The organism is Paenibacillus sp. FSL H3-0302, from assembly GCF_037982245.1.
Lineage (GTDB): Bacteria > Bacillota > Bacilli > Paenibacillales > Paenibacillaceae > Paenibacillus_AQ > Paenibacillus_AQ odorifer.
Map to the genome: position 1 here is coordinate 5,477,190 of NZ_CP150284.1, position 57,671 is coordinate 5,534,860.

50 protein-coding genes, 8 tRNA genes, 3 rRNA genes and 1 other annotated feature (2 of these 62 cut by a window edge) are annotated in these 57,671 nt (G+C 45.2%); of the genes, 6 read left to right on the forward strand and 55 right to left on the reverse strand.

All coding sequences use genetic code 11. The features are described from left to right. The 8 genes from MHH50_RS24425 to MHH50_RS24460 all read right to left on the reverse strand — a co-directional run. Positions 1-1,255, reverse strand: partial view of a SpoIID/LytB domain-containing protein gene (locus MHH50_RS24425; RefSeq protein WP_076147855.1) — the 5' portion only. 845 nt of this gene lie to the left of the window's left edge; only the first 1,255 of its 2,100 coding nucleotides appear in the window; it begins with the start codon at positions 1,253-1,255; the stop codon falls past the left edge of the window. Positions 1,256-1,287: 32 nt separating this feature from the next. Next, complete coding sequence (gene ruvB, locus MHH50_RS24430) at positions 1,288-2,295, reverse strand: Holliday junction branch migration DNA helicase RuvB (RefSeq protein ID WP_036677672.1); 1,008 nt, start codon at positions 2,293-2,295, stop codon at positions 1,288-1,290. Positions 2,296-2,331: 36 nt separating this feature from the next. Then, the gene (gene ruvA / locus MHH50_RS24435; protein WP_036677675.1) at positions 2,332-2,949 is read right to left on the reverse strand and encodes a Holliday junction branch migration protein RuvA; all 618 of its coding nucleotides are present in this window, start codon (positions 2,947-2,949) and stop codon (positions 2,332-2,334) included. Beyond that, entirely contained in the window at positions 2,946-3,449 is a 504-nt protein-coding gene (ruvC, locus tag MHH50_RS24440; protein WP_036677679.1) for a crossover junction endodeoxyribonuclease RuvC, read from the reverse strand. The genes ruvA and ruvC overlap by 4 nt, the downstream gene beginning before the upstream one ends. A gap of 245 nt (positions 3,450-3,694) precedes the next feature. Then, positions 3,695-4,420, reverse strand: a complete 726-nt coding sequence (locus MHH50_RS24445) for a BofC C-terminal domain-containing protein (protein ID WP_076130403.1) — start codon at positions 4,418-4,420, stop codon at positions 3,695-3,697. 666 nt (positions 4,421-5,086) lie between these two features. Beyond that, positions 5,087-7,213, reverse strand: a complete 2,127-nt coding sequence (locus MHH50_RS24450) for a CocE/NonD family hydrolase (RefSeq protein WP_248549478.1) — start codon at positions 7,211-7,213, stop codon at positions 5,087-5,089. An 11-nt stretch (positions 7,214-7,224) separates the two neighbouring features. Then, positions 7,225-8,385, reverse strand: coding sequence for a membrane dipeptidase (locus MHH50_RS24455; protein ID WP_076278864.1), 1,161 nt, complete (start codon positions 8,383-8,385; stop codon positions 7,225-7,227). 14 nt (positions 8,386-8,399) lie between these two features. Then, entirely contained in the window at positions 8,400-9,374 is a 975-nt protein-coding gene (locus MHH50_RS24460) for an ornithine cyclodeaminase family protein (RefSeq protein WP_340033539.1), read from the reverse strand. 182 nt (positions 9,375-9,556) lie between these two features. On the opposite strand from MHH50_RS24460, the gene MHH50_RS24465 reads away from it, so the two are divergent. The 3 genes from MHH50_RS24465 (at position 9,557) to MHH50_RS24475 (ending at position 13,286) form a co-directional block, all read left to right on the forward strand. Then, positions 9,557-10,492: an aldo/keto reductase gene (locus MHH50_RS24465; RefSeq protein ID WP_340033541.1), complete on the forward strand. Its 936-nt coding sequence runs from the start codon at positions 9,557-9,559 to the stop codon at positions 10,490-10,492. Between the two features lie 520 nt (positions 10,493-11,012). Continuing rightward, positions 11,013-12,203, forward strand: coding sequence for an enoyl-ACP reductase FabV (gene fabV, locus MHH50_RS24470; RefSeq protein ID WP_340011102.1), 1,191 nt, complete (start codon positions 11,013-11,015; stop codon positions 12,201-12,203). A 162-nt stretch (positions 12,204-12,365) separates the two neighbouring features. After that, the gene (locus MHH50_RS24475; RefSeq protein ID WP_256719037.1) at positions 12,366-13,286 is read left to right on the forward strand and encodes an aldo/keto reductase; all 921 of its coding nucleotides are present in this window, start codon (positions 12,366-12,368) and stop codon (positions 13,284-13,286) included. 210 nt (positions 13,287-13,496) lie between these two features. On the opposite strand, the gene MHH50_RS24480 is transcribed toward MHH50_RS24475, so the two are convergent. Further along, a complete protein-coding gene (locus MHH50_RS24480; RefSeq protein WP_076130409.1) occupies positions 13,497-14,279 on the reverse strand; it encodes a hypothetical protein in 783 nt (260 codons plus the stop codon). Then, positions 14,276-15,217, reverse strand: coding sequence for an ABC transporter ATP-binding protein (locus tag MHH50_RS24485; RefSeq protein WP_340033542.1), 942 nt, complete (start codon positions 15,215-15,217; stop codon positions 14,276-14,278). Before MHH50_RS24485 ends, MHH50_RS24480 begins: the two co-directional genes overlap by 4 nt. Before the next feature lie 156 nt (positions 15,218-15,373). Here MHH50_RS24485 and MHH50_RS24490 point away from each other — a divergent pair, with 156 nt between their 5' ends. Further along, positions 15,374-16,111, forward strand: coding sequence for a LytTR family DNA-binding domain-containing protein (locus tag MHH50_RS24490; RefSeq protein WP_340033543.1), 738 nt, complete (start codon positions 15,374-15,376; stop codon positions 16,109-16,111). Beyond that, entirely contained in the window at positions 16,104-17,384 is a 1,281-nt protein-coding gene (locus MHH50_RS24495) for a sensor histidine kinase (protein ID WP_038573017.1), read from the forward strand. The genes MHH50_RS24490 and MHH50_RS24495 overlap by 8 nt, the downstream gene beginning before the upstream one ends. Positions 17,385-17,660: 276 nt before the next feature. Here the strand turns inward: MHH50_RS24495 and MHH50_RS24500 are convergent, their stop codons facing one another. The 43 genes from MHH50_RS24500 to MHH50_RS24710 all read right to left on the reverse strand — a co-directional run bounded on the left by MHH50_RS24500 (position 17,661) and on the right by MHH50_RS24710 (position 54,102). Beyond that, positions 17,661-18,668, reverse strand: a complete 1,008-nt coding sequence (locus MHH50_RS24500; protein ID WP_076278873.1) for an iron ABC transporter permease — start codon at positions 18,666-18,668, stop codon at positions 17,661-17,663. Continuing rightward, positions 18,665-19,714: an iron ABC transporter permease gene (locus tag MHH50_RS24505; RefSeq protein ID WP_080742574.1), complete on the reverse strand. Its 1,050-nt coding sequence runs from the start codon at positions 19,712-19,714 to the stop codon at positions 18,665-18,667. The genes MHH50_RS24500 and MHH50_RS24505 overlap by 4 nt, the downstream gene beginning before the upstream one ends. Beyond that, positions 19,701-21,686 carry an AraC family transcriptional regulator gene (locus MHH50_RS24510; RefSeq protein WP_340033544.1) on the reverse strand — a complete coding sequence of 662 codons (1,986 nt, stop codon included), beginning with the start codon at positions 21,684-21,686 and terminating at the stop codon, positions 19,701-19,703. Before MHH50_RS24510 ends, MHH50_RS24505 begins: the two co-directional genes overlap by 14 nt. Positions 21,687-22,032: 346 nt before the next feature. After that, positions 22,033-22,114 (reverse strand) — tRNA-Leu (locus tag MHH50_RS24515). A 19-nt stretch (positions 22,115-22,133) separates the two neighbouring features. Further along, positions 22,134-22,210 (reverse strand) — tRNA-Arg (locus MHH50_RS24520). A gap of 10 nt (positions 22,211-22,220) precedes the next feature. Beyond that, positions 22,221-22,295: transfer RNA gene (locus MHH50_RS24525), tRNA-Gly, on the reverse strand. A gap of 36 nt (positions 22,296-22,331) precedes the next feature. Beyond that, positions 22,332-22,404: transfer RNA gene (locus MHH50_RS24530), tRNA-Lys, on the reverse strand. 14 nt (positions 22,405-22,418) lie between these two features. Beyond that, positions 22,419-22,496, reverse strand: a tRNA-Asp gene (locus MHH50_RS24535). Positions 22,497-22,521: 25 nt separating this feature from the next. Continuing rightward, positions 22,522-22,598: transfer RNA gene (locus tag MHH50_RS24540), tRNA-Met, on the reverse strand. An 89-nt stretch (positions 22,599-22,687) separates the two neighbouring features. Then, a tRNA-Val gene (locus MHH50_RS24545) sits at positions 22,688-22,763 on the reverse strand. Positions 22,764-22,852: 89 nt separating this feature from the next. Beyond that, a tRNA-Glu gene (locus tag MHH50_RS24550) sits at positions 22,853-22,927 on the reverse strand. A gap of 181 nt (positions 22,928-23,108) precedes the next feature. Beyond that, a complete protein-coding gene (locus tag MHH50_RS24555) occupies positions 23,109-23,312 on the reverse strand; it encodes a hypothetical protein (RefSeq protein ID WP_340033545.1) in 204 nt (67 codons plus the stop codon). A gap of 233 nt (positions 23,313-23,545) precedes the next feature. Next, positions 23,546-23,662 (reverse strand): 5S ribosomal RNA (rrf, locus tag MHH50_RS24560). Between the two features lie 146 nt (positions 23,663-23,808). Next, a 23S ribosomal RNA gene (locus MHH50_RS24565) occupies positions 23,809-26,734 on the reverse strand. Positions 26,735-26,996: 262 nt separating this feature from the next. Beyond that, positions 26,997-28,554, reverse strand: a 16S ribosomal RNA gene (locus tag MHH50_RS24570). Together the 16S, 23S and 5S rRNA genes form the textbook arrangement of a ribosomal RNA operon. A gap of 454 nt (positions 28,555-29,008) precedes the next feature. Beyond that, positions 29,009-30,775: a LysM peptidoglycan-binding domain-containing protein gene (locus MHH50_RS24575; protein ID WP_340033547.1), complete on the reverse strand. Its 1,767-nt coding sequence runs from the start codon at positions 30,773-30,775 to the stop codon at positions 29,009-29,011. A gap of 304 nt (positions 30,776-31,079) precedes the next feature. Beyond that, a complete protein-coding gene (gene ilvE, locus MHH50_RS24580; protein ID WP_036685189.1) occupies positions 31,080-31,961 on the reverse strand; it encodes a branched-chain-amino-acid transaminase in 882 nt (293 codons plus the stop codon). 4 nt (positions 31,962-31,965) lie between these two features. After that, on the reverse strand, positions 31,966-32,853 hold the full coding sequence (gene pheA, locus MHH50_RS24585; RefSeq protein WP_036685188.1) for a prephenate dehydratase: 888 nt from the start codon (positions 32,851-32,853) through the stop codon (positions 31,966-31,968). Beyond that, on the reverse strand, positions 32,850-33,827 hold the full coding sequence (thrB, locus tag MHH50_RS24590; protein WP_340033549.1) for a homoserine kinase: 978 nt from the start codon (positions 33,825-33,827) through the stop codon (positions 32,850-32,852). The genes pheA and thrB overlap by 4 nt, the downstream gene beginning before the upstream one ends. A gap of 59 nt (positions 33,828-33,886) precedes the next feature. Next, complete coding sequence (locus MHH50_RS24595) at positions 33,887-35,173, reverse strand: homoserine dehydrogenase (RefSeq protein ID WP_036685184.1); 1,287 nt, start codon at positions 35,171-35,173, stop codon at positions 33,887-33,889. Positions 35,174-35,206: 33 nt separating this feature from the next. After that, on the reverse strand, positions 35,207-35,644 hold the full coding sequence (locus MHH50_RS24600) for an ACT domain-containing protein (RefSeq protein ID WP_038573029.1): 438 nt from the start codon (positions 35,642-35,644) through the stop codon (positions 35,207-35,209). Positions 35,645-35,803: 159 nt separating this feature from the next. Next, a complete protein-coding gene (locus MHH50_RS24605; RefSeq protein WP_340033550.1) occupies positions 35,804-37,165 on the reverse strand; it encodes a hypothetical protein in 1,362 nt (453 codons plus the stop codon). A gap of 66 nt (positions 37,166-37,231) precedes the next feature. Further along, positions 37,232-38,008 carry a hypothetical protein gene (locus tag MHH50_RS24610; protein ID WP_340033551.1) on the reverse strand — a complete coding sequence of 259 codons (777 nt, stop codon included), beginning with the start codon at positions 38,006-38,008 and terminating at the stop codon, positions 37,232-37,234. Between the two features lie 14 nt (positions 38,009-38,022). Continuing rightward, entirely contained in the window at positions 38,023-38,769 is a 747-nt protein-coding gene (locus MHH50_RS24615; RefSeq protein WP_280753789.1) for a hypothetical protein, read from the reverse strand. A gap of 10 nt (positions 38,770-38,779) precedes the next feature. Continuing rightward, positions 38,780-40,102: an SPFH domain-containing protein gene (locus MHH50_RS24620; protein WP_076280019.1), complete on the reverse strand. Its 1,323-nt coding sequence runs from the start codon at positions 40,100-40,102 to the stop codon at positions 38,780-38,782. Positions 40,103-40,312: 210 nt separating this feature from the next. After that, positions 40,313-41,623 (reverse strand): GTPase ObgE, encoded by a 1,311-nt coding sequence (obgE, locus tag MHH50_RS24625; protein ID WP_036685174.1) that lies wholly within the window; start codon positions 41,621-41,623, stop codon positions 40,313-40,315. 15 nt (positions 41,624-41,638) lie between these two features. After that, complete coding sequence (locus MHH50_RS24630; RefSeq protein ID WP_076105522.1) at positions 41,639-42,379, reverse strand: Spo0B domain-containing protein; 741 nt, start codon at positions 42,377-42,379, stop codon at positions 41,639-41,641. 243 nt (positions 42,380-42,622) lie between these two features. Further along, positions 42,623-42,934 carry a 50S ribosomal protein L27 gene (gene rpmA / locus MHH50_RS24635; RefSeq protein WP_036685171.1) on the reverse strand — a complete coding sequence of 104 codons (312 nt, stop codon included), beginning with the start codon at positions 42,932-42,934 and terminating at the stop codon, positions 42,623-42,625. A gap of 17 nt (positions 42,935-42,951) precedes the next feature. Beyond that, on the reverse strand, positions 42,952-43,287 hold the full coding sequence (locus MHH50_RS24640) for a ribosomal-processing cysteine protease Prp (protein ID WP_076280018.1): 336 nt from the start codon (positions 43,285-43,287) through the stop codon (positions 42,952-42,954). A 12-nt stretch (positions 43,288-43,299) separates the two neighbouring features. Continuing rightward, positions 43,300-43,611 (reverse strand): 50S ribosomal protein L21, encoded by a 312-nt coding sequence (gene rplU / locus MHH50_RS24645; RefSeq protein ID WP_036685166.1) that lies wholly within the window; start codon positions 43,609-43,611, stop codon positions 43,300-43,302. A 14-nt stretch (positions 43,612-43,625) separates the two neighbouring features. After that, positions 43,626-43,712, reverse strand: a sequence feature (ribosomal protein L21 leader region). Further along, positions 43,627-43,794, reverse strand: coding sequence for a hypothetical protein (locus tag MHH50_RS24650; RefSeq protein ID WP_155288184.1), 168 nt, complete (start codon positions 43,792-43,794; stop codon positions 43,627-43,629). It overlaps the preceding feature by 86 nt. Continuing rightward, complete coding sequence (locus MHH50_RS24655) at positions 43,775-45,016, reverse strand: Rne/Rng family ribonuclease (protein ID WP_076129388.1); 1,242 nt, start codon at positions 45,014-45,016, stop codon at positions 43,775-43,777. Before MHH50_RS24655 ends, MHH50_RS24650 begins: the two co-directional genes overlap by 20 nt. Positions 45,017-45,070: 54 nt before the next feature. Further along, positions 45,071-45,913: a M50 family metallopeptidase gene (locus tag MHH50_RS24660; protein ID WP_076129389.1), complete on the reverse strand. Its 843-nt coding sequence runs from the start codon at positions 45,911-45,913 to the stop codon at positions 45,071-45,073. Next, positions 45,906-46,802, reverse strand: a complete 897-nt coding sequence (locus tag MHH50_RS24665) for a M23 family metallopeptidase (protein WP_076218574.1) — start codon at positions 46,800-46,802, stop codon at positions 45,906-45,908. The genes MHH50_RS24660 and MHH50_RS24665 overlap by 8 nt, the downstream gene beginning before the upstream one ends. 202 nt (positions 46,803-47,004) lie before the next feature. Continuing rightward, positions 47,005-47,799, reverse strand: coding sequence for a septum site-determining protein MinD (gene minD, locus MHH50_RS24670; protein WP_036685156.1), 795 nt, complete (start codon positions 47,797-47,799; stop codon positions 47,005-47,007). A gap of 5 nt (positions 47,800-47,804) precedes the next feature. Then, entirely contained in the window at positions 47,805-48,464 is a 660-nt protein-coding gene (minC, locus tag MHH50_RS24675) for a septum site-determining protein MinC (protein WP_036685154.1), read from the reverse strand. Between the two features lie 79 nt (positions 48,465-48,543). Then, positions 48,544-49,074, reverse strand: a complete 531-nt coding sequence (gene mreD / locus MHH50_RS24680; RefSeq protein ID WP_081386380.1) for a rod shape-determining protein MreD — start codon at positions 49,072-49,074, stop codon at positions 48,544-48,546. Then, positions 49,074-49,952 (reverse strand): rod shape-determining protein MreC, encoded by an 879-nt coding sequence (mreC, locus tag MHH50_RS24685; protein ID WP_076305453.1) that lies wholly within the window; start codon positions 49,950-49,952, stop codon positions 49,074-49,076. The genes mreD and mreC overlap by 1 nt, the downstream gene beginning before the upstream one ends. 62 nt (positions 49,953-50,014) lie before the next feature. Continuing rightward, entirely contained in the window at positions 50,015-51,049 is a 1,035-nt protein-coding gene (locus MHH50_RS24690) for a rod shape-determining protein (protein ID WP_036685150.1), read from the reverse strand. A gap of 38 nt (positions 51,050-51,087) precedes the next feature. Then, a complete protein-coding gene (gene radC / locus MHH50_RS24695) occupies positions 51,088-51,777 on the reverse strand; it encodes a DNA repair protein RadC (protein WP_036685147.1) in 690 nt (229 codons plus the stop codon). 25 nt (positions 51,778-51,802) lie between these two features. After that, positions 51,803-52,399, reverse strand: a complete 597-nt coding sequence (locus tag MHH50_RS24700) for a Maf family protein (protein ID WP_076186081.1) — start codon at positions 52,397-52,399, stop codon at positions 51,803-51,805. Between the two features lie 34 nt (positions 52,400-52,433). After that, complete coding sequence (locus tag MHH50_RS24705; RefSeq protein WP_036685144.1) at positions 52,434-52,679, reverse strand: DUF4321 domain-containing protein; 246 nt, start codon at positions 52,677-52,679, stop codon at positions 52,434-52,436. A 199-nt stretch (positions 52,680-52,878) separates the two neighbouring features. After that, positions 52,879-54,102, reverse strand: coding sequence for an SPOR domain-containing protein (locus MHH50_RS24710; protein WP_143759995.1), 1,224 nt, complete (start codon positions 54,100-54,102; stop codon positions 52,879-52,881). Positions 54,103-54,333: 231 nt separating this feature from the next. On the opposite strand from MHH50_RS24710, the gene MHH50_RS24715 reads away from it, so the two are divergent. Beyond that, positions 54,334-55,320, forward strand: coding sequence for a diaminopimelate dehydrogenase (locus MHH50_RS24715; RefSeq protein ID WP_038573038.1), 987 nt, complete (start codon positions 54,334-54,336; stop codon positions 55,318-55,320). A 92-nt stretch (positions 55,321-55,412) separates the two neighbouring features. Here MHH50_RS24715 and MHH50_RS24720 read toward each other — a convergent pair whose 3' ends face one another. Further along, entirely contained in the window at positions 55,413-56,600 is a 1,188-nt protein-coding gene (locus tag MHH50_RS24720; protein ID WP_340033556.1) for a glycosyltransferase, read from the reverse strand. A 337-nt stretch (positions 56,601-56,937) separates the two neighbouring features. Continuing rightward, on the reverse strand, positions 56,938-57,671 hold the 3' portion of the coding sequence (locus tag MHH50_RS24725) for a GGDEF domain-containing protein (protein ID WP_076309142.1). Its footprint extends 424 nt past the window's final position; the window shows 734 of its 1,158 coding nt (coding positions 425-1,158); its start codon lies beyond the right edge, outside the window — the gene reads right to left on this strand; it ends in the stop codon at positions 56,938-56,940.

Below are 57,671 nucleotides of genomic sequence, written 5' to 3' on the forward strand. Positions count from 1 at the left end.
CAGCTGTCATACCTCCACTATTGGAAGAAAATACAGCCTCAACAACTTTACCACCACTCATCAGCACTTCACCAGCAGTAGTATCTACAGCTTTGATAATGGAGGGAGCTTCAGACCCGATTCCGTTATATACCTGACTAAGAGTGGTATCTACTACATTCGCTACATCAAAACGGTTGCCTTGGGACAGCGCATAGCTGCGGGCGGCGACAGCCTGAGCTTTTAGCGCTTCTTCTGGCCAGCTGGAGGAAACCTCTCCTCCAACTACGGCATACAAATATTGCTCCAGCGGCACTACATTAATTACAGCCAGCGATCCGCTCAAATTGCTCAGTTCCAAATTTCCGCGATATGTACGCTTGGATCTTTCCACTAACTGAATCCCAGCCTCGCTGCCTGCAGCAAGAAATTTAGCATTGCTTCCAGAAACCAGATAATGATCGGCTTGAGTTTCACTGCTAAAATCCAGTCCGGCATCCTTACGCAGTATTAATCCGGGCGAGGTCGCCACCGAAACCGTAAATTGTGGTGCCGCCGTAGACACAGCGGCTTGAACAGCTGTTAAATCACTATCGTTGGCAGCTTCGCCTACCCATACCTCTACTTGTGCACTGCCATCGTTTCCTGCCAGAAACACCTTCCAAGCATCCAAACCAGCTGCAGTGAGGCTATTAAGCGCCACATCTGCTTCCTGCTCCGAAGAATAGCGGCCAGCTGATAAATGTTTATTACCTTTCACCGCTGGGGTTTGGTCAGCAGGAATACTCAACCCTGCTTTGACTACACGGGTAAGCCCATCCTTGGCAGCTGCTTCACTAGCATAGACGCCCGTGTACAACTGATACACAGTCGCTCCATTTCTGGAGATTGCAAAAATCTGCGGTTTATCGGAGGTGGATTGGAGCTTTTTAGCTGCATCCGCTGCTGTCTGCCAGCTTGAAACCTCCATCACCTTAACTCTATATCCGTCCAGACTTATACGAATTTGCTTCTGTGCTGGGACAGATACCAAAGGAGCACTTCCTGCTTGATCCGACAGCAAAGTAAAGCTTTGCGTTGATTGCAGTGTTACTACTGGCACAGTTGATTTATATTTACTTCCAATATCAGCATAAAGAGCAACTCGTATCGTGCTATTAGAATCGGCATGACTGGCACCCGCAGGGATCAGGAAACTTCCTACAGCAAGCGCAGCCGCAAGCAATCCTTTGCTTAGCGGGGCGACCCCTCTCCATTTCCTCTTCGTATGCTTCATCCAGCATCCTCCTTTATAATTGTAGTGACGAACTAGTGCTGCTCCGGAGGGAGCGGAAGCCCTAAATGATGATAAGCGGCCGGGGTTACAATTCTTCCACGCGGACTCCGCTGCAAGAACCCTATCTGTAGCAGGTACGGCTCATATACGTCCTCAATCGTCTGACTTTCCTCACCAATCGTAGCTGCAATCGTATCCAGTCCTACAGGACCGCCGCGAAAGCTTGAAATCATAGCACTTAACATCTTGTGGTCAATACTGTCCAGACCACGCGGGTCCACCTGAAGCATCTTCAATGCTTCCCCAGAAATTTCAGGAGTTATAATTCCATCTCCGCGCACTTGAGCAAAATCACGGACCCGCTTCAATAAGCGGTTAGCAATCCGCGGTGTGCCCCGCGAACGAAGCGCGATCTCTTCTGCTGCATCGCCAACAATCTCAATGCCTAAAAGATCCGCATTTCGAGAAACAATGTAACTCAGCTCATCTATGTTATAGAATTCCAGGCGACTGACCACTCCGAAACGATCACGCAGTGGCGCAGACAGTAGTCCTGCCCGGGTTGTGGCACCTATCAGTGTGAACGGCGGCAAATCCAATCGTACCGAACGGGCACTTGGCCCTTTGCCGATCATGATATCCAGCGCGAAATCCTCCATCGCAGGATACATAACCTCCTCGACCGTGCGGTGCAAACGGTGAATCTCATCAATGAAAAGCACGTCGCCTTCCTGCAGATTCGTCAGCAGAGCGGCAAGATCGCCTGGACGCTCTATCGCAGGGCCGGAAGTTGTTCGCAGGTTCACACCCAGCTCATTGGCGATAATATTAGCGAGCGTTGTTTTGCCCAGACCCGGAGGTCCGTACAGCAGCACATGATCCAGCGCTTCGCTTCTCATTTTGGCCGCTTCTATATATACTTTCAGGTTTTCTTTCACCTGAGTCTGGCCGATATATTCTCCCAGATAACGAGGACGCAAGCTTAGTTCTACCGCCTGCTCATCCATCATCAAATTCGCGGATATAATCCGGTCATCCATTTCCTATCGCTCCCTTTCTTTAGGATGTGTACGGCTTTACTTAGCTATATATAGCAGCCCTAGTGCTTTCTTCATCAGCACATCTACAGTTCCTGTCTCTGCTCCCTCTTTCTTCAACGCGAGCCACACGCGGTCCAATTCGCTTTCGGTATAACCCAGCCCCTTAAGCGCATCCCGCGCCTCTTGCCATGCCAATCCATCCGTTGCTTCCTCCGTTGGCACTGCAAACAATCCCGTTTGCATTGAAGCCATACTGAGTCCGTCCAGCTTGTCCTTCAAATCAAGGATCATACGCTGTGCCGTCTTTTTGCCAATGCCCGGTAATTTCGTTAAGAACGTTATATTCTCTTGATAAATCGCTGAAATCAACTGATCCGGTGTTCCACCTGTCAGGATTCCAAGCGCAACCCTAGGACCGATGCCAGATACCTCTATCAGCTTGCGGAACAATTTTTGTTCCTCACGAGTCGGGAACCCAAATAATAGCGTAGCGTCCTCACGTGTTTGGTAATGAATATAGATCGTTACAGGTCCTTCTACTTTAGCAAAAGCATAAGGATTCGGGCAGAATACCCGGTATCCTACTCCCTGCACATCCAACACCACATATTCCGACTCCAAATGAACGACGGGTCCTCTTAAGAAATCTATCATTTTCGCAATACCTCATTTAATTTAGAATTAAGACTGCTCGAATGGGCATGGCATACCGCTACCGCCAGCGCATCCGCCACATCATCGGGTTTCGGAATCGCCGATAGCTTCAGCAGCAGCTTCACCATTTCCTGGACCTGCCGTTTCTCAGCCTTACCATAACCCACAACAGCCTGCTTTACCATCATAGGTGTATATTCCGAGACGGGGAGACCCCGCTGTACTGCAGCTAATATAGTCACACCGCGGGCCTGCGCCACTGGCAATGCTGTAGTAACGTTGCGAGCGAAAAACAGCTTTTCTATCGCCACAGCATCGGGTTTATATTTATCAATGAGCTGACCCATGCCTTCATAGACATGCAGCAGTCGTTCTTCTTCAGGCGTATGAGCCTCAGTCTGAATACAACCATATTGGACGGGGGTCAGTTTATGTCCTTCCTTATCCACAAAGCCAAAGCCGACGATCGCCAGCCCCGGATCAATTCCCAAAATACGCAAACACGATCTCTCCTCTATAACAGGCAGATTATTCCACCGTTTTCATCCATTCCTCCGCCATGAAGCGAACATATGTATTCCTTCTAACCATTATAGCAAAAATCGCCCTTGCGGGAGAAAAAAAGTTTACTGTTTGCAGCGAAATGGCAACTTTAGGCCTACAGCTAAGACTCTTCCCCGTTTCATTTCACACAAAAAAGCTGCCCTCAGCCATTAATAATGACTTTAGGACAGCTTTATCAAAGCTATTGCTTGTTCTGCATGACATGCTCAGCAGCTTCGCGGGCATAATCACTGAAGGTAGACAGCACACTGTTGTACTCTTCAATATCCTGAACACGAATACCCTCATGAAGCTCTTTCCAAATATTTTCCGGCAATGAGGATTTCAGGGAACCCATATCCATTTGAAAAAAAGTCTTCAGTACCTTCTCCTGAACTGGCGGACCTTTAAACAAGGTCAAATTCCCAAACGCATCTACACCAATGTAAGCTTCATTTTTTATCATTGTCGATAAATCATTCACTTTTTGTTCCAGCCACAAATCCCCTTCTGAACTAATCCAACCGCTCCATTCAGGGTGTTCATTGATTATAGTCTTCAGCTGCAGCGGATTCTTTACGCCCGGCAACGTCTGAATCTCTTCTCCGGACACATAGGTTGTTTTTAAATGAACGGTTCTGCTGAGCCCACTTTGGGTGATGGTTTGCAGCAGTTGTTCATTATTTAAAGTGCCCTTCTCTTTTGCCTCATCACTGTCCTCGCCTACTTTAAAGACAGCTGCGGCCAGCTCACTATCGGCACTATCCGCCCAGCTAGAATTCGTCAGCAGTCCACTGATTTCCTCAGGTACCTGCATACTGCGCCAAGCCAGTACAGTAAAAGCTATACAAGCAGCTCCTACCCAAAGCGCCTTTTTCCAACGTCTCCATCGCCGCCAAAGTTGTTTTTTTAAGCGAAACGCGTTCACGTTAATCCCTTCATTCTGGTTTTTCCCTATTGTGACCTAAGAAGGGAGCATTTATGCGCTTTTCTGTGAATAATCGACATTTCTCCAAAAATACAAGGTTGACCTTGCAGTATAGTTCAAGATTTATGGTATAACCAATAGACTATTAGTTCTTAGTGCGCTATGCCATTGGATTGGGCGATGGCGTTTGGGATGGTGGCGATGTAGGCGTTCTGCGTTTGCGTGCTGGGAGTATGTGTTCTGCGTTTGCGCGTTGTGCGGAGTGGATCTAAAACTAATTAGGGAAAAACTCCCTGAAAGTAGGAGAAATTTGCTCTAAATGAACGAAACCAGGGAATTCCTCCCTAATAAATAGGCTGTTTTCCTTATTTCCGGGGAATCAGACATAAAATTAGGGAGTTTTTCCTCAATTATATGCCTGACGACCAGAATCCTAAGAATTTCAGGGAGAAATTCCCTAATCGCTCTATAAGAGTTTTACTTTTCGCTTCAATTGAAGCATAAGCTCATTCTTCACTTTTTGTTTCACCTAGGCCGCACTCGGTGTTCACTCAGTACTCTCTCGGTACGTCACTTGAAGCATCATTTGTCATCAAATGCAGCTTCAGCTTCAAGTGTTAATTCCCTTTACCTTTGTTCAGCCCCTTCTTCGTATTAAAGTCACATTTAAGCGTTAGGAACCACCGGCAGCTTCACATGGCTCGGATACTCACGATTATGGTAAACAGTCTGCAGCACAGTAATCGCTTCTGAATCTTCATACGGATTACTGCCTGTATTTGTATTAGGGAAAGCAACGAATTTACTGGACGAAGTAATCGAGAACCGAATTCGGTGTCCCACAGCAAATCTATGGGCAATATTCGGCATGAAAATATCATATTTCTCCACCTGCCCAGGAATCAGCAGCTCAGGCGCTTCCAATCCATGACGGTATTTAGCTCTGACAATATAATTGGATAACCGGATAGAGTCCCCTTGTTCATTCACGTCACTAAGCGTAACAACCCAATCCGTATCTTTGCCAGTGCTGGCAGCATAGATAACCGCAGACAATTCTCCGGCCACAGTCAGCTCATCCGTCAGAATATCACTAGTGTAGACAAGGATATCATTGCGCAGCTCGTATTTTCGCAAATTCTCAGGCTCTCGTTCACCGCTATCATTCATAGGATCATGAGGATTATAGATATAAGTATCTTCAGGAGAATGTTCCTCAGGCGCTGCAAGCAGTTGCCCATCCCCTTGTCCTGAATTCGCTCGCCCGCCGCTGGAAAGGTAGAAGGAAGAAGTTGTGGCTTCAGCAGGTGTCCAATCCGCAGACGTTCTCCACTGATTTTCACCAACAACATAATAAGAGGCTCTAGGCTCCTGATCTATTCCATTTGGAATGCCTTTGAGGAAGCGGTCGAACCAGCGCAGCACAGAAACATCGTAATCATAGACTACAGCATCATTGCCGAAGCTCACACCTTCATAGTCTCTGGCTCTGTTAGGCCCGTGCTCCCAAGCGCCCAGACGGATTTTTCGATTAGGCACATCATGTTCTGTCAACATTCTCCATGTTTCCGATACGCCGGCGCTGTCGCCGTCATACCAGCCTGAGATAACATACATAGGCACCTGCACCTGATCACCGCGCTCGGTAAAAGTACAGTTTTTCCAGAAATCATCATACTCCGGATGCTGGCTCCACAGATCCCATGGACCTGATGTTTTGCCAATCATTTGCTGAGGGATCTCTTTAATCGGTCTTGCATCAACGGCTGCTTCCGGATTCACTGTAATGCCTCCAAAGATATCAAAATCCGTCCGAGTACCCACAGATTGAGCAAGAGTCCAAGAGAGCAATGGCCAAGAACAAAGGGTTCCCCCTTTGCGAACGGTATCAACAAATGGAGAGCCCACGTTCACTTCATCCACAACCGCCTTCAGATTCGGGTGCCCACTGGTGGCCGCCGCCACAACAACAAAACCTAGATAGGATGCGCCCCACATGCCGACGTTGCCATCCGACCATTCCTGAGCAATAATCCAGTCAATCGTATCATAACCGTCATCCCGTTCATTATAAAAAGGAATCAGTTCGCCTTCCGAATCTGCCCGACCTCTAACATCCTGCGATACTACTGCATAACCTTTATTGGCCCATCTCATAAAAATCTCTTTTTTTCCGTTGCGGTCATAACATGTTCTTACGAGAATTGTCGGCAGCTTAGTTCCCGGCTTAATGCCCTCTGGTAAAAAAACATCTGTCGCCAACTTCACCCCATCGCGCATCGGAATCAGATCAGTACCCAAATCGTTCACACCATATTCTGCCTTGGATAGAAGAGGATCGTCGTAGACCACTAACGGAGTCAGCTTCTCATAACCTGCTTTAACCATAAGCTCAATACCATACCGATTCGGCGTTAAAAAAGCGATAATTTCCCCGTCCAAAGTCACAATGTCCAGAGCCGTCTCTTTGCGCAGCGCCCATACTTGTGAGGTCAGTTCGCGGCCTTCAATCTGCGCCTGATACTGGATATGCTTTTGATAGATATCGCCATTACTCAGCACTACCTCGTCTTCTGCCCATTCTGCATTAGCATAAGCATCCAAATGTTTATGGATTTTTTGAAGCGGGAGTACGGTCTTGAACTGTCCATCCAGCACATTGTCCTGCATTTGCGTTCTTCTACGCGGATCGACCTTAGCTAGCATGATCTGTTGCTCTGTAAAATGAATTTTGCCTGTATAAACACCAGAAAAGTAGACGTTAAATGTAGATGTGTGTAAGTAGGTTGTCATCTGTTTATCCCCTATCCGCAAATTTCTTCAAATACGCGCAGCCAGTTGCCGCCCATGATCTTAGCAATATCTGCATCCGCATAACCGCGGGCAACCAAACCTCTAGTAAAGTTAATAAAATAACTATATTTCTCAAGTCCAGCAACGGTTTCTGTAGAAGGTCCGTCTCCTTTGGCGAATCCAAGCTTGGGTGCGATATGTTCTTTAAAATAAACCAATGACCAGAGCACATCGCTCATCGGCCAATCCGTTCCAATTCCGACATGATCCACGCCTACAAGCCGGATTACATATTCGATATGATCCAGCACATGGTCAATAGTTGTATGTTTAGGATCTTCATGAACAAACCAAGGCATAGCAAAAATACCAATAACTCCACCCGTCTTGGCTATCGCGATAATCTCCTCATCACTTTTACAGCGCATATGCGGATAGATCGCCTCTACACCCGTATGTGAAGCAATCACCGGAGTTGTGGAATAAGCGCAGGCATCTAACGTAGTCTGTTTCCCGCAATGCCCCGTATCTACAATGATCCCCAGCTTGTTCAAGCGTGCAATGAATCTTTTTCCGAAATTAGTGACCCCGGCGTTTGATTGTTCTGCACAACCCGCCCCAATCTGGTTCTGATTGTTGTAGGTCAATTGTATAATTCTTAATCCGAAGTTATAAAGTACATCTAATTGATCGAGATTCGTGCCCAGACCATCCGTTTCTTGTGCTGTGATAATGCCCGCTTTATAACCATTACGCTTGGCAGCACGTATGTCTTCGGCAGTTAAGGCTTTGATTAACCAATCTGCAGAATCGAATTGCAGTTGCACCTCTGCCATGCTTGTAATGATGCTGTCTAAGGATTCCAAATGAAGTTCGCGGTTCCCTGCTGTAATTCCGGACTTGTACCACTCTTCCTTATACTCAGGGATCTCTCCGCTCGCAGATAGCTTTGTGATGATTTTTGCAGGCATACTGCTGTATACCATTGGCTCATCTTTATAAGGCTCACATAATTCTTTGATTCTGTCAGAGATAGAGTCTGGAATCGCGCTTGGAGATAAGGGACCTTGAAACAGCAAATCGATAATAATGTTCTGCTCATGCAAGCGTTTAGCCCGCTCCTCCTCTTGCTCCGTCAACTTGAAATCATACAGACCTTCATAAGTGCTCATCGTGTAGTCGCTCCTTAGAATGCAATTTCAGTGCCTTTATGTAATCTAACAGCTTCATTATATATAAAATTAGCTGCTGCTAAATCCTCAATGGCCAGCCCTAATCCTTTAAAAAGAGTAATGTCAGCTGCGGACCTTCTGCCCTCGATAGTGCCACTGATCAGCTCACCAATCTCCCCGACAATATGATCTGCTGTAATTTTGCCTTCGTTCAGCGGGATTAAATAATCACCAGATTCATTCTGAGCGGATTCCAGCCGATCTACATATAACTTAGCTAATTGGACGGTCTCCGAATCCAGCTCACGGTCATTTGGTCTGCATGCGCCGACAGCATTGATATGTACACCCGGTTTCAGCCATTCTCCCTTGAGCACAGGTTCGGTGGATGCTGTCACGGTACAAATGATATCCGCTGCGCTGACTGCCGCTTGAACTGTCTCGGCAACAATGATCTGCACATCATATTTTTGGCTCATCTCCATTTGAAAATCCTGTGCCTTTGCGAGTGTCCTGCTCCATACTTTTACCTCACGGATGGGTCGAACCCGCAACATCGCTTCCAGATGACTTTTTGCTTGTTCCCCAGTTCCAAGAAGAGCAAGGATTTCGGCATCCCCTCTGGCCAGATATCGGGTTGCTGCTGCACTGACTGCCGCCGTACGAATGGCTGTAATCTTTTTTCCATCCACTATAGCTTTCAGAACACCCGTAGATGAATCGAATAGGGTAACAAGACCTTGATGAGAAGGCAGGCCTGAACCATGATTGCTGGGAAATACACTGATGATTTTGGCACCAGCTACCTCTTCATGCTGCAAATAACCCGGCATTAAGCCGAGCAGATTGCTCTTTTGTAAAGGAAGCACTTGTCTTAAGCTTTGTACCGCTTGTCCAGCGGAAAGAGCCTTCAAAACAGATTCCATAACGGAGATGCAAGATTCCATAGCTAACAGTTCGGCCACTTCATTTTGATTAATGACTAGCATAAGACGGACCTCCTTCTCCTCATCATGATTGCACGAACGCGAATATAAATTTTTCTTACTATCATAACTTATCCGGTTTAAATATTCATGTATAAAGCTGGAAAGCAAAATTTGTCCTGACCCGAGTTATTCTCTATACTTAATATAGTACGTATTATATTTTAAGGAGCTGACTATTGATTATGGCTAATAAAATAACTTTAGGAAAAACCAATCTGCAGGTTCTCCCGCTGGGTCTGGGTGCCAATGCTGTTGGCGGGCATAATTTATTTCCGGGTTTAAATGATGAAACCGGCAGAAATATTGTGCGCAGCGCTCTGGATCATGGGATTAATTTTATTGATTCCGCCTTTATTTATGGACCAGGAAGATCCGAGGAACTGATTGGCGAAGTGCTGAAGGAAAGAGGCGGCCGAGACAATGTGGTCATTGCTACTAAAGGCGCTCACGTGATTACCGGTGACAAGATTACACTCGACAACTCTCCAGCTTTTCTAAGACAGTCTGTAGAAGACAGCTTGAAACGCCTCCAGACCGATTATATTGATCTTTACTATATTCATTTCCCTGATGAAAGCACACCTAAGGACGAAGCTGTAGGTGAACTTAAGAAGCTGAAGGATGAAGGGAAGATTAGAGCCATCGGGGTGTCTAACTTCTCCATTGATCAGCTGAAACAAGCCAACAAAGACGGTCATGTGGATGTTCTTCAATCCCACTACAATCTGCTGCATCGTGATGCGGAACAAGATTTGCTGCCTTATACGCAGGAGCATGGCATTTCTTTCGTGCCCTATTTCCCACTTGCGTCGGGCCTGCTGGGCGGCAAATATAAGCAAGGCGATACATTCAGCGACATTAGAAAAAATGACCCGCTATTTCAAGGGGAGACCTTTGCCAAGAATCTGGAGAAGGTGGACAAGGTTCGTCAGATTGCCAATGCTAAAGGTGTCGAAGTCGCACATGTCGTACTTGCCTGGTATTTGACCGTACCTTCCATCGATGCGCTTATTCCGGGCGCCAAACGTCCTGAGCAGATCGTTTCCAACTTAGAGACGCTGAAGGTGCGGCTGACACCAGAAGAGATCAAAACTATAGATTCCATATTTAAGGCGTAATCTAGCCTCATTAGATTAAGGGGTTGTCCCATGGCCACGAAATGGCTGCTGGGGCAGCCCCTTTTGTGCTTGGGTTCATCGGATGATTCGGGTTAGATAGTTCGATTGCCACGATTCGTAAGATTCGTCATTCGTTCGTTTTATTTCCTTCGTACGTTCGGTCGACCTATCACAGCTCCCCGCACAATGCCCCTATCGGACACAGTTGACCCTTAACGCAGCATTATTGCACATTTGGAATTCCAACGGACCTCATAGCCTCTATTGGCACAAAATACACCTAATATGAACCTTTTTCTAAGCAATAACGTCTCTGGGGTCCGAAACCCTGCTGAAAAGGCGATAAATTTGCATATAACGTCATCTGGGTCCGTAAGCGGCAGCGGATGGCAGTCGATCGTAGTGGAGAGCAGTCATTCTTCTCCAATATCCTAAATTCTTTGTATTAGTAAATATTGTTTGCTATACTTTCTCTGAAGTAACATTGGACTTTAATTTTTATAAAAAGGGGAATTCCTTGATGATTATTCAACCTAAAACTCGCGGATTTATATGTACAACAGCCCATCCAGAGGGATGCGCCAAACAAATACAACAACAAATTGAATATGTAAAAGCACAAAAGAAAATTGAGGGACCTGCTAATGTACTAGTCATTGGCGCTTCTACCGGATACGGACTAGCTTCCAGAATTTCAGCCGCTTTCGGTGCTGGCGCCAACACTATTGGTGTTTTCTTTGATAAAGCTGCTGAAGGTCAACGTACAGCTTCTGCTGGCTGGTACAACTCCGCAGCTTTTGAACAACAAGCAGCGCAGCTTGGACTTAAATCTCACAGCATAGTTGGCGATGCCTTCTCCGATGCTATCAAAGAGAAGACCATTGAATTGATTAAAGCTGAATATGGCACAGTTGATTTAGTTGTCTATAGTGTCGCTTCACCACGCCGCACTCATCCGGTAACAGGAGAAACCTTCTCCTCCGTCATTAAACCGGTGGGAACCGCTTATTCAAACAAAACCTTGAACTTCCACACAGGTGAAGTTTCCATGACCACTATTGAGCCTGCTTCAGAAGAGGAAGTACGTCAGACCATCGCAGTTATGGGCGGCGAAGATTGGAGAATGTGGATCGATCAGCTTCAAGCAGCTGGCGTGCTTGCCGAGGGAGCTACAACCGTTGCTTACTCCTACATCGGGCCTGAAATCACTCACCCTATCTATCGCGACGGAACGATTGGTCAAGCCAAACATGATCTGGAACAAACAGCGGTCCAACTGAATGATCGCCTGTCCACTCAAGGTGGACGTGCTTTTGTTTCCGTGAACAAAGCTCTGGTAACCCAATCCAGCTCCGCGATTCCTGTAGTCCCTCTTTATATTTCTGCATTGTATGAAGTAATGAAGGAAAAAGGGCTGCACGAGAACTGTATTGAACAAATGTACCGTTTATTCTCTGAGCATCTTTACAGTGGGGGCGAAGCTACTGCTGACGGAGGCTGCTTGATCCGAATTGATGACTGGGAAATGCGTGAGGATGTTCAGACTGAGGTTATGAAACGTTGGGACGAGCTGACAACCGACAATGCAGGTGAGCTTGCTGATCTTGAAGGCTACCGCCAAGATTTCTTTAACCTGTTTGGTTTTAGAACAGAGGGTGTAGACTACGAAGCTGACATTGATCCTAATGTCGACATTCCAAATATGTATTAATAACTGATTTATAGACAAATGAGGTTATCTCTGAAGTAGTGAATTCTACTGATGAGATAACCTCTTTCTCTTTTAGATAGACATTGGCTTACCTCCCCTCTTTATGATATGGTTTGATTGAATACTGCATGTTCTACTAACATTCGAAGGAGTGAGTCACTTTTGGTTAAAAAAATTAGTGTAGCAAACGGCGCACTTGAGGTGTCACAAATTTCGCTCGGCTGTATGCGGATTGCTGATTTATCTGCAAAAGAAGCAGATACACATGTACATAGTGCCCTCGAGCTCGGAATAGACTTTTTTGACCACGCCGACATCTACGCAGCTGGCAAAGCCGAGGAAGTATTCGCAGGTGTACTGGAGAACAATCCGGGTATGCGTGATAAAATGATGATCCAAACCAAATGCGGAATCCGCAACGGTTTTTTTGATTTCTCCAAGGAACATATCCTGCAATCCGTGGAAGGCAGCCTTAAGCGCTTGAAAACAGACTATATCGACGTCCTACTGCTTCACCGTCCTGATACGCTATTCGAGCCAGAAGAAGTCGCTGAGGCTTTTGATATTCTGGAAAGCAAAGGTATGGTCAAACACTTTGGTGTCAGCAATCAGAACCCGTTGCAAATCGAGCTGCTTAAGAAAAATGTAAAGCAACCGCTGCTGTTCAACCAGCTGCAATTGAGCATTATGGTCACTGGCATGATTGATACAGGTTTCAATGTGAATATGACTAACTCCGGTTCAGTTGTTCATGATGGCGGGATTTTGGAGTACAGTCGCCTGCATGACATGACCATTCAGCCTTGGTCGCCTTTCCAATATGGCTTCTTTGAAGGCGTATTCTTAGATAACGATAAGTTCCCTGAATTGAACGAGGTCATTAACCGCTTAGCAGCTGAAAAAGACGTAACCAATACAGCGATTGCCATCGCATGGATTCTCAGACATCCGGCAAATATGCAGCCTGTCGTTGGCACAACTAATACGCAGCGCTTGCGTGATATTGCCAAAGCTTCCAATATTACTCTCACTCGGCAAGAATGGTATGAAATCTACCGTGCTGCCGGCAATGTCCTTCCATAAACACCTAAAGCCACGAGGTACGTTATTAACGTACGCCGTGGCTTTTTTACCAGAGAGCGATTCAATCCTCACGTTCTAGTAAAACTAGATAGACAGCGTCAAGATATTCGTATACTCACAAAAAGAACACAAAAAATAATAACTACTACCGAAATACTTAAGATCATAGTTGTTCTTTTGTTATCCTTTTTCATAATACATCCTTCCTCTCTATAGATGCACATCTCTCTTTTCAAAAGAAATTAAAGCAACGCTCAAGCAAACTCCTATGATTACAACAGGGATTAGGATCATACGAACACCCTCGTTTAGGGTATATATTTCATGTGAATTTACAGCAGAGAATTTAAAAATTTGCGTCGTTAGCGTATTTTCAGAAATCACTCTCAGATATACATACGAAGAGTCTTTCAGATAACCGCTGAGCAGAAAATCGCCAAATACAAAAACAAACGTGGCAATAACAGCGGTAGCCGATTTTTTCATCAATACTCCTAACAACAGCACGACAGCGGAATAAGCTGCGAGATACAAAATATTGAATCCAATAGCCCCCATAGCAACGATAAACTTCCCCTCTAAGCTTTCATTTCCGATATGGGAACCCGTAACAAGCGCTGCCAGCATATACAATACATAAAAAAGACCAAAAAATTGAATTACCCACCATAATACCACTTTTAATTCGGTCAGATATTTTCCCAGTAAATATAATGACCTGCTCTGACCCGAAGCGATAATGGTTTGAACCGACCCATACTCAAATCCCTCGGTAGCAAAAAAACAAACGTAAATCGGGATGATAAAATACAGAAAAAAAGATAACTGAATGCTAGTGATTAAAGGCTCTAAAGGACCATCTATATCAAATCCTACTTGTACCCCCATCCAAACCAGTAATAAGGCACTTCCAAACAGCAAAAGAAGACTTATCCCCTTGAACATGGGATCCTTGGTTACATAATAAGCTTCAGCCTTAAGAAAATTCCTCATTCGTTACCTCCAGCAATTAGATCCATATAATAGTTCTCAAGATTTGGAGCCGACAGGTTAATCCCTTCAATATGGATGCCCCGCTGTAGAAAAAAAGACATCAGCTCTTCCAGATTTGTACTCTCTTTAGGAATTTGAATTTCTCCAGCTTCGCTGATCGTAATGGTTTCTAGTTGGAGTTCACTTTTCAAAATCTGAAGTGTCGCTGCGGGATCAGCCGTTCGAATACAGATCTTTGTTTCCGCCGTATGTAAGAGTTCCTCCGCAGAAGCTTCTTTGATTAACCTTCCTTTATGAATAAAACCGTATTGGGTCGCAAGTAGCTGCAACTCACTTAAAATATGACTGGATATTAGTATAGTCACTCCTTGCTCTTTGGATAGCTTCTCCAGGATTTTTCGCACTTCTACAATGCCTGACGGATCAAGACCATTAATAGGCTCGTCCAATACCAGAAATTTGGGATCGTTAAGTAGAGCAATAGCCAGACCTAAACGTTGTTTCATCCCAAGGGAGTATTCTGAGGTTAGCTTAGAACCGGCATCTGCCAGAGAAACTGCCTGCAATACTTCCGCAATTCTGCTCTTATCCTTAATTCCAAACGCACGGCAATAAAACGTAAGATTTTGCTTCGCATTTAGATTAGGATAAAGCGCTGGCCTTTCAATTAGAAATCCAACCTTTCGCCTCGCCTCGTGAACAGCTTTTTTTTCCTTTTTTTCAAAAAGAGAGATTTCGCCATGTGTCGGATGTACCAATCCGCCTATTATTTTCATTAATGTAGTTTTACCTGCCCCATTTTTGCCAACAAACCCATAAATATCTCCTACCCCAATCGTCATATAGACATCCTGAAGCGCAAAAGACTCTCCGTATTGTTTGCTTAAACCTCTGGCCTCAAAGATCGTTTGAGTCAAATCAAACACTCCTCTTTTCACTTTTCCACATCCTAACATGTTGTCATGAACACTACATTCAAACTGTAACAATCAAGTTAGTTAATGTAATTATTAAGAAGGATTTGTATAATGTGACTTATATGGTCGACAAATTCCCGGATATTTTGGACAATTCTTGTCGAAAGGAATGATAAAGTGATACGTATTGCTGTCTGTGATGATGACTTTCCCACTACTGAATTAATAGAGAGACTTATTCTGGAGACTCAAAGGAATTTCACAAGGAAAATAGAGGTGTCGATCTTTTATTCCGGAGAAAGCTTCACTAAGGCCATTCAAGAGGCCTGCGCGTTTGATATTATTTTTATGGACATTGAAATGGCGGATATGGATGGAATAAAAGCTGGGTATGTACTGCGGGAAAATGATGAAAATGATCTAGTGCAGCTTATCTATGTCTCTAGTCATGATGAATATCATCTGCAACTCTTCGATGTTCAGCCCTCGGGATTTATAAAGAAACCTATCGATTCAGAGATATTTAAGCAAAAACTGATTTCTACGATTGAAAAAGTAATTCGCAAGCTGCAGCAAGGCAAAAAAAACTTCTTATCACTACAGCAAAAAGGAAAAGAAATTCTAATCCCCTATCGAAATATCATCTATCTGGAAAGCAACCGGCGGAGAATTATTCTTTATTCCTGCAACGATCAACTCGACTACTACAGTACACTAAACGAGGAAGAGCAGAAGCTTCCTGTGAGCGATTTTGTCCGAATCCATCAATCCTACATCGTTAACTTTTACTTTATTAAAGAAATCAGCAACCAGGGAGTAATTCTCCTTAATGGCGAAGCCTTACCCATTAGTGCAAAATACAGTGCCGATTTTAAGAAAAAATATCTGAAATTCAGGGGGAGTCTTGTTGGATAATATCTTTCTGGAGGAGTTATTCTATCTAGTAACGCTTCCACTTTTACCTATCATCATTCATTACTTCTACAGCCATTGTTTCGTTAGCCGACTTACCACCAAAGCCAATCTTGTTATCGTGTACTCTCTATATTTCCTCTGTATTGTCTTTCTGCACTATAGCTCACTGCCAGGCTCAATCCTACTCACACTCAATATTGGCCTGATTGCTCTCTTATCTTTTTTTTACAATGGAAATATCAAATGGCGGATCGTTGCCGCTCTTTTTCTGGTTGCGCTTATTACGCTTAGTGAGTTATCACTACCCCTATTTTACTCGACAAAGGGATATATTCTGAACCAGTTTCTTTCCAAGCTGCTGATGTTTATATTAGCTTTTGTATCCGTGCGCGTAGCTAAAGCCTTTGGAAATGGCGGGTTATCTAAATGGTATTGGGTTCTATTATTTATTTGCCCTTCTATAAGCACACTAGGGATCTACAGCTTCGCATCCAGCCTTTATATGCAGTCCTTCCCTACCCTTGTTCCAATCCTGTCCACAGGACTACTCATTATAAATTTATTGATATTTATCTTATGTGACCGTATGTTAGTTATCCAATCTGCGCAGAACCAAAGTTATTTACTTGAGCAACAAAATGCTTACTATGTAAATCAATATCTTTTGACAAAAGAAGTACAGGAAGAATCTTTTAAGTTCCAGCATGATATTAAAAATATTCTCATAGGTTTACGCGCAAAGGTACAATCCGGTGAAGCTGCCAATCTAAATGAGTTGGACAACTTACTGGGGCAAATAGACAATCCAATAGGCGTCAGCAATAGCGGGAATACGATTATTGATTCCATTATCAACTACAAGCAGCAGGTCGCTGAGAAGCATCAGATCCCCTTCAAGTTAGACTTGAACATCCCTGCACAGCTGACGCTCGACACCACAGTTATCAGTGTGATTTTAGGAAATGCACTGGACAATGCCATTGAAGCTTGTTGCGATAAAAGAAATGAAGAGTGCTATATAACCATACATATGCATTATCTTAATGAAAGCTTGTTCATCCGGATTCAGAATCCTTATGTGAATGAAATTCATACGAATCGTTTTGGCGACATCTGCTCCACAAAAACTAATAAATCCGGTCATGGTATAGGCTTGAAAAGTATCCAGAAGGTCGTAGAGGATAGTAATGGTTTAGTAGATATTTCATATAACAATAATCTATTTCAAGTCGAAATTGTTCTTTTTATGGTCCCCTGTAAAAAAAGGATTTAGAAGCTTATCATAAGCTTCATCATAAACCCAAGTGATTCCTTCATCTTTACTGGTAAGATATATAGTTCCTGCCACACCGGTATCTTGATCAATTAACGAGATAGGGAACAGTCCTTCCTTTCTATTAAAGATAGGAGAAAGGGGATTTTTTTTATATTTATCAAACTTTTCTGGAATTTAATAAGCTCTGAAAATGAAAAAGGTCTATAAAATCGCTTATTGAGCAATCTTATAGACCTTTTTAGTATACGGTGAGAGGCTCGAACCTATCGATATTTATTTTGAACGCATTAATAGATATAGAAAATAAGGCACACTCAGCATTGTTACAATAATTCCTGCGGGAATATCTGACTTAAAGCTGACCGTTCGAGCAATCGTATCCGCTACAAGCAGCAATAGCGCACCAATAAGCGCTGAAGTAGGTAGAAGCACTTTGTAGTCGTGACCTACCAGCTTGCGAGCCACATGCGGACTAATCAATCCAATAAAGAAGATCGAGCCCCCGAGCGCTACACAGCCAGAAGCTATGCCTACAGCCGCAATCGCCAAGCGCAAAAATTTCTTCTTTACAGCGACTCCTAATCCTATCGAAATTTCGTTGCCTAGCACCAAGACGTTCAATGTCCTGAAATTAGAAAGAATATATGCGAATAGCAGCAATACCCAAGGTGCCAACAAGCTGATATAAGACCACTTGTCACCCCATAAATATCCTGCTTGCCAACGCTGCGCAAACTCATACTTCTGGTCATCAAGCTTTAAAGTCAGGAATAGCGATAGCGCACTAAACCCCATATTGATCGCAACACCAGTCAAGACAAGTCGTGTAGAAGAAATCATACGACGTTTTCTATAGGCTAGAACATAGATCAGAGCTGCTGCCAGCAGACCACCTAAGAATGCCATAGACGGCAGTAATAATGTTATAGCGGCGCCTTGAATGCTTACCGTTGAGATAATCAGCAACACCATAAGACCTGAACCTGAGCTAATACCAAGCATGCCGGGATCAGCCAGATCATTGCGCAGCAAAGCCTGCATAACTGCACCTGCCAGTGCCATCCCAAATCCAACAAGTATCGCTAATACGATCCGAGGAAGACGAAACTTATAAACAACGAGATTATGCTCCTCTGGACCTTGTCCAAGCAATACTTGAAATACTTCAAGTGGATTGAGGGACACCTTTCCCATATTAAGACTAAGAATAGCTCCTGCAATAAGCAGTATTAAAAGAGATAGAATCCATATTGTAGCCTTATGCGATTTAACAACTTTCATTTGAAGGCTCTCCTCTCTTTGCTCGCAATTAGCAAGAAGAAAGGAACACCAATCATTGCAAAAATAATGCCCAGTGCTGTCTCTGCCGGACGATTAATCAGCCTTCCTGCGATATCCGCTACAACCATAAGTGCGCCGCCGTAAATGGCTGATGCCGGAATAATATAACGATAATCTACACCTACAAAAAAACGCATAATATGCGGAATAATCAACCCTACAAAGCCGATTGGCCCTACAAGTGCAACAGCTACACCCGCTAGTAAAAGGACCGCAAGCGTAGCTATCATCTTAACGAGAACGATCCGTTGCCCGAAGCCTTTCGCAATCTCTTCCCCCAAGTTTAAAACAGTGATAGAGCGTGCAATGAATAGTGACAAAGCCAGTCCACCTAAGAACCAAGGTATAACTAGCCTAATTTCCACCCATGTTGCTCCAGCCACACTACCCGAAGTCCAATAAGCAAGGGCACGACCAATTCCATAGTTTAATGAGATAAATGACCCCACAGCTCCAAATAGCATTGTAATTGATATTCCAGCTAGCACCAGTCGTTGAGGTGTCATTCCTGAACGATTCAATGAAGCGGCAAGATACGTTAATCCTGCACCAAGTCCTGCGCCAATAAAGCTAACCAGCAAGGTTGTTGTTTGCAGTTGCCCTGGAAGAAAAACTAGTGTAACGGCCATTGCAAGTGCTGCTCCTGCATTTACTCCCATTAATCCGGAATCTGCTAAGGGATTTCGCGTATAGCCCTGCATAACCGCTCCTGCTACCGCGAGACACATACCCGCAATAATATCAGCTGCTGTACGCGGAATTCGAAGGGCATGAATAATCTGATGTTCGGTCAGTTCAGGATCAAAATTAAAAATCGCTGTCCATGCCATCTTCAGGCTCATAGAAGCAGAGCCAAATGAGATAGAAGCTGCTACTGAAAGCAGCAGCAGCAGTATCCCTAGGAGTAGAAACAGACCGAAATACGATTTCCCTCTTAAATCAGGGATAACGGTTGTTCTATCATCTAGCTTTCTATTTTTTTTCATACGCTGACACTAGCTTCTCAACTACAAAATCTAGCTGCTTATCAAGAGAGTAGATATCGGAATAATATGAAAAATCAAACCCGATTTCGATCAATCTACCTTCTTTAATTGCTGGAATGCTGTTCCAAATTGGATTGTCCGACAAATCATCAGCCCCATCCCATACAGAGCGGAACACGAAGTCTCCTATATACTCAGGTAACACCTCTAAGGAAACAAACCCTCCAGTAGCCTTCTCTCTGCCATCAATCTTTTTCTGAAGAATCTCTGGTGCTTTTAGCCCTAAATATTCATAAATGATCTGAGAGCCCCTTCCATAAAGCTTGCTATCGATCACCGCCATCTCTTTTTTGCCGCCTTCGATAATGGTTACTGTCTTATCCAAAATTCCAAGTTCATCAAGCTGCTGCTTGCTCTTCTCCAACTTCTCGTGGAAATTATCTAATAGAGCTTGTGCCTCCTGCTCCTTGCCAAATACCTCGCCAATCTTCATTACACGTTCATCCGTCGCCATTTTTTCATAAGGGATTGGAACGGTCGGTGCAATATCCTTAAGGATTTCGTAAGTTTCTTCAGAAGCAGCTATGATCAAGTCCGGCTTTACTGCCATAATAGCCTCTGGATTAGGCTCATACCATGAACCTAGATCTTCAATCCCCCCAAGCTCTTCTGCAAAGGCCGCTCCTTCAAAGACACTCGAAGTCCCTACTGGCTTAATGCCGAGGGCCACAAGATCCCCTTGAAGGTATAACACGACAACCCTCTTTGGATTAGCTGGAACAACAATATCTCCCTTTATTGTAGAGATAGTTCTTGTCTGAGCCTCCTTATTGGCATTGTCAGCTGCAGTTGAATTATTTGCTGGTGATGATGTAACTTCAGAAGCTTTGGATCCATTAAAATTTGTGGCATTAGAACCAACACTTGCAGATCCACATGCACTTAATAGCAAGGTAAAGCTAAGCAGCATCGCTACAATAAAACTTGACGTCTTTGTTAATCTCATAGGTGAAGACCCTCCGGTTATTTCATTATGGTAATAGTAATGATAATGATTATCATACTCAATAACATTATATCGGGAGGATATGTGCTCGCCAATGGAGAATTTGGCGGTGGTAAATGGACGATTGTCCGATGAGCTCACCTGCCTGCTTTCCTTGCGGAACCGGATGGGAGATTGACCATTGTATTTACTGAACATGCGACTGAAGTAATATACATCGTTATATCCAACTTCTTCTGCAATATCGCGAAGTGGAGCATCGGTACATCGTAATAGCTCTTCTGCATGTTTAAGCCGGAATCGTATCAAATATTCAATCAAGCTAAACCCTGTCTCCCCTTTAAAGCGGGTTGATAAATGACGAGGGCTATAATTAAATTGCTCCGCTATAGATTCTAGTGATAAATTATGACGATAATGCTCCTCAATATAACGGACAACCTGCCCAATGACATCCGGTTGCCTGAGGTTAATTCCATCCTTTGTAAACTGCTTTAATAATTCATGTATAAACTGATAGAACAAGCCTTTAACTTGAATTCTTTCCAATTGGCTTCCTTGTGCCCAAAGTTGTTCCATTGCCATTAGTTGATAGTGCAGTGGTAATGGCTCCAAAGACTCGAAGCTATACTGCATCCGAAATGGATTGCTGCGTTCTAAAAGTCTTGCTAAATCCTTTCTTCCTGGCAAGGAGGCTCTATAGAATAATAAATAGTACTCAAACAACTTCCCTGTCTCTATACTTAGTCTCATGCCCTTGCCACCATGCACAATAAAGTGACGGTCTGCCTCGTAATCTATGCCGTTGAGATTCAAGCTGGCCGTACCCCGCACACAGTAGATAAATCCACATGCTGGTAATACATAGCCTTGCAGCTTGTCCCCAGGCTTCATCACAGCATGTCGAATATCAAGTACTTTAACAGCGGCATAATTCCATGCGAAAATATGATCTTCCAGCCTCATCTTTGCAATACACTCCGATCTGCTCCACAATCTATTTGAATTAATTATATTTCACAATAAATGATAATGATTATCAATTAGTATTAGGTAGTTCCTCTATTTTGTCAATCGCTGTTTAGTATCATGATTGCTTATAGCTTTCGAAATGGAGCTTCCTCAGGAATGCCTCTATCTCATTCACATATCCGCTTACATTAATCTTCCTCAGTACAACTAAGTACAATTTCTTATTCACACTTGAAGGATGTATCAAAAGTTTTCCGGCACAGGCATGAACGGAATTGTAAAAAAACAAACAAAAAAGTTCATCAGATATAGTATCTAATGAACTTTGAGTTGATTTAGTTGGTACCGGTGAGAGGACTCGAACCTCCACGGTTTCCCTCTCGATTTTGAGTCGAGCGCGTCTGCCATTCCGCCACACCGGCAAAGTATTAAGTTAAAATATGGCGCGCCCTGAGAGATTCGAACTCCCGGCCTTTTGATTCGTAGTCAAACGCTCTATCCAGCTGAGCTAAGGGCGCAAAATTTATATGGAGCGGACGACGGGAATCGAACCCGCGACCCTCGCCTTGGCAAGGCGATGCTCTACCGCTGAGCCACGTCCGCACACGGTATGTATTGATGTCCGACTCACTAAAGAAGTGAGCCATGAAGGACTCGAACCTTCGACACCCTGATTAAAAGTCAGGTGCTCTACCAACTGAGCTAATGGCTCATAAAGCAAGAAAATGGCGGAACCGACGGGATTCGAACCCGCGGTCTCCTGCGTGACAGGCAGGCATGTTAGGCCAACTACACCACGGTTCCAGAAGAATAATTGCTTAATGAAAATTGGTTGCGGGGGCAGGATTTGAACCTGCGACCTTCGGGTTATGAGCCCGACGAGCTACCGGGCTGCTCCACCCCGCGTCAGTAAAAAAGTATTAATACCCTTGAATTCCTCGGAAAGTATCCGGAATCCTTAGTGAAGCATTAACTTCACTTTTGGGGATGTGTTATGGTGGAGGCTGAGGGGATCGAACCCCCGACCCTCTGCTTGTAAGGCAGATGCTCTCCCAGCTGAGCTAAGCCTCCATGTAAAGAAGCAACTTAATTATCATACCACAATCAAATCTGTAATGCAACCATTTTTTCTAGAAGTCTAATGCTGTTTCAAGAAGAAATGGTGACCCGTATGGGATTCGAACCCATGTTACCTCCGTGAAAGGGAGGTGTCTTAACCCCTTGACCAACGGGCCGTTTTAAAAACAAATTGTTTTGACAACAAAAAAGATTATATCATGTATTATTAAGTATAGCAATACCTAAACTAATTATTTTTCTTTTTACTCTTCCCTAGGTAATAGATTGATATGAAGCTTTTGAGATATTATCTCAACGATTTCACCTATAGTTCTATCATTCGTGTCTAAATGCTGCTTAAATACCTCGTGACAAGCCCTCTGATGCACCTGTCGATCTGCTGAGCAGCCCAAGGGTCTTTTCCTTCACTCTAACGCTTAATCTCTTAAGCAAGGTCTCTCGGCAGGCACACAAACTAAAAAGATAAAGCTCTATACCTCCATCAATGAACTTGCCGATGATTTCACTGCAATAATCTAGATTCATTATGGTCATAGGCACGATAATTATTCCATTATATTCGCTAGCTATGTTTTTCTTCTATACATTTCATATGCGGTTTGTGTCTTCCCTGAACCAAAAGCACCATTGATCCATATAATCATGATCATTTGCCTCCATGAACTAATTTTCATTCAAAATCCACTTCACAGTGATTGCCTATCCTTATAATAAGCTGCTAAATATCGTACAACAAAAAAACCACTGTCGATTACTCAACAGTGGTCTTGCGTGCTTGGCAACGTCCTACTCTCCCAGGACCCTTCGGTCCAAGTACCATCGGCGCTGGAGGGCTTAACGGTCGTGTTCGGGATGGGTACGCGTGGAACCCCTCCGCTATCGCCACCAAACGGGCATTTGCGGTACAAATGCATTATTCAGGTCTCAGCATCGCCAAATGCTGAAAACAAATTCATCATCATACAGTCACTTGGACTATATAAATCTGAGCTTGATTCCTGAAAACTGAATCCGAAACGAATTTGCATCCTACGTATAGGATAAGCCCTCGACCGATTAGTATTGGTCAGCTCCATGCATTGCTGCACTTCCACCTCCAACCTATCTACCTCGTCGTCTTCAAGGGGTCTTACTAATTGGGAAATCTCATCTTGAGGGGGGCTTCACGCTTAGATGCTTTCAGCGCTTATCCCGTCCGTACGTAGCTACCCAGCCATGCTCCTGGCGGAACAACTGGTGCACCAGCGGTACGTCCATCCCGGTCCTCTCGTACTAAGGACAGCTCCTCTCAAATTTCCTGCGCCCACGACAGATAGGGACCGAACTGTCTCACGACGTTCTGAACCCAGCTCGCGTACCGCTTTAATGGGCGAACAGCCCAACCCTTGGGACCTACTTCAGCCCCAGGATGCGATGAGCCGACATCGAGGTGCCAAACCTCCCCGTCGATGTGGACTCTTGGGGGAGATAAGCCTGTTATCCCCAGGGTAGCTTTTATCCGTTGAGCGATGGCCCTTCCATGCGGTACCACCGGATCACTAAGTCCGACTTTCGTCCCTGCTCGACTTGTAGGTCTCGCAGTCAAGCTCCCTTATGCCTTTGCACTCTGCGAATGATTTCCAACCATTCTGAGGGAACCTTGGAACGCCTCCGTTACTCTTTAGGAGGCGACCGCCCCAGTCAAACTGCCCGCCTGACACGGTCCCCGTACCCGGTAAGGGTACTAGGTTAGAACCTAGATACGATCAGGGTGGTATCCCAACGGCGCCTCCACCGAAGCTTGCGCTCCGATTTCTACGGCTCCCACCTATCCTGTACAGATCGTACCCAAATTCAATATCAAGCTGCAGTAAAGCTCCATGGGGTCTTTCCGTCTTGTCGCGGGTAACCTGCATCTTCACAGGTATTAAAATTTCACCGGATCTCTCGTTGAGACAGCGCCCAAGTCGTTACGCCATTCGTGCGGGTCAGAATTTACCTGACAAGGAATTTCGCTACCTTAGGACCGTTATAGTTACGGCCGCCGTTTACTGGGGCTTCGGTTCATAGCTTCGGGTTACCCCTAACCACTCCCCTTAACCTTCCAGCACCGGGCAGGCGTCAGCCCGTATACTTCGCCTTGCGGCTTCGCACAGACCTGTGTTTTTGCTAAACAGTCGCTTGGGCCTTTTCACTGCGGCCCCCTCGTGCTATTCACACTACCGGGGCACCCCTTCTCCCGAAGTTACGGGGTCATTTTGCCGAGTTCCTTAACGAGAGTTCTTCCGCGCGCCTTAGAATTCTCTTCTCGCCTACCTGTGTCGGTTTGCGGTACGGGCACCTTCTCCTGGCTAGAGGCTTTTCTTGGCAGTGTGAGATCATGACCTTCGCTACTATAATTTTCGCTCCCCATCACAGCCCAGCCTTATCGATGTGCGGATTTGCCTACACATCAGCCTCACTGCTTAGACGGACATCCATCAGTCCGCGTCACTACCCTCCTGCGTCACCCCATCGCTCATAGCGGATTACGGTGGTACAGTAATTTCAAACTGTTGTCCTTCGACTACGCCTTTCGGCCTCGCCTTAGGTCCCGACTTACCCTGAGCGGACGAGCCTTCCTCAGGAAACCTTGGGCTTTCGGCGGATCAGATTCTCACTGATCTTTTCGTTACTCATACCGGCATTCTCACTTGTGTAGTGTCCAGCGCTCTTTTCAGTACACCTTCAACCCCTACACAACGCTCCCCTACCCCAGATGCAAAGCATCTAGCCATAGCTTCGGTGGTGTGTTTAGCCCCGTTACATTTTCGGCGCAGAGTCACTCGACCAGTGAGCTATTACGCACTCTTTCAATGGTGGCTGCTTCTAAGCCAACATCCTGGTTGTCTGTGCAACTCCACATCCTTTCCCACTTAACACACACTTGGGGACCTTAGCTGATGGTCTGGGCTGTTTCCCTTTTGACAATGGATCTTAGCACTCACTGTCTGACTCCCGGCAATAAGTATATGGCATTCGGAGTTTGACTGAGCTTGGTAATCCTTGCGGACCCCGCACCCAATCAGTGCTCTACCTCCACTACTCTTATACCGAGGCTAGCCCTAAAGCTATTTCGGGGAGAACCAGCTATCTCCGAGTTCGATTGGAATTTCTCCGCTACCCCCACCTCATCCCCGCACTTTTCAACGTACGTGGGTTCGGGCCTCCAGTGCGTGTTACCGCACCTTCACCCTGGACAGGGGTAGATCACACGGTTTCGGGTCTACGTCCACATACTAATTCGCCCTATTCAGACTCGCTTTCGCTGCGGCTCCACCTTCTCGGCTTAACCTTGCATGTTAAACGTAACTCGCCGGTTCATTCTACAAAAGGCACGCCATCACCCATTAATAGGGCTCTGACTTTTTGTAAGCACACGGTTTCAGGTTCTATTTCACTCCCCTTCCGGGGTGCTTTTCACCTTTCCCTCACGGTACTGTTTCACTATCGGTCGCCAGGTAGTATTTAGCCTTAGCAGATGGTCCTGCTGGATTCATACGGGGTTTCACGTGCCCCGCACTACTCGGGATCCGTCTCGGAGAGAATACAGTTTAGGTTACAGGGCTTTTACCTCTATCGCGGGCCTTTCCAGACCTCTTCACCTACCATATTCCTTTGTAACTCCATGTGAGACGTCCCACAACCCCTAAGAGCAAGCTCTTAGGTTTAGGCTGTTCCGCGTTCGCTCGCCGCTACTGACGGAATCACTATTGTTTTCTCTTCCTCAGGGTACTTAGATGTTTCAGTTCCCCTGGTCTGCCTCTACATTTCCTATGTATTCAGAAATGAGTAACTGCGAATTACCACAGCTGGGTTTCCCCATTCGGACACCCCCGGATCAAAGCTTGCTTACAGCTCCCCGAGGCAGTTTCGTTGTTCGCCACGTCCTTCGTCGGCTCCTGGCGCCTAGGCATCCTCCGTGTGCTCTTATTAGCTTAACCTTGATTTTTCCGCAGGAAAATATCATACGATGACATTCTCTTTGGAATCATCTCACTAATAACATTTACTTGTTTGCACAAGTTGCTAAAAGATGTTCTAAAACGCAAATTCGTTTCGGTATCCAGTTTTCAAGGATCAAGTCTTACTTGAGAGCTTAAACTCTCAAAACTGAGCAACGAGTGAGTAACAGGCCTAAACCTGAGTTTTGGAAGCTTAGCTTCCGATTTGAATGTTCTCATTGCAGAGAACGATTCTCCATAGAAAGGAGGTGATCCAGCCGCACCTTCCGATACGGCTACCTTGTTACGACTTCACCCCAATCATCTACCCCACCTTCGGCGGCTGGCTCCCTTGCGGGTTACCCCACCGACTTCGGGTGTTGTAAACTCTCGTGGTGTGACGGGCGGTGTGTACAAGACCCGGGAACGTATTCACCGCGGCATGCTGATCCGCGATTACTAGCAATTCCGACTTCATGCAGGCGAGTTGCAGCCTGCAATCCGAACTGAGACCGGCTTTGATGGGATTGGCTCCACCTCGCGGCTTCGCTTCCCGTTGTACCGGCCATTGTAGTACGTGTGTAGCCCAGGTCATAAGGGGCATGATGATTTGACGTCATCCCCACCTTCCTCCGGTTTGTCACCGGCAGTCACTCTAGAGTGCCCAACATTACTTGCTGGCAACTAAAGTTAAGGGTTGCGCTCGTTGCGGGACTTAACCCAACATCTCACGACACGAGCTGACGACAACCATGCACCACCTGTCTCCTCTGTCCCGAAGGCCGCTGCTATCTCTAGCAGATTCAGAGGGATGTCAAGACCTGGTAAGGTTCTTCGCGTTGCTTCGAATTAAACCACATACTCCACTGCTTGTGCGGGTCCCCGTCAATTCCTTTGAGTTTCAGTCTTGCGACCGTACTCCCCAGGCGGAGTGCTTACTGTGTTAACTTCGGCACCAAGGGTATCGAAACCCCTAACACCTAGCACTCATCGTTTACGGCGTGGACTACCAGGGTATCTAATCCTGTTTGCTCCCCACGCTTTCGCGCCTCAGCGTCAGTTACAGCCCAGAAAGTCGCCTTCGCCACTGGTGTTCCTCCACATATCTACGCATTTCACCGCTACACGTGGAATTCCACTTTCCTCTTCTGTACTCAAGCCACCCAGTTTCCAGTGCGACCTCAGGTTGAGCCCAAGGTTTAAACACCAGACTTAAATAGCCGCCTGCGCGCGCTTTACGCCCAATAATTCCGGACAACGCTTGCCCCCTACGTATTACCGCGGCTGCTGGCACGTAGTTAGCCGGGGCTTTCTTCTCAGGTACCGTCACTCCGGTAGCAGTTACTCTACCGGACGTTCTTCCCTGGCAACAGAGCTTTACGATCCGAAAACCTTCATCACTCACGCGGCGTTGCTCCGTCAGGCTTTCGCCCATTGCGGAAGATTCCCTACTGCTGCCTCCCGTAGGAGTCTGGGCCGTGTCTCAGTCCCAGTGTGGCCGTTCACCCTCTCAGGTCGGCTACGCATCGTCGCCTTGGTGGGCCGTTACCCCACCAACTAGCTAATGCGCCGCAGGCCCATCCCTCAGTGACAGATTACTCCGTCTTTCATTCTTCTCTCAGGAGAAAAAAGAAATTATCCGGTATTAGCTACCGTTTCCGGTAGTTATCCCAGTCTGAAGGGCAGGTTGCCTACGTGTTACTCACCCGTCCGCCGCTAAGTTATTTTGAAAGCAAGCTTTCAAAATAACTCCGCTCGACTTGCATGTATTAGGCACGCCGCCAGCGTTCGTCCTGAGCCAGGATCAAACTCTCCAATTAGTATTGAAAAGAGCGATATGCTCATTTTGAAACATCTGACGAGAAAATTAATTCTCTAATTTTGGATTTCACTTACGTGATTTCCTACTCACTCGTTGTTCAGTTTTCAAAGATCAAGTTCTCGTTGGCGCCGTTTAATGTCTCAGCAGCAACTCTTATAATATATCATGCTTTCTGATTTATTGCAACTCTTTTTTTCAAAGTTCTTTGCAATCTAATTCAGATTAACATTCACCAACCGAAAGCTTTATAGTTCCTCTTTGCGACTGGATTTATAATGTACCATATATCCCTATATAAAAACAATACTTAAAAATTTATATTTTATAAATAAGTGCTTTTGCCCCACTTTATTTAACATCTTTTATCCCTATTTACCTATAAAAAAACGTGTAGATTCTAAGGATACAGAATCTACACGTAAGTCAAACAAAGGGCTTAATATATAAATTTATTAGTTTGAAATCCAAGGATTTCTACGTTTTTTAGTACTCGCTGCTGAACCTTGAGATTTCGTAGCAGTTTTGCTTTTCTTGCTACTAGGTTGACCTGAGGTCTTTGCTTTTTTGCCTGTTGCTGTTTCCTTTGCTACATTCCCCTTATTCTTGAGAGAAGCGTTAGAAGTTGACTCATCAGTCTCTGTTCTAGCCGTTTCGGGAGATTCCTGCACGAACGCTTCAGGTTCTTGAATTTCCGGCACCCGATTATGCTGCGAATAATTACCTATCCCTGGATACTGCGGATTGGATGGAATATTAGAGTTATCCGGTCCACCAAATGCTCCAAGCGTAGAAGTAGGTACCATTCCCTGATTAGGCATTCCTGCTCCATATGCGGAAAAAGCGTTTGGATTCCCATATTCAGGATAGGTGTTATATACAGGCATGTCATATGAATAAGTTTGCACTGGTTGAATATGCACGCCTCCGCACCCACAAGTTGGCCAAGGAAGGTTCGGCGTCTGTCCTCCATATTGAGGAACAGCATACGGGGAGAAATCCCCGCCAACATTCATGCCAGCAACATTAGCCTCCATCGGATTCCACTGTCCTGGACTCATATTAGGGGCAGCATTGGGATTCCATTGCTCTGGGCTTATGTTTGGCGCGGCATTGGGATTCCATTGCTCTGGGCTTATGTTTGGCGCGGCATTGGGATTCCATTGTTCTGGGCTTATGTTTGGCGCGGCATTTGGATTCCACTGTTCCGGGCTTATGTTTGGCGCGGCATTTGGATTCCACTGTTCCGGGCTTATGTTTGGCGCGGCATTGGGATTCCACTGTTCTGGACTCATATTAGAATACATATTGCCCGAAAAATAACATGGTGAAATACATTCTGGTGCATAAGCCATTGGCTGAACATAACTTGGTGCCCAGTTCATGTTCATATTAGGGCTATTTTGATATGAATCATAGAGATAAGGATTTCCTCCCAGGCCCGGGTATCCGTTGGAATTATCCCATGTGCAATCATTGTCTGCTTTCTTCTCAGCTTTAGGTGCTTCTTGTTGAGCAATCGGTTCTTGATTTGGAACCGTAATCTGAACAAATAAACTCTGCATTTCAATTTCTTGCACTGGAGCAACTTCCATTTGCATATTAGGCGCAGGATTGGGTGCAATATTTTGTGTATTAATAGGGGCGATGTTTAGCGATGGGTGTGGTGCAGAATTGGATTCAGGTGAGATATTTGTCACTGGTTTAGGTGCAGGTTTAGCTTCTGGCTTGGTCTCTGGTTTTACTTCTGGTTTAGTTTCTGGTTTAGGTGTAGGCACTACCTCAGCAGCAGGCTGTTCTTTAGGACCTGTATATTCCTTGCCACCCACCTGCGTTTTCTCTGAGGCGTTAGAAGGTGTATACCCAGGCTGTGTCGGTGAGGTATTGGATACTTTTTTAGGAATATTAACTACTTCCCCTAGCATAAGTACATTTGGATTCTTTAGTTGGGGATTGGCCTCAACCATATCCTTTAAAGGAATTCCCCAGGCTTTAGATAATTTCCACAAGGTATCTCCTTGTTTAACGGTGTGCTTGTAGTAAACTTCACTGTTCTCCGGTACGGATACAGGGGCCGTAGGTATTTTTACTTTGTCTCCAACCGCTAACACATTCGGATTACTGATCTGCGGGTTTGCTTCAATAATTTTTTGTAACGGCACTCCGTACTTTTGCGATAAGGCATACAAACTATCGCCTTGTTTGACAATGTGTATTTTCACGTAGCATTAACCTCCTAAAAGTTTTGTGGAGTATTGCTTTCTTTACAGCTACACAGCAAAACTGACTTCGAAAGCAAACACCCTTTTCATGGAACATTACTCTCTTACAAAGTTATATGCGGTACAGCCGCCTCCTTCGTTACTACATCTTATGCAGCCCATGGGCGAATGACATCCCCGAAATAAAAAAAATCCTTTCATGATCCATGAAAAGATTAACCGGAGACTCCCGTTTTCTTCTGCATGTATGCATAAAAGGACTTCTGATGCGTATTCAATGCTATTTACGTTGTATGATTAGTCTTTATTCCCAAACCTTATAGCCATCTTTATCAACCACATTACGGAACTCTTCGAGCAGCTTCAAAGTGATTGGACCCGCTTGTCCTTCACCAATGATCCGGCCGTCAATTTCACGTGCAGCAATAACCTCAGCAGCTGTGCCAGTGAAGAACACCTCGTCCGCTATATAAACATCATGCATTGTGAACGGTTCTTCTTTCAGTTTAATACCTAATTTCTCGCAGAGCTCAATGATCGCCAGACGGGTAATTCCTTCAAGGGCTCCCAAGTAACATGGAGGAGTGAAAACTACACCATTTTTGATGATGAAAATGTTATCGCCCGATCCCTCAGTAACATAACCTTGAGCGTTCATCATGATGGCTTCGTCGGCTTCTGCCAAGTTGGATTGGATTTTTACTAGGATATTGTTTAGGTAATTAAGCGATTTGATCTTTGGATTGAGTGCATCCGGAATATTACGGCGTTGGGACACAGAAACTGCACGAAGTCCGTTCAAATACGCTTGTTCTGGGTAAATAGCCAGTTGTTCAACGATAATAATTACACTAGCTTTTGGACAACGGCGTGGATCAAGACCTAAGTTCCCTGGTCCCCGGGAGACGATCAGTCGAATATAACCGTTCCGCATGTCATTTAGACGAATCGTTTCAGCCATAGCCTCCAGCATCTCATCATACGTTAGCGGAATGTCCAGCATGATCGATTTTGCCGAATCATACAGTCTGTCCAAATGCTCTTTACATTTAAAAATATTGCCGTTATAGATACGGATACCTTCAAAAATACCGTCTCCATACAAAAAACCGTGATCAAAAACGGATACCTTTGCATTTTCCTTCGTTACGTGTTGTCCATCCAAATAGATCCATTGCTCAGCCATGAATTTACTGCACCTCCGCTTTCTCTTCCTCATAGGTGTATGTGGGATACGAGCCCAGAATCCTTACCTGACAACCTAAAGCACTAATTTCTTCAATAGCCCCTGGCAGCAGAACAGATTCTATCGGTTCCAGCACATCAATATAAAAATAATAAGTACCCAGCTTCTTCTTCGTTGGTCGTGATTCAATACGCGATAAATTCAGTTTCCGCCAGGAAAAAGCAGCAAGCACCTGATGCAAGGCACCTGGAAAATCCTCTGGCAGCGTTACTAGAACACTCGTCTTTACTCCTGTGCTGCTCCGCGGAAGATCTATCTTCTGTGGACCAACCAGGACAAACCGTGTGTAATTGTTGTTGTGATCTGTAATTTGCCGATCTACAATCTCCAGCCCATGAGTAGCGGCGCCAAGAGCGGTACCGATAGCAGCCCAGCCCTTGCCGGGATTGTTTTTGACGATTTCCACAGCTTCAGAGGTACTTCCAACCGACTCCAGTTCAGCCCAAGGGGCATGCTTACGAACAAATTGCATACATTGCGCCATTGCTACGGGGTGCGAAAGGATTTTTACCATCTTGGTGAAATCCTTGTTGCCGTCTGTATCTGTGAATTCCCTTGGGTTACCGATAAGATTCTGTATCGATGGAAAAATCCATTCCGTCTGCATTGGCAGATCCACTTCATTGATGAGCCAATCGATGTGAAGACTAACTGAGCCTTCAATGGTATTTTCAATCGGAATCACGCTGTAATCGGTGGTACCATTCGCCGTAGAGAGAAATACATCGGAAATTAACTTGTGATGCACAAGCTTTACAGGTTCACCGTTAAACAAATGCAGCAGCGCTTCGTGGGATACCGAGCCCTGCGGCAATACCGCTATTGATTTCATGACCGTACTCCTTTTATCATATCCAAAAATGATACGTTTTGCATCTCGTTTATTTCGAACAGCTCTGTAGTAACTCCAGAAGCACAAGGTGTTAACCAGCAGGTCCGAGCGGAAATGCCATGTTCCTGCATCGTATTCTTCAAGAAGGCCTCAAGCTCACTCTTACGGGTCTCTTGGCGATCCACTAAACATAGCAGAGTCGGTCCAGCACCGCTAAGTGCGATCCCTAAAGCACCGTGTTCAGGAGCTTCTGCGAGCAGCTTCTCCATGCCCGGTATAAGCGGTGCACGATACGGCTGATGCAGGCGATCCTGCATCGCTCTGCTAAGCAGGTCAAGCCGGCCTGATGCCAGCGAAGCCGTCAATAGAGAGGTTCTGCTGATGTTGTACACAGCATCACTAACTGAGATTTCTGTTGGAAGCAATCCCCGCGCTTTTGTGGTTTCCAGTTCAAATTCAGGAATAACCACCAGCACCTCAAGATTTTGTGGTGGTTCTAGCCGAACATAATCCGCATGTTCACCATCCCACACGGCAGTAATAATGCCGCCAAACAAGGAGGCACCCACATTATCGGGATGTTTCTCAAGCTGGGTAGCCATATCAAACAGCTTAGCATTATCCAGCGGAGAGCCAATCATTGTGTTCGCTGCGGCCATTCCGCCAATAATAGCTGAGGCACTGCTGCCGAGTCCACGCGTAAGCGGAATTTCCGAGTACATGGATATCGATAATTCAGGCACCGTAACGCCTGCCTCTGCAAATACCATTTGAGCGACCTTATAGAGTAAATTGCTCTTATCCTGAGCCACTCCATTCATCTCATCACCATATAGATGAAAAACAGTCTCCTCTGCTTCCTCCATCTCAATCCAGGCATATAGCGGCAAAGCCATACCCAGAGTATCGAAGCCCGGACCAAGATTGGCAGTACTAGCAGGCACTTTAACCCTAGCTCTTCCGTAAATACTCATAACAGGTACAATCTCCTTACTATGTTTTGAAATATGAAAGTATTAGTTCAGTGGCTTGGTTAACCTTCCACACGATAATGGCTCTTAATCCGGCGGATGACTTTCAGCTCCTCGAAATGGCGCAGCACTTTGTTCATGCTTGCTTTACTAGCGTTATGAGTGACAATAATGATCTCCGCATCAGGATTATTGGGATTGGCTTGCTGAACTACTGAATCCAAACTTACATCATATTCGGCAAACACTTGAGTAATCTTAGCCAATACCCCTGCTTTATCATCAACATGCAGAAGCAAAAAGTTTTTATAAAAAATAGCTTCATCACTCTTAAGCTTTTTCTGCTTGTAAGGTACTTTTTGCTTCAATCCATTCACACCTAGTTTAAGGTTCTTAATGACAGCTACCAAATCAGCTACCACTGAGGTTGCAGTTGGCATTGCGCCCGCACCCGCACCGTAGAACATGGTCTCTCCCACTGCTTCCCCGTATACGTAAACTGCGTTGAACACGCCATTGACGGAAGCCAAGGGATGACTAGCCCGAATCAAGGTTGGCTGAACACTGATGCTGAATTCTTCATCCTGACGTTCAGCGATGCCTAACAGCTTAATTTCATATCCGAGACGTTTCGCAAAGGCGATATCCGCCTTACTCACCTGAGAAATCCCACTCACACTTACATCATGCAGCTCCACATTAGTACGGAAACCTAAGGTTCCGAGAATCGCCATTTTGCGGGCAGCGTCCAGGCCTTCCACATCCGAGGTTGGATCAGACTCTGCGTATCCCAGATCCTGCGCTTCTTTTAACACATCATTATAGGATGCGCCTTCTTGGCTCATTTTGGTTAGTATGTAATTAGTCGTTCCATTCACGATACCTATAATCTTCATAATCTTATCTGAAGAAAAGCCCTCGATAAGTGTGCGGATAATCGGAATGCCTCCTGCTACGCTAGCCTCATAAAAGACATCACATTGCTTCTCCTGCGCCTTAGCAAGAATCTCCGAGCCGTGCAGCGCCATCAAATCCTTGTTCGCAGTTACGACATGTTTACCGCGTTCCAAAGCTTCAAGAATATATTCTTTGGTTCCCGCGATTCCCCCCATAACTTCAACGATGACATCAATTTCAGGATCACGAATCACATCCCATGGATCTGTCGTTATTTTAGCAGGATCAACCTCGATTTCGCGTGGTTTATTAGAATTATTCACAGCTATACGTTCAATGACAATTGAAGAGCCTACCTGGCTGCTTAAATCCTCTTGATTCCCTTCCACGATACGAACTACACCTGTGCCTACTGTTCCCAGGCCCAGCAACCCCACTTTAACCGGCTTCATCTGTCTCCTCCTAAAAGTTTACGAATATAGTTCCTATCCCTGTCCAACGATTAAAGCACGCTTCACTCCTGGAATCTCTTTCAGACTATCCAGCATCTCTCCGAGTTCCTCATTTAAGTGTGAAATTTCTACAGAGATCACCACATTTGCCCGCCCTTGCAGCGGAATACTCTGGTGAATCGTCAACACATTAGCCCCATGTCCCGCTACAGAGCCTAGTACCTTGGAAAGCATTCCAGATTCGTGCTCCAAATCCATGGAAATCGTAACGATCCGCTCTCGTTCGAGCTGATGGATCAAGTGAATTCCATCCTTGTATTTATAAAAAGCGCTTCGGCTTAATCCCACCTGCTCTACACCTTCATTTACGGTCTTCGCATCCCCGGCCTCAAGCAATTGTTTAACCTGCATAGTCTTAAGTACAGCATCAGGCAATATGTCCTCCCGGACCAAATAATAGCGTTCTCTCACGAACGTCCTCACCTCAAAGACTTTTGTGTTTTCTTAGTGGACATTATATCGGAAAAGGCTTGTAAAATGCAATAACTTTATCTGGATGCTCCAAGGCCTGGGGAGTTAGGTGTAGTAAAACCCCCGGATTCCCGGGGGCAGAAGGCAATCGTATGTACACTAACTGTATGGAATCGTCGTCCCGCAATAGTCACAGATTTTATCCTGCCCTGGAAGTACTCTACTCTTAGCACCGCAACTCGGACAAACGATGGATTTCGGCAGTTGGACAGGTGGCTTAGGCCTATTCTCCGGCAATGACTGCCGCCCAGATGATGGCTGGTTCTCTGATGCCGCGGAGGGCTGTGCCCGGTCAGGATGTACAAGATTGGGCGGTTGTTTATCTAAGAGCTTAACACGTCCTTCATAATAGACAAGATCAGAAGCAAGTAACCCCCATCTCACCAAATACCGTAGGTCTCTACGTACATCATCTTCACTTTGTTTCGTGATATCAGCTAAATTACCAATATGCCTAACATCATCCACTACGATCAGCATGAGATACTTCTTGCACAGAAAATCAAAGTTTTCTGTTGCGAAGGTAGCCTTCCCTGCAAAGCTGTCCGCCGGAATTATAAAGATCACGTAGAGGACCACCAGAATGATCAATAAAGTGTACCACTTAAAATCCCCTTTGTAGGTCCCCACGGCGAAGAGGACAGCAAGTTCCATAAAAGCTCCCATACATACATGATAGAGCAATTTGTAGTTAAATGATTTCCGCTCATTCTTATAATGAGTGCTTACAAAACGAAGCATCGCAAGTACAAACCCAAGGGGAGCAAACAAATAGGCAATCGCCATGATGATTCGATCAAACACTGTCTGGTCTCGTTTGTTACGGTAGCGAAGGTTATTCTCAGGCGCACGCACCAGTGCTTGTGCCCGTTTGGAATAAATAAGCTTCGGCGGCAATTTTACAAATGGATTGTCTACACGTCCTTCATAATAAACAATATCTGGAGAAAGCACTCCCTGATCTTTTAAATATTCCAAAACCTCGCGGACATTCTCTTCACTGAAGCCGCGGATATCGGATAGGCTGCCGATATGCCTTATGCCGTCCACAAGAACCAATGCGATATAGTCATTGCAAAGATAGGTGAATCCCTCTCTCCATCCTACGGCCCTAACGGATAATTTGATGGCGGGAATCCTAAACAATGCGTAGATAATCACCAGCCTGATCAAGAGTGCGACATAATCGATTTGACCGAGTAGCTTGCTAATAATGAAATAGATCGCCAATTCTACAAAGGCACCCATGCACGCATGATAAAACAGGTTAATATTGCTTGCTTTGCGCTGTCTCTTGGAATGTGTAGATAATAACCGAATGGCAGCCAATATGAAGCCAACCGGAGCAAATACATACGCAAACACAATAGTCGTATAATCAAACGCCGTCCGCTCATATTCATGCTTGTACACAGGTTTTCCCGATACCGGCGGCTGTCTGCGTATATCCAATCCACTCATTTTGTCTTTAATCCCCTTATTTATGTAATCCTATATGCGATGCAGCTAATCTGTTGGTTGACGGCATTAATTGTACGGGATCTTCGTTCCACAGTAATCACAGCTTTTAGATTGGCTTGGGAGCACAGTATTCTGGGCTCCGCACCCCGGACAACGGATAGACTTAGGCAGTTGCGGCGGAGACTGAGGCTGCGCAGGTATCTGCTGCCCCGATGCTTGGGTTCTCCCCGTTCCTCCAAAGCCCGAAGTACTTTCAGGGTAACCTTGATTAGCTGCTGATGGTTCTGGCGTCCGGCGCCCTTCGGATAATGCGACATCAATATCAAGCAGTCCTTTATCCTTCAGATACTGGACATCTCTCCGTACATCACTTTCACTTTGGCCTATTCGTTCAGATATACTGCCAATATGCCGGATATTCTTATTTTGAATCAGCTCTATATAAGAAGTGTTAAGCTTAGAAAGGGTATATTTAGCTTTCGCTGTCACACTAGCCAGTATAAAAGCTGGAGTCAAAAACATGATTGCAATTAAAATAAGCGTTGATACTAATTCAGAAGTTCCAAATTCCCCATTGAGCGCACTAGAAAACATGGCAATAGAAAGTTCAACAAACCCACCAATAAATACATGCATCAGCAGATTGAGGTTAGTCGGTCTACGGTAATTTTTGTAATGCGTTGTCATCAAACGTAACAAGGCAAGCACAAGTCCAACTGGCATCAGTAGATAAGCAGCCGCGAGAATAACATAATCAAACCCGGTACGTTCGTATTTAAGCCGGGGAACGGTTGCATTTCCTCCCGGGAGCGGTGACGGCTCTTGTAGGTTCAAACTGTTCATGTAGTAAACTCCTCCTATTTAAGTGCCGCTAATTCACGGTTACGCCGCTGAAGTGTAGACTTTATACTCTCTGACATCTCATTTACTTCTACCTGCCAGCCCTCATGTGGCTCTTGGGTCGCCAGCAGTAGCTTCACGTGATCATGTAACAGAGAAATCTGCTGCTGCAGAATATCCTCTGTAGCATATAAAGACGGTTCTGATATCGGATCACTGTACTTAAATTTTTCCTCCAACATATCTAACACGTTCACTAGCTGCTCGGATTCGGAATTCTTCCAGCTACTAGCCAGCTCACTCATTTCAGTTAATTCGTTCTGATACCGCCGAAACTTTTGTAAAGACCTTTTGGCTTGCTGTTCCCCTGCCCCAGCATTCCACCCGTAAAGCCCTATCGCGGCCAAAGTGATCGCTCCTAACACAAGAATCAGCAATTGTTCGGCTGCGTACCACAAGGCGGGTAACTCCAGCAGCCAATCGAAGAGTAAGGCCGATACAAATACGAGGGCTGCATAGATTCCCGTAATGATTGCGCCGCTGATAAGAACAGGCGGAGTCTGCTGAATGCTACTTGCCGTTCGGAGCCAAAAAATACAATAGCCATAGATTACACTTTCTGCTAGCAGAACCGCGGATAAAGAAATTATGAACCGAAACAGTGAGTCAGAGAAACCTAATCCAATAAACGAGAACACTGTCAGTACTATAGCTACCGCATAAATGATGGTAATAATGTATATATATCTCCTACTTTTGTTCATTAGGTCCTCCTTAGCCTGCTTTTGTTCCGCACTCTGCACAGAATTTTTGTCCAGCTTTCAGCTCATGTCCACAGCCGCTGCATTTAATCACCATGCTGTCTCCACAATGAGGACAGAATTTCACCCCTGGCGCTACCATAGTCCCACATTTACCGCAAGCTTTAGGCATTTCTTTTCCACAGGAGACACAAGAAGCCGCTCCCTCAGGATTATCTGCTTTACAGGATGGGCAAGCACGATAAGGATTCCCGCAACCTGGACAGAACTTAGCTCCCGCATTTAGTTCATGCCCGCATTCAAAACATTTGATCTTGTTCGCAGAGAGAGAACCTTGCGGGTTGCCTCCAAGCGCCTGCCCACAACCGCTGCAGAACCGTCCCTCTACTGGATTCATAACTCCACACTTAGAGCAGGAACGCTGCTCTTGACGTATAACTGTAGTCCCTGAATCCAAGTTCATCCCTCTAGTCATACGGTTCACCATATCCATAGCGGGTCCAGCAAATCCCATTCCAAGTCCAAGCCCCATCCCGGTGTTCATCATGCCCACTCCAAGATTGCCGGGATTACCTGCCGCTTCTTCCATCGTGTCAAAACCACGCTCCTGCTGATAGGTGAAGCCCATGATATCCATTTCCGCTTTTTTAGCCAAAGCTTCCTTCAAACGAATCGTTGCCGGATCATCCTCTGGAATATTGATCGAATCAATATAGAAATTATTCAGCTCAATGCCATTATCCAAGAAAGCCGAGGCTAGTCGGCCCTGAATATGTTTGGAGATCTCTGCAACATAAGCATTAATCTCCAGTATGCTGATTTGCTTGTGCACAAGGTAAGAAGAAATAAGTTCATTTATATTCGACATCAGCAGTCCGCGGAAATAACTGATAAGCGTTTCATGATCAAACTGCGGGAGCGTCCCTACGAGCTTCAGCAAGAATTTTCGCGGATCATCGATTTTTACACCAAACTGCCCAAAAGAACGAACAGAAATCATAATTTTGTATTTGGGATCCTGAAGCTGTAAAGGTGAGCTCGTTCCCCATTTGACATTCATCGAATTCGTCTTATTCACATACCATACTTCAGCCGTAAATGGTGATTTTCCACCAAAAGGAAGATTAACGATATTGGATAAAATAGGTATATTAGCGGTGCTTAGCGTGTGCCGCCCAGCTGTAAAAGAATCAAGCGCTTGTCCGCCCTTGAATAGAATCGCTTCCTGGGATTCATTAACGATTAGTTGTGTCCATGTCCCCAGCTCCTGGTTAGGATATTTCCATGCAAATATACCTGGAGGACCGTCATACTTCACCACTTCTATAATTGCCATCTGCTATTCCTTCTTTCATTATCTTATATATAAATAACGTGTACGCTCCCAAATGGGAATTAGTGTATTTCGATATTTATTGTATACGATATATATCGTGTTTTGGGTTCTTTTATTGAAAAAAATTACTGATCTCCTCACAAAAAAAGCGCCAACTATGCTATCCCTTTACAGGAAAACCATAGTTGGCGCTTCATAGTCAGCTAAATATTAATAGTAGCTGCTGTTCTCAACGAATTCGAATTCGAAATCAGCGATACGGACAATCGTTCCTTCTACAGCACCGCGTTTACGAAGCTCTGCATCTACACCCATATGACGCAAAGTCCGTGCCAGCTTGAGAATCGCATCATGTGTGCTAAGCTGCATGCGCTTCAGCATACGTTCGATACGTGGGCTTGTGACCACAAACGCCTCGTTATCCCGTGTAATAGTAAAGGAATTATCCTCTTCTGCTTCCAGCTTATACACCTTACGTTCAGTAGTTTCAGCAACTTCCTCAACCACCGGCGCAACCGGAATGCTGTCGAGAATATCCGTTGCACGATATAGGAGCTCCTGAACACCCTGACGGGTAAGGGATGAAATTGGCATGATTTCTAAATCCGGCCGCACCTCAGCTACGCGTTCGCGGAAAGAAATAAGATTCTCTTCTGATTCAGGCATATCCATCTTATTCGCCGCCACAATCTGCGGACGATCGATTAGACTAGCATTGTACTGCTTCAGCTCATCATTAATTAGAACCCAATCCTCGAAGGGATCACGGCCCTCAGAGCCAGACATATCAACTACATGAATGATGATACGCGTGCGTTCAACGTGACGCAGGAATTCGTGACCCAGACCTATGCCTTCACTAGCTCCCTCGATTAATCCAGGCAGATCCGCCATCACAAAGCTTCGGCCATCCCCAACATCCACTACCCCTAAATTCGGTGTAATTGTTGTGAAATGGTAAGCTCCGATTTTGGGCTGGGCTGCGGACACAACCGACAGCAACGTAGATTTACCCACACTCGGGAAGCCTACAAGCCCTACATCAGCCATTACCTTAAGTTCCATAACAACATAACGCTCTTGGCCTTCTTCACCGTTCTCCGCAAGCTCTGGTGCAGTATTATTAGCTGTGGCAAAACGGGTGTTACCCCGGCCTCCACGGCCTCCACGTGCAACTACAACCTGTTGTCCATGACGCGTCATATCGGCAATGATCTCTTGCGTATCATCGTCAATCAGAATGGTTCCTGGCGGAATACGAACGATCATATGATCCGCATTCGCTCCATGTTGGCTTTTGTTCCGTCCTTTAATCCCTTTGTCAGCTTTGAAGTGGCGCTGATAACGGAAGTCCATCAACGTGCGCAGTCCCTCATCTACACGGAAAATAACGTCGCCTCCACGGCCTCCGTCACCACCGGCAGGACCACCCTCCGGTACATATTTCTCCCGGCGAAACGCAACGAGACCATCCCCGCCGTCACCGCCTTTAACATAAATCTTAGCTTTATCTACGAACATAAATGTTCACCTTCCTCACATTTCAAGCGGTAATCGCAGCTCTACATAAGCCCTGCTAGGCTTAAACTGCTCTGCTTTCATGATTTTTCCTTGTACTATATTATAAATTTGCCCTTTGAGCAGCTCGGGATTGCCATGCTCCCCCTCGCCTTCGAAGGAGATAAGAATGTCTCCTCCATCCTGAAAAAAGCCAAGGCGCAGCTTGCGCGTCTCCCCCTGAGGAGCCAGCCCGTTGTACTGATAAGCCCGTATGGTCTGCATAATCACTGAAGTCAGCTCATCTCCTGCTTCTGGATTTAGCTTGTCCTCTAGCTGCAACCCTTCCTCCACCTGAACTTCCAATTCCAGACTAGACCTGTTAGTTCGGAAGGATTGGATATAGAAAACCAATGAAGGAATGCCCAACTTAGCGATACGACTATCAAGTGCTATGCGTTCCTTTATTCTTTCCACACACTCCACGGATTTATTAGGCTTTCCAAGCTGAATATATCCGTATAGAATCTGCAAATCGTTCATCCAATCATGTCGATGATGATTCAGTGTCCGAATCGCCGCCTGTTGCAGAGTGTTCTCTTGTATACGCAGCTCCCGTTCATAATGACGCTGGCTCCAGATAAAACTGAAAGCAACGATTGCCACTACCCAGACTCCGAGTAATAGACACGTCAGAAGAGAAGTATGCCAATACAAAAGACCTAAAGGAAGCATTACGGATAACATGACTGCCCAGATTGCACTTTTCCAGGATTTCATTCTTTCTCCCCGTCCCTCAGTTCGCAAAATTCATGACTTCGTTTAGATAATTTGTTTTGTTAGTATCATTTACCATTTCCTAGTATAACACACGCGTTCACTGTAGTTCACCAGAGATAATAACGAGAATTTCACATCTATCTAACCATTCCAACTTTGCATCACAAATAATTATGAATATTCTACAAAAAAGCCTCCGGCACTCATGCCGGAGGCTTCTACTTGCTCATATGGTCCGTAAGCTTACGCTTCCAGTGCCGCTGCTACCGGAGCGACATCAACTGGGTACACGCTCACTTTTTTGCGATCGCGGCCCCAACGTTCGAACTTCACTACGCCATCCACCATTGCGAACAAAGTATCATCTTTACCGATGCCTACGTTAGTTCCTGGGTGAATTTTTGTTCCGCGTTGACGAACCAAGATGTTACCGCCGGTTACTGCTTGACCGTCAGCACGTTTCACGCCAAGACGTTTGGAATGGGAATCCCGTCCGTTTTTTGTGGAACCTACACCTTTTTTCGATGCGAACAATTGAAGATTCAATTTCAACATGTTGTCAACCTCCTTCTTTAAATATTTACTTGCTGTATTTGAATATACTTCCCGTATGATTCTGCGATATCATTCAGCATCACGACCATGGATTCAAGCAGCAATTGTACCTTCGCGGAAGTATCGAAATCTTCAACAGAACTTAATGTTCCACTTAAGAATCCGTTCTTCATGGATGTATCCATGGAGATTCCGGTCAAGATCTCAATCGAATTGACGGTTCCAACTGTTACAGCGGATACCCCGGCACATACGATATCTTCGCCACGCTTCGCATAACCCGCATGCCCCTTAACCTCAAAGCCAACGATAGTTCCTAGATCCGATAATCGTGTAATCCGCACGCTAATCATTAACGCACCTTCTTACGCTTGAATCTTCTCGATAGTTACTTTCGTGTACGGTTGACGATGACCTTGTTTCTTGTGGTAGTTCTTCTTAGGTTTGTATTTGTAAACTACAACCTTAGCGCCTTTACCATGTTTCTCGACTTTAGCTGTTACAGACGCGCCGCTTACTAGCGGAGTTCCTGCAGTCAGACCACCATCGTTAGAAACAGCCAATACACGGTCAAAAGTTACACTTGCGCCGTCTTCAGCTTCCAACTTTTCAATGAACAAAACGTCGCCCTCTTGGACTTTGTATTGTTTACCACCAGTTTCGATAATTGCATACATTTTACTTGCACCTCCTCATGTCTCAGACTCGCCTAGTCTAGGTGGCAGAATTCCCGTAGGAACTGCGCTTATGTACCCGATCGGAGCGGTTACAGCATGTGCAGGATCAACTGCATCAAACACATACTTGAAGATAGTATCATACTTATGACTTATCGTCAACTCATTCCAGCCATTCTCCAACTTTTCCGGTTCCCCCGCAGCACTGGCAAATCACAGGCGCAAAGCTGGCTGAATCATGCCTTGCCTTCTTTCTGGTCATCTCGAGCAGCCCGAGTCTTGTCCACCCCAAAATATGTGTTTTGGTGCGATCCTTGCAGATCACTTTCTCTAATCGCTCTGTGACCATCTTGCGGTGAAGCTCTTGTTCCATATCAATAAAATCGACAATAATGATTCCACCAGTATCGCGTAACCGGATCAAACGACCGATCTCCTCAGCTGCGAGCAAATTCGTATTAGTAACCGTTTCTTCAAGCGATGCTCCGCCAATGTATTGAGCGGTGTTGACATCAATTACGGTTAACGCCTCTGTCTCATCCCAGATCATTGTTGCTCCGCCCTCCAGCGTGATTTTGCGGCTGAAGCTCTTGAGCAATTGATCCTGAATACCATAAGCAGCGAAAATAGACTCCGCTCCATTATAAAGACAGACTGGCTTGTACCCTTCAGGAGCCATGTCGTCCAGAAAGGCTGTTGCTTCTCTAGCTGCGGCAGATGAATCAATAATCAACTGATCCCGTTGCGGATTAAAGGCATCTCTTATAAAGCGTTGGACAATACTAAGATCACGATGTAGTAAAGCGGGAGCCTCTACCGTTTGTGCCTTACGTGTAATATTCTCCCATTGGGCACGCAAAAAAGAAAGATCACCCTCCACAGCTTCATGTGGCTCGTCCTGAGAAACCGTCCGCATAATAAGCCCTTCTTCTTTCATTCGCAGACGTTCTCCGATTCCTTTGAGACGACTGCGCTCTGCATCCCGGCTTATTTTTTTGGAGACACCGACGTATTCTGCAAAGGGCATGTACACCATCCAGCGCCCGGGCAACGTATAATGAGTCGTTACACGCGCGCCTTTTCCGCCGCTCGGCTCTTTCCGCACTTGAACAACAATATCCTGTCCCGGCTGCAAAAGCGTCTCGATAGAGGGCTTCACATCAGGCTGTTTATCCAAATTAGGATGCAATACATCATCAACATATAAAAAAGCATTCTTCTTCTGTCCGATATCAACAAAAGCAGCCTGCATACCTGGAAGTACGTTAATCACACGGCCCTTGTAATAACTGCCGACCAACCCTTGCTGCTGATCGCGTTCAGCCGCGTACTCCACCAGCCTTCCGTTTTCCAGAAGAGCCATTCGGGTAATGTGCTGCGTGCAGTGAACGATCATCTGTTTCATGGCTTCACCTCTGGTTTCGTTCGTTCATTCCTTCACATTCTCTGCATAAATACACTATATTCCGAAGTAGGTTGATATTAAGCGCTGTTCCGGCACAACAGCAACAACATTTCCTTTACCGTTTAACACATAGATAAAATGATATTGATTACGTTTAAATAGACGCAATATATCATCTAAAGGTTTCGCAGATAATGCAACTATTGGACGAGCTACGCTTCCTGTTCGCAAATGATACTCATAAACAGCCTCCCGATTCATCAAAAAAGCAACAAACCGGTACGGTAAATTACGATGGTCGGTAAAATTCGAATACAGCAGAAAAGCTCCGATCATGACCATATTCAGCCTAAGGCCTCCACCCGCTCCAAGAGGCAGCAGCGCATATATAATCACAAGGACACTTGCGGCTACACTCACCCGTCCAGTCCATAACAAAGTGTAGTAATAAGGAAGCACTAAACTAATAGTGGCCTGAAGCACTTTACCTCCGTCAAGCGGCAGCACTGGCACTAGATTAAAAAGCCCAATAATGGCATTGGCATGAATAAAATAGGTCAGAAATTCCTGATTGCCATAACCGGCTTGTTGAAGTCCCAAAGCAATTACGATCATAATTCCATTTTGCAGTGGACCGGCAAGGGCTATTCCGATCTCACGACTGGCTGTAAGCCGCCCATGATCTTCAATAACAGCCACTCCGCCAAACGGTAGAAGCTGAACCGACTTAACTGTAACACCAGCCAAAAGAGCCGCAACGACATGTCCCATTTCATGAATGAAGACAATCGTAAATAAGGTGAGCAGCTCTAGAAATTGTCCCGTGACCACGGAGAATAACATAATGATCACGAACAGTGGATGTAGTGACAGTTCGATACCAAAGATCCTAATCAAACGATACCACTTCTGTAGGATCAATATAAGTCTTGTCTTTCATCACTGCGAAAAATAGTGTTGAAGCTGAGGATACGTCCTTCTCCATCATCCAACCGAGTGAATCCCCGCTCTGCACCCAGTCATCAACCTCCAGCTTGGTGCCGCTCAAATGTCCGTATTCTGCAGTGACACCGCCTGAATGCTGAACAGCAATTCGAATGCCCCCTTCCAGCTCTTTAGAGATGGAGAGAATACGTCCCATGTCTATACTTTTCACCGTCACATTTAAGGTTGAATCGATTTGAGGCATAATTTCCACCCCTTTTAGCGTAGATGCAAAAGGCTGGACAATGCTCCCAGCTATCGGGGCAGTGAGTTGATGATGAGCGGCCACTTTTTGAGCAGGCTCATCTTTATCCCCAAATATCGGAATGAACGCTGGAGCTCCGTTAAAGTTCTCCTCATACCAGACTCTCACAGCCGTGAAATCCATGTCATTGCTTAACGCATCACTAATAAAAGCTTGCATCTTATAGGACCATGGCTGATGTACCGCAAAAATCCCCCACACCGCTCCAAACACAAGAACACTAGCAACAAAGCGCCGAATAAAACCAGCAGTGAAATTTGAGCCTCCACCGCCGTTATCCTCCCAGCCTCCACGACTCTTTTTCCACATCACCTCTGGATCGGGCTCTACAGAGGATTGATCGGCATTCTTAAATCCTGTTCCCCATTCCTTAAAGCTCGTACTCTTATCCGGCATAATAAATAAAGGGGGAGCCTCCGCTATTTCTAGTTCCGGGACTTCCGAAACTCCTGAGACTGCTGAGACTTCCGGGAGTTCCTCCAATAAACTACGAATACGCTCCTTGCGGCGATTCTTGATATCTGATTTCTGATCCATATTTATCCCTCCGGACGGGCTTGTTTTACTTCCATTTTATGAAGCACGGAAGTCTCTTTAGAACAAGCCCCTCCAAGACAGACCATTTAAATCCCGGAAATGCCATACATTCATATTTATTCAAAAAAAATAAGCCCCACCATAGATTTCTCTACTGGTGGGACCCGTGTATGCTTCTTATCATAGGATTGCTTAGTAAAAATTAAGCCATGCCGAAAAATTTCTTAAGTTTCTTAAATGCTCCCGGTTTCCGGTCAAGCTGCATCAGGGGTACAGCATCACCTAGAATTCGGCGTGCAATATTGCGATAGGCAATAGCAGCTGAAGAATCGGGATTCATAACTGTAGGTTCTCCGTTATTTGCGGCTTTAATGACTAATTCATCATCCGGAACAATTCCGATAAGATCAATGTTCAGCACCTGTAATATATCCTCAATATCAAGCATATCCCCAGACTTCACAAGACCTGGGCGAATACGGTTTACCACCAATTTCGGCGATTCCACACTCGACTGTTCTAATAGTCCGATAATACGATCGGCATCCCGCACAGCGGCATGCTCTGGTGTGGTAACCACAATCGCTTTATCCGCACCGGCAATCGCATTGCGGAAGCCGTGCTCGATTCCTGCCGGACAATCGATCAGAACATACTCATATTCCTTTTTTAGTTCAAGAATGATATCTCTTACTTGTTCAGGAGAGACAGCCGTTTTATCCTTTGTTTGAGCTGCAGGCAGCATATACAATTCATCAAAGCGCTTGTCTTTAACTAGCGCTTGATTTAGGCGGCAACGTCCTTCCGCTACATCCACAAGATCATAAATAATACGATTCTCAAGCCCCATAACTACATCCAGATTACGCAGTCCAATGTCGGTATCGACGAGACATACTTTTTTGCCCTGCAGTGCAAGTGCGGTTCCAATGTTGGCTGTTGTGGTTGTTTTGCCAACTCCGCCTTTGCCCGAGGTTACGACTATCGCTTCTCCCATGGAGGCTACACCCCTTTAAACACATTTAAATCCTGACGTAATTTGACCAAATTATGAATCTTATCGATCTGCATAGCTCCGTTTGTTAAATATGCAAATTCCATACTGCTTTCTCGGGTTTCCCATTCATCGGGCGGACGACTAATAATATCGGCAATTCGCAGCTGCGTTGGAGACATTAAAGAAGCAGCTATAATTGCTTCCTCATTCCCGTCTACTCCAGCATGCGCCATCCCTCTTAGCGAACCTAGTATATAAATATCGCCTGAACAGGTTATGGTCCCCCCAGGGTTCACATCCCCCAGATATAGAAGATTTCCGTTATGGTGCAGCACCTGACCGGAACGTAGAATTCCGCTCATCAGAAACAATGCGTCATTATCCTCACTGCCGGGCGCTGGAAGCGCCTCTATAGATCGAATCAACAGATTTCCCTGTCCCTTAAGAATCTCCAGCACAGCTTCCTTGTCTTCCTCAGTTACGGTACGATTGCCCAGCTTTATGTCCACATGTACAATCGGTCCAGTTAAAATATTTTGATGGCTGTGCTCCAGCTTATAGCGAAGCTCGCTCAGAAGATCTTCAAAGGGACATTTGTCGTCTAGCAGGAATATCAGGCCATCCTTGATGCCCTTAATCCTTACATGCTTGGATTTTACTGTCATATGCCTGGCCCCCTATCCTCATTCATTCGTGCCGGGCCCCTTAAATTCCTGCTTTGTATAGAAAGAAAATAGAAGCTCTTTAAGCCGCTTCTTCCTTATTCGTTTCTTTCTTGATTAGCTCAAGCTGGCGCCGAACCGGTATGTAGAAGAGTAGCCCGATGGCAAAATGAAAAAGCATCGTCGGCAGCATGTGATTCAAAATCGCCCAGCTATAAGGTTCTTGATTAAGATTAAATACACTATAGATACCAAATAGTATACTATCCCCAAGTAGACTTCCAAGCAGAACCACAGTCATCATAAGGGGCAGCGGAGCACGTGGAATCTGAAATAAAAGGCCGATTAAATAAGCCGACAATCCCATCGCAAAAGAGTGTGCTCCAAGAATTCTGCCGTAAAAAACGACATCATGCAGCATTCCAAAACATAATCCCAATATAAGTGCTGTATGCCGATGATGATATATAGTCACGAACAATAACACTACAAAAACCAAATTCGGAATGATTCGCATCTGCCACACATCTGGAATCAGCCAAGGTAAGATGGTTCCCTCCACAATAAATAAGAGGAACAGTATCAGAATAAGAACTGATCTGCGCATATTCACTATTCAGCACGCTCCTCCGTAAACACAACAATCAAATGCTTCCAGTCCTGAAATTCTGCTGAAGGCTTTATCACTGCTGTGGAGGTTAATCCAAATTCACCAACATCGACGCTTTCAACTGTGCCTATTGTCAACCCCCTTGGATACAAGCCTCCAATACCGGAAGACAGAATAGTATCCTCCGCTGCAATAGGATCACCCGGTGGAATCTTGGTCATCAGCAGTCTGTTCGTCTCTGGATTATAACTCTCAATCATCCCAAAGGACTTACCCTCTTTATTAAAGGCAGTTGCCGCAATAGGCGGCTGGGAATTAGGATCATTAGTGTCCATCATGGTCATCAGTTTCACAGTAGAAGTGAAATTGCTAACTTGACTGATAACACCTACCAGACCATCGGTTGAAATAACAGACATATTAGGTCTGACACCATCTTTGGAGCCTAAATCAATTACAATGGTGCTGTTGCTTGGTTCTGTAGTCTGGCTAATTACTTGCGCAATACGATATTCATACTTATACAAATTCTTCTGTTCTTTAGTGAATTGCCATTTTTTTTCCAAGTCTTCATTCTGTACTTTAATAAAATTATACTGGGCTTTATCACGTGCATACTGGGCAGCCATAATTTTAAGCTGTTCATTTTCTTTAGCAAGATCACTCAGATTTCCAATATCTTCAAACAAGCCCGCTACATATCCAGCGGGCTTGTAGAACATTTTTTGCACGAAACCAGTCGAATCTCTGAGAAAGTTCTCCGGCCAGGACAAGCCTTTCCTTGTTGCCAAGCTGAAGCCCATTACCACAATGAACAGCACCAGTGTAATCAACAGAATAAACAGACGTTTATTGCTTAAGAGTTTAAACAGTTTCAACACCCTCTAACAACAGTATTTCTCCCATAACAGGGGTTGACTTACACAAGTGGTAGAACATCATCTTATCTCTTCGAACGAAGACTGGATCCGCTGCGGCTCTTGAACAAATGAATGTTCTCAAGTGCCTTACCGGTTCCAATAGCTACACAGTCCAGTGGATTCTCAGCAACAATAACCGGCATTCCCGTCTCACGTGCAAGCAGCTTATCCAAGTTGCGAAGCAAAGCTCCCCCACCTGTCAAAACAATTCCACGATCCATAATATCTGCTGCAAGCTCTGGCGGACATTTTTCCAACGTTACTTTAACAGCTTCAATAATAGCATTCACTGTGTCAGACAAAGCTTCACAGATTTCATCAGAAGTAATTGTAAGTGTTTTTGGCAGACCTGTTACGAGATCACGGCCGCGAATTTCCATGGTTTCAGCCTTTTCAAGAGGAAGGGCAGAGCCAACATCCATTTTGAGCTGCTCCGAAGTACGTTCACCGATCATCAGATTGTATTGACGTTTGATGTATTGAATGATGGACTCATCCGCTTCATCACCTGCAACACGCACTGAACGGCTAGTAACAATACCGCCGAGCGAAATTACAGCAACTTCAGTTGTACCTCCACCGATATCTACAACCATACTACCTGTAGGCTCCCATACTGGCAGATCCGCGCCGATAGCAGCAGCAAAAGGCTCTTCGATAATGTAAGCTTCACGAGCTCCAGCTTGTTTGGTAGCATCTTCTACCGCACGTTGCTCTACAGCAGTAATGCCAGATGGCACGCAGACCATTACATTAGGGTGACGCTGGAACATAGAACGCTGTTTCTGTGCTTGACGAATAAAATATTTAATCATCGTAGCCGTTGTATCAAAATCAGCGATAACGCCATCTTTCATCGGACGGATCGCACGGATATTTCCAGGTGTACGACCGATCATTTTTTTGGCGGATTCACCCACAGCTTCAATCGTCTTAGTATCAGTGTTAATGGCTACAACGGAAGGCTCTCTTACAACAACACCCTTACCGCGTACGTAGACAAGCGTATTCGCTGTCCCCAAGTCAATTCCTAAATCTTTTGTGAAACCACCCAACATGCTAATTTCTCCTTTTCCTAAGTAAATCTACATTTATATTACATATGTCCTTTTTCTTTCAAGCTTACGAAACTGCTATCTCCGATAATTAGATGGTCCAGCACATCTATTCCGATAATCTCACCTGCCTGAAGCAATCTAGCAGTTAGGGAAATATCTTCTGGACTAGGTGTTGGATCACCACTAGGATGATTGTGCGCGCATATAATAGAGGCGCTACTGCATTTTATAGCTGCTCTGAATACCTCACGAGGATGAACGATCGAAGCATTCAGGCTGCCCATGGACAATGTTTCTTGTCCAATCACATGATTCTTCGTGTTCAGAAACAGACAGACAAAATGCTCCTTTTGCAAATAACGCAATTGCTCAGTCAGAATCTCAGCAGCGTCCCCAGGACAGCGGATAATGACCGGCATATTGAACCTGGAATTCGCAAGGCGCCTTCCCAGTTCGATGCCTGCTTTTAGTTGTACGGCCTTGGCAGGACCGATACCGTTGATTTTGGTCAGTTCTTCGATGCTAAGGTCAACTAGCCCACGCAGGCCACCGATCTTCCCCAGCATCTGCTGTGCAATATGAATAGCCGACTCGCGGCGTGTTCCCGTACGCAGCAGAATGGCTAACAACTCCGCTTGACTTAATGATTCCGCCCCATAATGCATCATGCGCTCTCTAGGTCGTTCTTCATGGGGGAGGTCCCGCAGCATAATTGGTTGCGACTCCATCCCTATCCCTCTTTCCCCAGGCTTCCTACCGGCTCAATACAGTTATACCGAACTCGGATAGCATTTCGCCAAGAAGCGACAAAGGCAATCCGACTACATTGAAATAACAGCCTTCAATTCGTTCCACCAAAATGGACCCAAGCCCTTGTATCGCATAAGAGCCAGCCTTATCAGCGGGCTCTCCCGTAGCTATATAAGCAGCAATTTCCTCTTCAGTCATTGCCCTCATCGTTACGGAAGTAACACGGTGCTCCACTATAGTCTTCCCATTCGGGAGTCCGAGGCAGGCTACACCCGTGTATACCTTATGAGTTCGGCCCTGAAGTCTGGTAAGCATCGCTTTGCTGTCCAGCTTGTCCACCGGTTTGCCTAGCACAGTATTATCTAGTACAACAATTGTGTCGCTTCCTATAATGACTGCGTTACGCTCTCCGGCTGTAGCTACTACGGCTTCTGCTTTTCGCAAAGCTAGACTGCGCACGATTCTCTCCGGCGTCCAATCCGGCGGTGTGCTCTCATCAGCTTCGCTGGTAATGACCTCAAAGGGTAAACCCAGTAAGGATAACAGCTCACGTCGACGCGGTGAACCTGAGGCTAGAATAATGAGTGGTGAGTTGTCCACGTTGTAAACGTCCCTTCTTGCTCAGTAACGAGAGTTACAGTCTGCGGTACAGCCATACAGCTGTAATAATACCGGCGAGACTAAGCATGCACAATTTCAAATGAATAGTGATGTCATAGGTTATGATGTCTAAATCGGCTCGCGGAGACCATTTGAGCACAGTCGATGTTGTTAGAAAAGACAGAGCCTTTACGGGCTGCAGCAGCTTGGCGATCCAGGCTCCAGCCAGCCAGCCTAGAATTAGAAATAACAGCAGTGTTCCTACATTTTTCTTCTTCATCTCAGTCTTCCCTCGCCATTTTTTGACACCCTAATTATTATACGGTGAAACGGTGATCAATACAAACGTAAAATCCCCTACGGTAATGTTTACCACCTTTTGCCCTAAAAGTTGCGGAACGATACCCCTCTCCGAAAAAAACAACAAGCCCCCAATTCCCCGGAGACTTGTTGTTATTTTGAATCCGCAATCCAAGCATTCAATTCATAGCAGACAGCAGCTGTTTTTGGCTGGTCAAGAAGCTCAGCATGGATTCCTGCACTTCCCAAAGCAGGGCTTGCGCCTTGTTCTTGTTATATTCACTCAGTGCTGAAATTCCTTGGCTCATAGATTTCTCTAGCGCTGCGCAAATGCTTTTGGCTTCAGGCGTTATGCCTTGCTCCAGAGCTTTAACAGCTTCACTCCATTGGAGATGAAGATCACTCACAGCTGAGGTATTAGCTGCCGCATCCGTTTGTCCGCCACTGAGTAAAGAAGCGGATTGACTGCTTAGTTCACTGAGCAACTGTCCACTCACCGCAAAATAACTATTCACAGCCTCCGCATTTCCGGCAAATCCTAATCGTTCCACTCCGGGAAGATCCACCTCTCTTACATAAAGCTCAATCCCTTGATTCTTCAGTCCACTGCTGAGCAGCTTAGCTTGTTCACGGTCAGAGGACATTCCGGCATATACACGATTTCCGTCAGCAGGGTCCAAGCCCGCAGCCAAGCCAGCGTCCAAAAGCTCTTGTCTAGCTTGTTCCGCGCCTGCCGGCGTACTGAATACGCCATACTGCAGCAGGTAGTAGCTTTGGGCAGCCACTTGAACAGGAATACTGTTTTTGCCAGCATCATCTGTGCCCGTAACCGGCAATCCCGAAGTTCCTACACCTGCTGGATCATTAGCTCCGGAAGTCTGCCCTGAAGTAGCCAATGTATCTGTTATCCCGGTTCCCGAACTACTATCCATGTTTCCTCCATAAAAAAAGGAAAGCGCCGCATACCCAAGCAGTAGACCTGTGCCGATGGCCCCCACCACAGACAGGGATAATTTCCACCAATACGATGGGCGACGAGTATGATATGAGCCCCCATAACCTCCCGTGTAAACCTCTGCTGATTTATCTCTGTCATCTAGTACCAAATCTGAGAGCAGATACGATTGCTGCGTATTTCTGAAATCTCTATCCTGTTCGTCCCATTCTTGCTGGCGTGGATCTACAGTTCCTGAGTAATAGTCGTAAGCATCCTCCGGCGGTGCCTCACGCGTAGAGCGTAGATCAGGTTCTTGCACCCAAGTATGCTGCTGTGCTGGACCGACCTCCTTGCGCAACTCCTCTGCATATTCTTCAGCTGTACCCAGTCCGCCACTGGACCAGCGCTCCACTACCTGCGGTTTTGGCTTAGGCTCGTCCTTATTCACGTCAAATCGGAATGTCATTCTTCCGTTATTCAACAGTAACACCTCACCTCATCTAATCTATATGGAAATATATGATAGACAATAGAGAGATATGCTATTTTTATAGCCAAATGAATAATGAAAGTTATACGGATTCAGTTTACATTACATGTAACTTTTATATACTATATAAAAAGAGCTAAAAGTGTGCACTATACTAGTTAAGCTAGAAATAGGATTTTAGTTCATTACAGTTTAGGAGGGCTTTTTCTGAAACAAAAAATTCAAGCAGCAATTGTGGGCTACGGTAATTTAGGAAAAGGTGTACGTAAGGCTATTAACCAAAGTGAAGATATCGAGCTGGTTGCGATCTTTACGCGCAGAGAGCCTGGACAACTGGAAGCCGGTGAAACCGGTGTGAAATTCGAGCATATCTCTGCCGTCGAACAATATAAGGGAAAAGTAGATGTTATGATTCTGTGCGGAGGATCGGCTACCGATCTGCCAGAACAGACACCAGCTATTGCCCGGATGTTTAATACCGTGGACAGCTTTGACACTCATGCCAAAATCCCTGAGTTCTTTGCGACCGTTGATGCCGCAGCTAAACAAGGCGGAACACTCAGCGTAATTTCTACGGGCTGGGATCCAGGCCTGTTCTCCATGAACCGTCTGCTAGCTGAAGCTATTCTGCCACAAGGTAAAGAATATACTTTCTGGGGTAAAGGCGTCAGCCAAGGTCACTCCGATGCCATTCGCAGAGTAGAAGGCGTTAAAGGTGGCGTACAATATACTGTTCCAGTACAAGAGGTTATCGAGGCCATCCGTGCGGGTGAAACACCAGAACTTACTACTCGTGAAAAACATCTTAGAGAGTGTTTTGTAGTAGCTGAGGCTGGTGCAGATCAAGAGCGCATTCGCGAAGAAATTGTGAATATGCCGAACTATTTTGCAGATTATGATACTACGGTTACTTTCATCACTGAAGAAGAACTGGCAGCTCAGCATAGCGGTATTCCGCACGGCGGGTTTGTTATTCGCAGTGGGGTAACAGGAGAAGGCACGAAACAAATTGTTGAATTTGGCCTGAAGCTGGAGAGCAATCCTGAATTTACGGCTAGTGTGCTTGTGGCTTATGCCAGAGCTGCTCAGCGTATGAGTCAAGAAGGTCAAAGTGGAGCGCGTACTGTATTCGATATTCCACTTGGAATGTTGTCTCCGAAATCACCAGAAGAACTGCGCCGCAACTTACTCTAAAATCCTGTCAACAAATAACCCGCGTAGGACTTTTAATGGTCCTCGCGGGTTATTTGTTGTCCAGAGCGGCAAGCAGCATGTCTGACAACCCTCTATACAAGACTAAGAATCTTACTCTTAACATGATTCATTTCGTAATTCTTCAACAAAGTCTCATGCGCACGATCCGCAATAATAGCACCAAGCTCAGGATTTTTCAATAAATTCAGTACACTTCCAACAACCTCAACCGAGGTATTAGCCAGCAAAATATTTCGGTTATGCTCACAATTCAGCTTCTCACACATGATTGAGCTAGTAACCACCGGGGTTTTAAGCGCCCAGGATTCCAGTATATTTCTAGAAACTTCGCAGCCTTCAAGGATGGGCACCAGAACAGCTTTAGAACGTCGTATGTATTCAGTAGAGGAATTTACTGATCCAGTGACTATGACCGATTCATCTTCCTTAATCAAAGTCATGACCTCCGGGTGAACCTCTGAGCTGATAATATAACTTTTGATATCGGGCACTTGCTCCTTAATCATGGGATAGGTTTTTTTAAAGAATACTCGGGCTGCATCTATTCCCAGTCTCATATTCATATTCCAGTGCAGCACAATTGAATTTTCTTTAGTTACAGGCTCTGCAAAAGTCTCATACTCATTCATCTTAATGAAATGGGGGACAACATGAACCTTACGGGCATCCGCAAATGATAGAGATTTGAACGCTAGTGCATCCCATTCCGAGGTTGCTAAAAGTAGACCCGTTTTATTCATTAATCGCCGTTTATTCCTACGATCCCAAGCGGCATTGAGTTTATTATATGGATTCTTCCTGCTTAACTTTCCTGCCTCTCCGGCAGATCCTCCGCTTCCGTTTGCAAAACTATAGGTATCTGTGATCACACTGGCTTCTGGAAGCAAGTTCCGCACCATATCAATGCATTTACCCAATAGGACATGCGATATAAATACATGCTTATAATTATTGGAACGGCAAAGCTCCAAAATAGTGTTCTTCATATCTTTATCTATATGACTTAAGTTCGAGAAATTCCGCAGTTTATGTAAGGGGCGCAGCATTGGCCTCCAGGTCGTATAATCTTCATTAATGTTATGAACCGTAAGTGCCGTCCGCTCATTTATAGACACGGTTTGGTTGGCACTGCCGTACGTCAGCAAATCTATATCAAATTTCCCAAGCAAAATCTCGAGAATACTCCCTGTTCTCATTTCTCCTTCTAGATCCTCTGCGCTTTGATTCTGGGCTGATAGGAACAGCATTCTTTCTCGCATGACTCTGGCTCCTTGTATTTTGTAATAAAAACCCCCATCTACTAACTGAAACTTTAGATGCAGTTCAATAGTAACTCATTTCAATTAAAAGTTTTGTCGATTTATAGGAGAAGTCTAAAATTTTTTAAGTTTTTTTCTGAGTTTCCAAAATTCTATCACGATTTACCCTTATAAAACGCCACATTTTCTAAAATATAGACTAAAACCCCTTTTTTTACGCCATACATAATCATGAATTGCTCTATGGATAGAAATCGTAATCTTTAGGTAATATGTACTACGCCTCTTTGCATACAAAAAAAGCATCTCCCTCGCTTAATGTCGAAAGGAAGACACTTTAGTTGTCATAGCTTCTAACTACACAGTTCCGGCCCTTTTTCTTAGCCTGATACAATGCAGTGTCACTAAGTTTGTAAAGAGTGTTCAATGCGTATCGTTCACCTGAATCCACCGTGATGATGCCAACACTTATCGTGTAATGCAAGGGCACACCATGAATGACCGCCCCTGTAACCGCTGTGCGCATCCGCTCTGCAATCATATCACTGTTTTGTTCATCGGCTCTATGCAGCAGCACAGTGAACTCCTCACCACCGAATCTTCCGAACAGATCACCATTGCCAAGCTGCTGTTTTATTTTATGAGCCAGATCTTTTAGAACGTGGTCGCCGGTATTGTGGCCGTAGGTATCGTTTATGCGTTTAAAGTGATCCACATCCAGCAGTAAAAAAGAATACGGCAGCTTCTTCATTGCTGAGGCAGCTATTAAAGGCCGGGCGCGCTGTACAAAGGATCTGCGATTCAAAATACCTGTCAACACATCATAAGTGGCCACCCGTTCCAATTCTGTAAAGGAATCCTCCCTATAAAGCAGCATGATTCCTGCAGTTCCTAAGAACATAAGCAAATAAATCCCCAGATAAAAAAATATCTGCAGCCAGTGAGAGGTCTGAGCATTCCATCCTAACATCGAATAAAACGGTTCAAGTCCCTTGCTAACCAGCGCTAAAATTACAACAAAGTACAACAATCCTATGGTTCGCTGGAGAGAGGTCTCTCTAATCTTCACAG

What these genes read in the sequence shown, in the direction of transcription:
- fabV (WP_340011102.1), top strand. Translation starts at nt 11,013, where the DNA reads ATGATTATTCAACCTAAAACTCGCGGATTTATATGTACAACAGCCCAT.
- MHH50_RS24465 (WP_340033541.1), top strand. Translation starts at nt 9,557, where the DNA reads ATGGCTAATAAAATAACTTTAGGAAAAACCAATCTGCAGGTTCTCCCG.
- rpmA (WP_036685171.1), bottom strand. Translation starts at nt 42,934, where the DNA reads ATGTTGAAATTGAATCTTCAATTGTTCGCATCGAAAAAAGGTGTAGGT.
- MHH50_RS24455 (WP_076278864.1), bottom strand. Translation starts at nt 8,385, where the DNA reads ATGAGCACTTATGAAGGTCTGTATGATTTCAAGTTGACGGAGCAAGAG.
- MHH50_RS24630 (WP_076105522.1), bottom strand. Translation starts at nt 42,379, where the DNA reads ATGAAATCCTGGAAAAGTGCAATCTGGGCAGTCATGTTATCCGTAATG.
- MHH50_RS24655 (WP_076129388.1), bottom strand. Translation starts at nt 45,016, where the DNA reads ATGAAACAGATGATCGTTCACTGCACGCAGCACATTACCCGAATGGCT.
- ruvB (WP_036677672.1), bottom strand. Translation starts at nt 2,295, where the DNA reads ATGGATGACCGGATTATATCCGCGAATTTGATGATGGATGAGCAGGCG.
- minC (WP_036685154.1), bottom strand. Translation starts at nt 48,464, where the DNA reads ATGACAGTAAAATCCAAGCATGTAAGGATTAAGGGCATCAAGGATGGC.
- MHH50_RS24450 (WP_248549478.1), bottom strand. Translation starts at nt 7,213, where the DNA reads ATGACAACCTACTTACACACATCTACATTTAACGTCTACTTTTCTGGT.
- MHH50_RS24665 (WP_076218574.1), bottom strand. Translation starts at nt 46,802, where the DNA reads ATGGATCAGAAATCAGATATCAAGAATCGCCGCAAGGAGCGTATTCGT.
- MHH50_RS24500 (WP_076278873.1), bottom strand. Translation starts at nt 18,668, where the DNA reads ATGAAAGTTGTTAAATCGCATAAGGCTACAATATGGATTCTATCTCTT.
- obgE (WP_036685174.1), bottom strand. Translation starts at nt 41,623, where the DNA reads ATGTTCGTAGATAAAGCTAAGATTTATGTTAAAGGCGGTGACGGCGGG.
- MHH50_RS24505 (WP_080742574.1), bottom strand. Translation starts at nt 19,714, where the DNA reads ATGAAAAAAAATAGAAAGCTAGATGATAGAACAACCGTTATCCCTGAT.
- ilvE (WP_036685189.1), bottom strand. Translation starts at nt 31,961, where the DNA reads ATGGCTGAGCAATGGATCTATTTGGATGGACAACACGTAACGAAGGAA.
- MHH50_RS24615 (WP_280753789.1), bottom strand. Translation starts at nt 38,769, where the DNA reads ATGAACAAAAGTAGGAGATATATATACATTATTACCATCATTTATGCG.
- MHH50_RS24620 (WP_076280019.1), bottom strand. Translation starts at nt 40,102, where the DNA reads ATGGCAATTATAGAAGTGGTGAAGTATGACGGTCCTCCAGGTATATTT.
- radC (WP_036685147.1), bottom strand. Translation starts at nt 51,777, where the DNA reads ATGGAGTCGCAACCAATTATGCTGCGGGACCTCCCCCATGAAGAACGA.
- MHH50_RS24710 (WP_143759995.1), bottom strand. Translation starts at nt 54,102, where the DNA reads ATGACATTCCGATTTGACGTGAATAAGGACGAGCCTAAGCCAAAACCG.
- MHH50_RS24460 (WP_340033539.1), bottom strand. Translation starts at nt 9,374, where the DNA reads ATGCTAGTCATTAATCAAAATGAAGTGGCCGAACTGTTAGCTATGGAA.
- MHH50_RS24690 (WP_036685150.1), bottom strand. Translation starts at nt 51,049, where the DNA reads ATGTTGGGTGGTTTCACAAAAGATTTAGGAATTGACTTGGGGACAGCG.
- ruvA (WP_036677675.1), bottom strand. Translation starts at nt 2,949, where the DNA reads ATGATAGATTTCTTAAGAGGACCCGTCGTTCATTTGGAGTCGGAATAT.
- MHH50_RS24595 (WP_036685184.1), bottom strand. Translation starts at nt 35,173, where the DNA reads ATGAAGCCGGTTAAAGTGGGGTTGCTGGGCCTGGGAACAGTAGGCACA.
- thrB (WP_340033549.1), bottom strand. Translation starts at nt 33,827, where the DNA reads ATGAGTATTTACGGAAGAGCTAGGGTTAAAGTGCCTGCTAGTACTGCC.
- rplU (WP_036685166.1), bottom strand. Translation starts at nt 43,611, where the DNA reads ATGTATGCAATTATCGAAACTGGTGGTAAACAATACAAAGTCCAAGAG.
- MHH50_RS24480 (WP_076130409.1), bottom strand. Translation starts at nt 14,279, where the DNA reads ATGAGGAATTTTCTTAAGGCTGAAGCTTATTATGTAACCAAGGATCCC.
- MHH50_RS24605 (WP_340033550.1), bottom strand. Translation starts at nt 37,165, where the DNA reads ATGAGTGGATTGGATATACGCAGACAGCCGCCGGTATCGGGAAAACCT.
- MHH50_RS24610 (WP_340033551.1), bottom strand. Translation starts at nt 38,008, where the DNA reads ATGAACAGTTTGAACCTACAAGAGCCGTCACCGCTCCCGGGAGGAAAT.
- minD (WP_036685156.1), bottom strand. Translation starts at nt 47,799, where the DNA reads ATGGGAGAAGCGATAGTCGTAACCTCGGGCAAAGGCGGAGTTGGCAAA.
- pheA (WP_036685188.1), bottom strand. Translation starts at nt 32,853, where the DNA reads ATGAAATCAATAGCGGTATTGCCGCAGGGCTCGGTATCCCACGAAGCG.
- MHH50_RS24705 (WP_036685144.1), bottom strand. Translation starts at nt 52,679, where the DNA reads ATGAAGAAGAAAAATGTAGGAACACTGCTGTTATTTCTAATTCTAGGC.
- MHH50_RS24640 (WP_076280018.1), bottom strand. Translation starts at nt 43,287, where the DNA reads ATGATTAGCGTGCGGATTACACGATTATCGGATCTAGGAACTATCGTT.
- MHH50_RS24510 (WP_340033544.1), bottom strand. Translation starts at nt 21,686, where the DNA reads ATGAGGCTGGAAGATCATATTTTCGCATGGAATTATGCCGCTGTTAAA.
- MHH50_RS24720 (WP_340033556.1), bottom strand. Translation starts at nt 56,600, where the DNA reads ATGCGAGAAAGAATGCTGTTCCTATCAGCCCAGAATCAAAGCGCAGAG.